This window comes from Chloroflexota bacterium (genome assembly GCA_015478725.1).
Taxonomy (GTDB): Bacteria; Chloroflexota; Limnocylindria; order Limnocylindrales; family CSP1-4; genus C-114.
This window is the reverse complement of record JADMIG010000008.1, coordinates 1-57,671: the sequence shown is the minus strand read 5'-3', so window position 1 is coordinate 57,671 and position 57,671 is coordinate 1. Positions and strand designations below refer to the sequence as shown.

42 protein-coding genes, 2 tRNA genes and 2 pseudogenes (1 of these 46 running past the window's edge) are annotated in these 57,671 nt (G+C 71.5%); 25 read left to right on the top strand and 21 right to left on the bottom strand.

Features of this window, described 5'->3' with window-relative positions; all coding sequences use genetic code 11:
- The 11 genes from IVW53_07540 to IVW53_07490 all read left to right on the top strand — a co-directional run.
- Window positions 1-533: the 3' portion of an HAD-IB family phosphatase gene (locus IVW53_07540; GenBank protein ID MBF6605418.1), read on the top strand. It extends 226 nt beyond the left edge of the window; 533 of the gene's 759 nt are visible here — the last part of the coding sequence; the start codon falls outside the window, past its left edge; it ends in the stop codon at window positions 531-533.
- A 317-nt stretch (window positions 534-850) separates the two neighbouring features.
- Window positions 851-2,563, top strand: a complete 1,713-nt coding sequence (locus tag IVW53_07535; GenBank protein ID MBF6605417.1) for a CTP synthase — start codon at window positions 851-853, stop codon at window positions 2,561-2,563.
- 214 nt (window positions 2,564-2,777) lie between these two features.
- Window positions 2,778-3,368 (top strand): hypothetical protein, encoded by a 591-nt coding sequence (locus tag IVW53_07530; protein MBF6605416.1) that lies wholly within the window; start codon window positions 2,778-2,780, stop codon window positions 3,366-3,368.
- Between the two features lie 174 nt (window positions 3,369-3,542).
- The gene (gene fsa / locus IVW53_07525) at window positions 3,543-4,214 is read left to right on the top strand and encodes a fructose-6-phosphate aldolase (GenBank protein ID MBF6605415.1); all 672 of its coding nucleotides are present in this window, start codon (window positions 3,543-3,545) and stop codon (window positions 4,212-4,214) included.
- Between the two features lie 49 nt (window positions 4,215-4,263).
- Window positions 4,264-4,695: a small multi-drug export protein gene (locus tag IVW53_07520; protein MBF6605414.1), complete on the top strand. Its 432-nt coding sequence runs from the start codon at window positions 4,264-4,266 to the stop codon at window positions 4,693-4,695.
- A gap of 123 nt (window positions 4,696-4,818) precedes the next feature.
- Window positions 4,819-6,210, top strand: coding sequence for a transcription termination factor Rho (rho, locus tag IVW53_07515; protein ID MBF6605413.1), 1,392 nt, complete (start codon window positions 4,819-4,821; stop codon window positions 6,208-6,210).
- A 249-nt stretch (window positions 6,211-6,459) separates the two neighbouring features.
- Complete coding sequence (locus tag IVW53_07510) at window positions 6,460-7,941, top strand: M23 family metallopeptidase (protein MBF6605412.1); 1,482 nt, start codon at window positions 6,460-6,462, stop codon at window positions 7,939-7,941.
- 97 nt (window positions 7,942-8,038) lie between these two features.
- On the top strand, window positions 8,039-9,334 hold the full coding sequence (obgE, locus tag IVW53_07505; protein ID MBF6605411.1) for a GTPase ObgE: 1,296 nt from the start codon (window positions 8,039-8,041) through the stop codon (window positions 9,332-9,334).
- Complete coding sequence (nadD, locus tag IVW53_07500) at window positions 9,331-10,062, top strand: nicotinate (nicotinamide) nucleotide adenylyltransferase (GenBank protein ID MBF6605410.1); 732 nt, start codon at window positions 9,331-9,333, stop codon at window positions 10,060-10,062. Before obgE ends, nadD begins: the two co-directional genes overlap by 4 nt.
- Window positions 10,063-10,211: 149 nt before the next feature.
- Window positions 10,212-10,529: a ribosome silencing factor gene (rsfS, locus tag IVW53_07495; protein MBF6605409.1), complete on the top strand. Its 318-nt coding sequence runs from the start codon at window positions 10,212-10,214 to the stop codon at window positions 10,527-10,529.
- Between the two features lie 124 nt (window positions 10,530-10,653).
- A complete protein-coding gene (locus tag IVW53_07490; protein ID MBF6605408.1) occupies window positions 10,654-10,908 on the top strand; it encodes a hypothetical protein in 255 nt (84 codons plus the stop codon).
- Between the two features lie 895 nt (window positions 10,909-11,803).
- On the opposite strand, the gene IVW53_07485 is transcribed toward IVW53_07490, so the two are convergent.
- From IVW53_07485 to IVW53_07475, 3 genes are all read right to left on the bottom strand, one after another.
- Entirely contained in the window at window positions 11,804-14,728 is a 2,925-nt protein-coding gene (locus IVW53_07485; protein ID MBF6605407.1) for a ComEC/Rec2 family competence protein, read from the bottom strand.
- The gene (locus tag IVW53_07480; protein MBF6605406.1) at window positions 14,728-15,480 is read right to left on the bottom strand and encodes a helix-hairpin-helix domain-containing protein; all 753 of its coding nucleotides are present in this window, start codon (window positions 15,478-15,480) and stop codon (window positions 14,728-14,730) included. The genes IVW53_07485 and IVW53_07480 overlap by 1 nt, the downstream gene beginning before the upstream one ends.
- A gap of 237 nt (window positions 15,481-15,717) precedes the next feature.
- A complete protein-coding gene (locus IVW53_07475; protein MBF6605405.1) occupies window positions 15,718-16,659 on the bottom strand; it encodes an LLM class flavin-dependent oxidoreductase in 942 nt (313 codons plus the stop codon).
- Between the two features lie 313 nt (window positions 16,660-16,972).
- Here IVW53_07475 and IVW53_07470 point away from each other — a divergent pair, with 313 nt between their 5' ends.
- Entirely contained in the window at window positions 16,973-17,857 is an 885-nt protein-coding gene (locus IVW53_07470; protein ID MBF6605404.1) for a carotenoid biosynthesis protein, read from the top strand.
- A 169-nt stretch (window positions 17,858-18,026) separates the two neighbouring features.
- Entirely contained in the window at window positions 18,027-19,985 is a 1,959-nt protein-coding gene (locus IVW53_07465; GenBank protein MBF6605403.1) for an ABC transporter ATP-binding protein, read from the top strand.
- A gap of 365 nt (window positions 19,986-20,350) precedes the next feature.
- On the opposite strand, the gene IVW53_07460 is transcribed toward IVW53_07465, so the two are convergent.
- Together IVW53_07460 and IVW53_07455 are read right to left on the bottom strand one after the other, a co-directional pair.
- Entirely contained in the window at window positions 20,351-20,536 is a 186-nt protein-coding gene (locus tag IVW53_07460; GenBank protein ID MBF6605402.1) for a hypothetical protein, read from the bottom strand.
- A gap of 168 nt (window positions 20,537-20,704) precedes the next feature.
- A complete protein-coding gene (locus IVW53_07455; GenBank protein ID MBF6605401.1) occupies window positions 20,705-20,962 on the bottom strand; it encodes a hypothetical protein in 258 nt (85 codons plus the stop codon).
- 222 nt (window positions 20,963-21,184) lie between these two features.
- Between IVW53_07455 and IVW53_07450 the strand changes: the two genes are divergently transcribed.
- Window positions 21,185-21,826 carry a CGNR zinc finger domain-containing protein gene (locus tag IVW53_07450; GenBank protein MBF6605400.1) on the top strand — a complete coding sequence of 214 codons (642 nt, stop codon included), beginning with the start codon at window positions 21,185-21,187 and terminating at the stop codon, window positions 21,824-21,826.
- 353 nt (window positions 21,827-22,179) lie between these two features.
- Here the strand turns inward: IVW53_07450 and IVW53_07445 are convergent, their stop codons facing one another.
- Together IVW53_07445 and IVW53_07440 are read right to left on the bottom strand one after the other, a co-directional pair.
- Window positions 22,180-24,792, bottom strand: coding sequence for a leucine--tRNA ligase (locus IVW53_07445; protein MBF6605399.1), 2,613 nt, complete (start codon window positions 24,790-24,792; stop codon window positions 22,180-22,182).
- A gap of 53 nt (window positions 24,793-24,845) precedes the next feature.
- Window positions 24,846-24,921 (bottom strand) — tRNA-Ala (locus tag IVW53_07440).
- Between the two features lie 118 nt (window positions 24,922-25,039).
- Between IVW53_07440 and IVW53_07435 the strand changes: the two genes are divergently transcribed.
- From IVW53_07435 to IVW53_07415, 5 genes are all read left to right on the top strand, one after another.
- Complete coding sequence (locus tag IVW53_07435) at window positions 25,040-26,047, top strand: hypothetical protein (protein ID MBF6605398.1); 1,008 nt, start codon at window positions 25,040-25,042, stop codon at window positions 26,045-26,047.
- A 17-nt stretch (window positions 26,048-26,064) separates the two neighbouring features.
- Window positions 26,065-26,847: a M48 family metallopeptidase gene (locus IVW53_07430; protein MBF6605397.1), complete on the top strand. Its 783-nt coding sequence runs from the start codon at window positions 26,065-26,067 to the stop codon at window positions 26,845-26,847.
- 130 nt (window positions 26,848-26,977) lie between these two features.
- Complete coding sequence (locus tag IVW53_07425) at window positions 26,978-27,646, top strand: response regulator transcription factor (GenBank protein MBF6605396.1); 669 nt, start codon at window positions 26,978-26,980, stop codon at window positions 27,644-27,646.
- Window positions 27,643-28,863 (top strand): HAMP domain-containing histidine kinase, encoded by a 1,221-nt coding sequence (locus IVW53_07420; GenBank protein MBF6605395.1) that lies wholly within the window; start codon window positions 27,643-27,645, stop codon window positions 28,861-28,863. The genes IVW53_07425 and IVW53_07420 overlap by 4 nt, the downstream gene beginning before the upstream one ends.
- 112 nt (window positions 28,864-28,975) lie before the next feature.
- Window positions 28,976-30,316, top strand: a complete 1,341-nt coding sequence (locus tag IVW53_07415; protein ID MBF6605394.1) for an MFS transporter — start codon at window positions 28,976-28,978, stop codon at window positions 30,314-30,316.
- Here the strand turns inward: IVW53_07415 and IVW53_07410 are convergent.
- From IVW53_07410 to IVW53_07375, 8 genes are all read right to left on the bottom strand, one after another.
- Window positions 30,302-31,162: an aquaporin family protein gene (locus IVW53_07410; GenBank protein MBF6605393.1), complete on the bottom strand. Its 861-nt coding sequence runs from the start codon at window positions 31,160-31,162 to the stop codon at window positions 30,302-30,304. The two genes, IVW53_07415 and IVW53_07410, sit on opposite strands and share 15 nt — an antisense overlap.
- 70 nt (window positions 31,163-31,232) lie before the next feature.
- Window positions 31,233-33,161 carry a DUF2252 domain-containing protein gene (locus tag IVW53_07405; protein MBF6605392.1) on the bottom strand — a complete coding sequence of 643 codons (1,929 nt, stop codon included), beginning with the start codon at window positions 33,159-33,161 and terminating at the stop codon, window positions 31,233-31,235.
- 885 nt (window positions 33,162-34,046) lie between these two features.
- A complete protein-coding gene (locus IVW53_07400; protein MBF6605391.1) occupies window positions 34,047-34,649 on the bottom strand; it encodes an RNA polymerase sigma factor in 603 nt (200 codons plus the stop codon).
- A gap of 339 nt (window positions 34,650-34,988) precedes the next feature.
- Window positions 34,989-37,640 (bottom strand): hypothetical protein, encoded by a 2,652-nt coding sequence (locus IVW53_07395; protein ID MBF6605390.1) that lies wholly within the window; start codon window positions 37,638-37,640, stop codon window positions 34,989-34,991.
- Entirely contained in the window at window positions 37,637-38,389 is a 753-nt protein-coding gene (locus tag IVW53_07390; GenBank protein ID MBF6605389.1) for an ABC transporter ATP-binding protein, read from the bottom strand. The genes IVW53_07395 and IVW53_07390 overlap by 4 nt, the downstream gene beginning before the upstream one ends.
- A complete protein-coding gene (locus IVW53_07385) occupies window positions 38,364-38,909 on the bottom strand; it encodes a PadR family transcriptional regulator (GenBank protein ID MBF6605388.1) in 546 nt (181 codons plus the stop codon). The genes IVW53_07390 and IVW53_07385 overlap by 26 nt, the downstream gene beginning before the upstream one ends.
- A gap of 164 nt (window positions 38,910-39,073) precedes the next feature.
- Window positions 39,074-40,117, bottom strand: a complete 1,044-nt coding sequence (locus tag IVW53_07380) for a hypothetical protein (protein ID MBF6605387.1) — start codon at window positions 40,115-40,117, stop codon at window positions 39,074-39,076.
- A gap of 239 nt (window positions 40,118-40,356) precedes the next feature.
- The gene (locus IVW53_07375) at window positions 40,357-40,926 is read right to left on the bottom strand and encodes a hypothetical protein (GenBank protein MBF6605386.1); all 570 of its coding nucleotides are present in this window, start codon (window positions 40,924-40,926) and stop codon (window positions 40,357-40,359) included.
- 227 nt (window positions 40,927-41,153) lie between these two features.
- Here IVW53_07375 and IVW53_07370 point away from each other — a divergent pair, with 227 nt between their 5' ends.
- A complete protein-coding gene (locus IVW53_07370) occupies window positions 41,154-42,242 on the top strand; it encodes an IS630 family transposase (protein ID MBF6605385.1) in 1,089 nt (362 codons plus the stop codon).
- Between the two features lie 405 nt (window positions 42,243-42,647).
- Here the strand turns inward: IVW53_07370 and IVW53_07365 are convergent, their stop codons facing one another.
- Complete coding sequence (locus IVW53_07365; GenBank protein ID MBF6605384.1) at window positions 42,648-44,414, bottom strand: hypothetical protein; 1,767 nt, start codon at window positions 44,412-44,414, stop codon at window positions 42,648-42,650.
- A gap of 22 nt (window positions 44,415-44,436) precedes the next feature.
- Window positions 44,437-45,051: an RNA polymerase sigma factor gene (locus IVW53_07360; protein MBF6605383.1), complete on the bottom strand. Its 615-nt coding sequence runs from the start codon at window positions 45,049-45,051 to the stop codon at window positions 44,437-44,439.
- A 1,021-nt stretch (window positions 45,052-46,072) separates the two neighbouring features.
- On the opposite strand from IVW53_07360, the pseudogene IVW53_07355 reads away from it, so the two are divergent.
- Window positions 46,073-47,122 (top strand): annotated as a pseudogene (locus IVW53_07355) (recombinase family protein).
- A 210-nt stretch (window positions 47,123-47,332) separates the two neighbouring features.
- Window positions 47,333-47,683, top strand: a pseudogene (locus tag IVW53_07350) (recombinase zinc beta ribbon domain-containing protein).
- Window positions 47,684-48,185: 502 nt separating this feature from the next.
- Here the strand turns inward: IVW53_07350 and IVW53_07345 are convergent.
- The 3 genes from IVW53_07345 to IVW53_07335 all read right to left on the bottom strand — a co-directional run bounded on the left by IVW53_07345 (window position 48,186) and on the right by IVW53_07335 (window position 50,202).
- Window positions 48,186-48,261, bottom strand: a tRNA-Ala gene (locus IVW53_07345).
- An 85-nt stretch (window positions 48,262-48,346) separates the two neighbouring features.
- Window positions 48,347-49,411, bottom strand: coding sequence for a HAMP domain-containing histidine kinase (locus IVW53_07340; protein ID MBF6605382.1), 1,065 nt, complete (start codon window positions 49,409-49,411; stop codon window positions 48,347-48,349).
- A complete protein-coding gene (locus tag IVW53_07335) occupies window positions 49,408-50,202 on the bottom strand; it encodes a response regulator transcription factor (protein ID MBF6605381.1) in 795 nt (264 codons plus the stop codon). The genes IVW53_07340 and IVW53_07335 overlap by 4 nt, the downstream gene beginning before the upstream one ends.
- Window positions 50,203-51,221: 1,019 nt before the next feature.
- On the opposite strand from IVW53_07335, the gene IVW53_07330 reads away from it, so the two are divergent.
- From IVW53_07330 to IVW53_07320, 3 genes are all read left to right on the top strand, one after another.
- Window positions 51,222-52,598 (top strand): DNA polymerase Y family protein, encoded by a 1,377-nt coding sequence (locus IVW53_07330; GenBank protein ID MBF6605380.1) that lies wholly within the window; start codon window positions 51,222-51,224, stop codon window positions 52,596-52,598.
- A complete protein-coding gene (locus tag IVW53_07325; protein MBF6605379.1) occupies window positions 52,595-52,843 on the top strand; it encodes a hypothetical protein in 249 nt (82 codons plus the stop codon). The genes IVW53_07330 and IVW53_07325 overlap by 4 nt, the downstream gene beginning before the upstream one ends.
- Window positions 52,844-53,496: 653 nt before the next feature.
- Window positions 53,497-57,459 (top strand): PHP domain-containing protein, encoded by a 3,963-nt coding sequence (locus IVW53_07320; protein MBF6605378.1) that lies wholly within the window; start codon window positions 53,497-53,499, stop codon window positions 57,457-57,459.
- 45 nt (window positions 57,460-57,504) lie between these two features.
- Here the strand turns inward: IVW53_07320 and IVW53_07315 are convergent.
- Window positions 57,505-57,671, bottom strand: a 167-nt coding sequence (locus tag IVW53_07315) for a hypothetical protein (protein ID MBF6605377.1), incomplete at its 5' end; no start/stop codon positions are given.

Below are 57,671 nucleotides of genomic sequence, written 5' to 3'. Positions count from 1 at the left end.
ACCCGGCCTTCGCGCCGTTCGTCTGGCGGGCCCGTGAGGCGGGCGTGCCCGTCGAGGTCGTGTCGGACGGATTCGGCTTCTTCATCGCGCCGGCTCTCGCCCGCCTCGGCCTTCCGGATGTGCCGATCGCGACCGCGGCCATGACGTGGGACGGGAACGGTCCGCCGGCGATCGCCTGGCCGTACGGCCATCCACGGTGTTTCGTCTGCGGCACATGCAAGCGAGAGCGGGTCCTCGCCCAGCGCGCGGCCGGGCGGGCCGTCGTCTTCGTCGGCGACGGCGAGTCGGACCGCTACGCGGCCGGCTATGCGGACCTCATCTTCGCGAAGCGGGCCCTCGTCCCGATCTGTGTCGCCAACGGCTGGCCATATCGACCCTGGAGCGACTTCGCCGAGATCGACGCCTGGCTCACGGAGACGCTCGCGGCGTGGCACGCGGATGCAGCGAGTCCGCTCATGCCTCGCCCGCGGGACCGTCCGTTCTTCTGCGGACCCGAGGTCTGGGGCGATGACGTGGCGGATCCGCCGGCATGACCGCGAGTCGAGCGGTCTCCGCCCGTCCGCGATCGGCCGCCCGTTGTCTCATCCGCTCATCCGTGGAACGTTCGTCACGGCCGCGGTGTTCGGGGCGGCACGTTCCCTCGCCCGTCACGCTCAGCGGGGCACGATCCTTCAGCGCTGAGGCGGGATCGAGCCCGAGAACCCGCACGTACGTTCCCTGGATGAACGTACGAGAGATCCTCCGCGGCCGGCCGGCGTCATGTCCACGAGCCCGCGACCCGCGGGTACGCCGAGTTGCCCTCGGGCCGGTATTCCGATAGCATTCGAAAAACCCCCGGAGGACCCGACCCATGGCGAAGTATGTCTTTGTGACCGGTGGCGTCACCTCCTCGCTGGGAAAGGGCATCACCGCCGCGAGCATCGGCCGTCTCCTCAAGGCGCGTGGGCTGCACGTCTCGATCCTCAAGCTCGACCCGTATATCAACGTCGACCCGGGGACGATGAGCCCGTACCAGCACGGCGAGGTCTTCGTCACGGACGACGGAGCGGAGACGGATCTCGACCTCGGCCACTACGAGCGGTTCATCGACGAGAACCTCAGCCAGCTCTCCAACGTCACGACCGGCCGCATCTACCAGGCCGTGATCGGGAAGGAGCGGCGCGGCGACTATCTCGGCGGAACGGTCCAGGTGATCCCCCACATCACCAACGAGATCAAGGAGCGGATCGGTCGCGTGGCGCGCGATGGCGACCCGGACGTCGTCATCGTCGAGGTGGGCGGCACCGTCGGCGACATCGAGAGCCTGCCGTTCCTCGAGGCCATCCGCCAGATGCGCAAGGACGTGGGCCGGGCGAACGTCATGTACGTCCACGTGACGCTCCTGCCGGCCCTTGCGGCGACCGGCGAACTCAAGACGAAACCCACCCAGCACTCCGTGAAGGAGCTGCGGGGCATCGGCATCCAGCCGGACATCATCGTCCTTCGCAGCGACCACCCGGTGAGCGACGACATTCGCGACAAGATCGCCCTGTTCACGGACGTGGCGTCCGAGGCGGTCATCCCGGCGGAGACGGCCGAGACGATCTATGAGGTCCCGCTGCTCTTCGAGGCGGCAGGGCTCGGCCGGCTCATCGTGCGCGACCTCGGGCTCGGCAACCCGGACGCGGCGCCGGACCTCGACTCGTGGCGAGCCCTCGTCGCCCGGATCAAGGCCCCCAAGCCGGAGCTCGACATCGCGCTCGTCGGCAAGTACATCGAGCTGCCGGACGCCTACCTCTCGGTGACGGAGGCGCTCAAGCACGCCGCCTGGGCCAACGGCGTCGATGTCCACGTCCGCTGGGTGGACAGCGAGGCGCTCACGGGCGAGAACGTCGCGGAGCGGCTCGCCGGAGCGGCCGGGATCCTCGTCCCGGGGGGATTCGGCCACCGCGGCATCGAGGGCAAGGTCGTCGCCGCCCATTACGCTCGCGATCGGCGCGTCCCGTACCTCGGCCTGTGCCTCGGTCTCCAGTGTGCCGTCATCGAGTTCGCCCGCGACGTGATCGGGACGCCGGACGCCAACTCCACCGAATTCGACATGTTCACCCAGCACCCGGTCATCGATTTCATGCCGGACCAGCGCGAGCTCGAGGACAAGGGTGGGACGATGCGCCTCGGCCTCTATCCCGCCCGTCTCACGCCCGGGTCGCGCGCCGCCGCCGTCTATGGCCGAGAGGTCATCTACGAGCGGCACCGCCATCGGTTCGAGGTCAACAACCGGTATCGCCAGGTGCTCGAGGGCGCCGGCCTTGTCCTCTCCGGCCAGTCGCCGGACGGCCGGCTCGTGGAGATCGTCGAGCTCGTCGATCATCCGTGGTTCGTGGCCAGCCAGTTCCACCCCGAGTTCAAGAGCCGCCCGGAGCGCCCGCATCCGCTGTTCGACGGGTTCGTCGCCAGCGCCATCGCCGTGCGCGACGGTCGGACGCCGATCCTGCGGTCGCGAGGGGACGCGTCGCACGACGATGCCGCGACCGACATCCTCGCGCGAGCGGAGGTCCATCTGGCGGCGACGCCGGAGGCCTGACGCTCCTGGCCCGGCGCGCCCTGACCTGACTGACCGCCCCTGGCCCGGCGCGCGTCTTGCACGGCCCTTACATTCGGGGCGAGCGACGCGGGTGAACCGCGCCGGGGTCGGGTGCATCGTGGCCGGCATGGACGACGCGGATCCAGGTCCCTCGCCGGGCGGACGTTCGGCGCAGCGCTCGGACCCCTCGAGAATCCGCCGACCGGAGATACCGATGCGTACTACCTCGATCGCCATCACCCCGATGCGCCTGCTCCTCAGCGCGGGCGCCCTCCTCCTCGCCGTCGCCGTCGGCGCGACCGCCGCGACCGCCGGCGGAGCCGGAGCCAGCGCGACCTCGCCGGTCGCTGCCGGCGGTGCCGCCACGGCCCTCGTCCCGACCGCGGCGGACCTCGCGCTCGCCGCGAACACGTCGACCGCGAACGTCACGGCCGCCCCGGCCAGGGGCCGCGGCGGCCTCCTGCGACGCTTCCTCGGCCACGCCGAGCGCGTCCAGATCACCGTCGCGACCGCGAAGGGCGACAAGACGATCCTCTACGTCCGGGGCCAGATCACCGCCCTGTCGTCGACGAGCGTGACCATCACGATGAAGGACAAGGCGACCCAGTCGTTCACGATCGACACGGCCACGAAGGTCCGCGAGAAGGGCAAGGCCGTGCAGCCATCCGGCCTCGCGACCGGCGAGCGGGCGATGGTCCTCGGTCTCCAGAACCCGGACGGTTCGTACACCGCGAAGCTCATCCGGGCCGCTGTCCCGGCCGCGCCGGGTCCGGCGGCCCCAGCGTCGGCGGCGCCGAGCAACTGACGGCGGCCCTCCCAGCTGCAGGCGGCCGGCCTCGTCCCGAGGCCGGCCGCTTTCGCGCGCCGACGGCATCTGCCGGCCGGCGGCGTACCATGGGCGCGGCCACCCGAGCGCCGGGGTGAGCGGCGACCCGTCTCGACCGCGACCCGGCCCGTCCCGACCGGAAGGATCCTGCCGATGAAGATCTTCCTCGACACCGCGGAAATCGACGAGATCAAGATCGCCGCCCGCTGGGGCGTGCTCGACGGCGTCACCACGAATCCCAGCCTCTACGCGAAGGTGAGCAACGCGTCCTACGAGTCGATCCTTGCCGAGGTGTGCCGGATCACGTCCGGCCCGGTGAGCGCCGAGGTCGTCGCGGAGGACGTCGAGGGCATGCTGAGCCAGGGCCGGGCGTTCGCCAAGATCGCCCCGAACATCGTCGTCAAGGTCCCCATGAGCGAGACCGGCCTCGAGGCGATCGCGCGCTTCGCGGATGAGGGCATCAAGACGAACTGCACCCTCATCTTCACGGCGAACCAGGGCCTCCTTGCCGCCAAGGCGGGAGCGAGCCTCATCAGCCCGTTCGTCGGTCGGCTCGACGACATCAATCAGGACGGGATGATCGTCATCCGCGAGCTGGCCGAGATCTTCGCCATCCACGAGATCGAATCCGAGGTCCTCGCCGCCTCGATCCGCAACCCGCTGCACATGACGCAGGCCGCCCTCGCCGGCGCCCACATCGCGACGCTGCCGTTCAAGATCCTTCAGCAGATGGTCCACCATCCGCTCACGGATACGGGCATCGAGCAATTCCGCGCCGACTGGGCGAAGGCCCAGGCCTCGCTCGCTGCCAGGGCAAACGCCTGACCGGTCCCCTGATCGGGGGGCCACGAGGCGCGTCTGGCAGACTCCGCGCATGCCGCTCGTGGTCGTCTTCGGGCTCGCCCTCATCGAGATATGGGCGGCCGTGCCGGCCGGCATCGCCCTCGGCGTCCCGGCGATCGCCATCTGGATCGTCACGGTCCTCGGTTCGCTCGTCGGGATCTCGGTCGTCCTCTTCGCTGGGGTCCGGATCCGCGATCGGCTCGGCCGGTCCCACGGAAGAGGCGCGCCGCGCACGGGCCGGCTCGAACGGATCTGGCTCCGCTACGGCGTCGTGGGCTGGGGCCTGATCTCGCCGCTCGTCATGGCGCCGCCGATGGGGACGGCGGTCGCCCTCATCCTCGGCGCTCCCCGGTCGCGGCTCCTCGCGAGCATGGCCGCCGGCGTGGTGCTCTGGACGACCGTCCTTGTCGCCGCCGGCTCGGCCGGCGTCGCGTTCCTCCACATCGCGACCGGGGGCCGTTGACGAACCGCCGACCGAGCGCCTAGACTCACGCCATTCCCCTCACTCGCCCTGCAGCGGCCCGATTCCGCGCGAGCGACCGGTGAGAGGCGGAACGTCCCTCCCAGCATCGGTGAGCCCTTCCTCATGCCACAACTCGGTCCCGATCAGCGCGATCGTCAGCGTCGCCGCACCCGTCGCCGCCCGCCACAGGGTGCCATCCGCGGCCCCGTCACCGAATACGACGAGCAGCAGGAGCTCGAAGCCGCCCGCGAGCGGAACGACCTCGACATCGGCGATCTCCTTGAGATGAGCGTGGCCGAGCTCCGCGCGATCGCCCGCGACCTCGAGCTCGAGACGGGCACCCAGGAGCGCCGCGACGACATCGCCGACCGCATCCTCCAGGCCCAGACAGAGCGGGCGGGCCTCGACTACGCGAGCGGGATCCTCGATGTCGTGGACGAGGGCTTCGGCTTCATCCGGCGGCACGGCCTCCTGCCGAGCCCGGACGATGTCTACGTCTCGTCGAGCCAGGTCCGCCGCTACGGGCTCCGAGTCGGCGATCGGGTCGCCGGTGCGGTCCGCGCCCCGCACGAGGGGGAGAAGTACTGGGGCCTCCTCCGCGTCGATGCCGTCAACAGCGTCGACTCCGAGAGCGCCCGCCGGCGCGATCACTTCGCCGACCTCACGCCGATCCATCCGGACGAGCTGATCAATCTCGAGACGGATCCGAAGAACCTCAGTCAGCGGCTCATCAACCTCGTCAACCCGATCGGGAAGGGTCAGCGAGCGCTCATCGTCAGCCCGCCGAAGGCCGGCAAGACGATGCTCCTCAAGCAGATCGCGAACGGCGTGACGGCGAACTACCCGGACATCCTCCTCATGGTCGCGCTCATCGGCGAGCGGCCGGAGGAGGTGACGGACATGCGACGGAGCGTCAAGGGCGAGGTCATCAGCTCGACGTTCGACGAGCCTACCGAGAACCACACCCACGTCGCGGAGATGGCCCTCGAGATCGCCAAGCGCCAGGTCGAGACCGGTCGCGATGTAGTCATCCTCCTCGACTCAATCACTCGTCTCGCTCGTGCCTACAACCTCGCCCTCCCGCCGTCCGGCCGGACGCTCTCCGGTGGCATCGATCCGATCGCCCTCTACCCGCCAAAGCGGTTCTTCGGGGCGGCCCGCAACATCGAGGAGGGTGGCTCGCTCACGATCATCGGCACCTGCCTCATCGACACCGGCTCGCGGATGGATGACGTCATCTACGAGGAGTTCAAGGGGACCGGCAACAGCGAGCTTATCCTCGACCGGAAGCTCGCCGAGAAGCGGATCTTCCCGGCCATCGACGTCCAGCGATCCGGCACCCGGCGCGAGGAGCTCCTCCTCGAGGACGGGACGCTGAAGATGGTCTGGACGATGCGGCGGATGCTCTCCGCCGTGGGCACGAACGAAGGGATCGAATTGCTCCTCAACCGGATCAGCAAGACCGAGAGCAACGCCCAGTTCCTCGCCACACTCACCAAGACCCTCGACGCGTAGCCGACGCCGGAAGCGGGGGCGATGGCCCGCTGACCTACGACTCGGGTCGTGGTTTGCGCAGAAGCCACACGTCTGCTACGGTTCGCCCGTCCTCAGAGCCCGGTACTTCCGTCGGGCCCCAGCCCTATACGAGACCCCCAGCTCGATAGCGCGACCCCGGACGGTCGACCGCACTCCACGTCCATGGCTGTCGTCATGGACACGCGCCGACCTCGCGTCCCCTGACCGTCCTTCTGCCAGGAGACCGTATTGCGCAACGCAGCGGTCGGTGTCCGACGCCTGTTCACGCGTCTCCGCACCGGCCTGAAGACACGACCGTCGGCCATCCTCACGGCGTCCGGTGGCGGCGGCATCGCTCGCCTGCGCGGCGCCCGGCTCCGCCTCACGGCGGCCATTCGGCCGGCGATCCGCCCGCGATCGGTGGGATCCACGGCGTCGGCTCGGCCCCGCGATCCTCGCCGGACGCACGGCTCCGGCGCGCACCCGATCCATCCTTCCGGCGGCCGGCTCCGGCGGGTACTCGCGACGGCCGCGGTCCTGCGGGCCGCCCCCCGTGCAACGATCGGGCGATTCATCCCGAACCAGCTGCCCCGCGAACGACTCATCCCGATCGGGGTCGCCGCCCTGCTGCTCGTCGCGTCGGCATTCAGCGTCGCCGGCGGCGCGCCCGCCGCCGGCGGCACCGGCAGCGCGCAGTCCGGTGGGACGCCGCCCCGGATTGCGATCGGCGGGCCGACGGGTCCGGGCCCGGCGGTTGCCGGGACGATCGGCTCCGGCTTGCCGGAGTCCATCGACGGCGCCCCGATCGACGCCGGCCTGCCCGTCGGCTCGATCTCGCCGTTCGCGCAGACCGACCCGTCGCTCGCGCCGAAGACCGGACCGTTCCTCGCCGACGGGACGCTCCTCATGCCAGTCGCCGTGGACACGACTGTCGCGGATGGGAGCAGCAAGCTCACGAACTACACGGTCCGCAGCGGCGACACCCTCACCGGGATCGCGAACCACTTCGGTGTGAGCATGATGAGCATCTGGTGGGCGAACAAGCTCACCTCGAAGGACGAGCTCCACATCGGTCAGGTCCTCGTCATCCCGCCGGTGAGCGGCCTTGTCCTCACCGTGGCGAATGGCGACACGCTCGCGACGATCGCCGCCCGGACCGGCGTCCCGGCGGACGAGATCGTGACCTACAACGGGCTTCGGGACCGCAACCTCGTCATCGGTCAGAAGCTCATCCTCCCCGGAGCGGTCGGCAAGGCGATCCCGACCCCGAAGCCGATCGCGCTGGCCGCGTCGGGCTCGTCCGGCGGCGGTGGTGGTGGGGTCGCGTACCGTCCCGCCCCGGCGTCGTACGCCGGCGGCACATTCGCCTGGCCGGTCCCCGGCGGGTTCATCAGTCAGTATTTCTGGTGGGGCCACCAGGCGCTCGACATCGCGGCCTCGTATGGCTCGCCGATCCTTGCGGCCGCAGCCGGCGTCGTGATCTGGGCCGGCTATCGGAACAACGAAGGCGGCTACCAGGTCTGGATCTCCCACGGCAGCGGCCTCTACACCGGCTACTACCACATGTCGTCGATCGGCGTTGGCGTGGGCGAGCAGGTCGGCCGCGGCTCGGAGATCGGGCGGATCGGGACGAGCGGCGTGGCGACCGGACCGCACTGCCACTTCGAGGTGTGGCGCGGCTACCCGTGGGCGAGCGGCTCGTACCGGGTCAACCCGCTCGGGTATCTGTAGTCCGCGCCCGCTGACGCGGGTCGGTCCTCCGGGTCGCCGCTCCGCGCGGCAGGCGGACATCCGCCGCTCGCGGGCCGACGTGGGACGATAGGCGACGATGTTCCTCGACCGCGTGAAGCTCTGGGTCCGCGCCGGCGACGGCGGCGATGGAGCGGCCACGTTCCGGCACGAGGCCCACGTCCCGCGTGGCGGGCCGGACGGCGGGGACGGCGGCCGGGGAGGATCCGTCGCCCTGCGGGTGGATGCGGGCCAGACCACGCTCCGCGACTTCCGGTACACCCACCATTTTCGGGCCGATGCCGGCGGTCGCGGCAGCGGCTCGCGGCGCCATGGCCGGGCCGGCGAGGATCTCACCATCGCCGTCCCTCCGGGCACCGCGGTCCTCGATGATGCGAGCGGGGCCCTTCTCGCGGACCTCGTCGAGGTGGGCCAGACGGCGCTCGTCGCCCGCGGCGGACGGGGCGGCCTCGGCAACACCCACTTCACCACCTCGACGCACCAGGCGCCCAAACATGCCCAGAAGGGCGAACCCGGCGAGGAACGGGGCCTTCGGCTCGAACTCCGGCTCATCGCGGACATCGGGCTCATCGGGCTGCCGAACGCCGGGAAGTCGACGCTCCTCGCGGCGCTGACCGCCGCGACCCCGAAGATCGCCGACTATCCGTTCACGACACTCGAACCGAATCTCGGCGTCATGGACTTCGGCGGGGACGATGAGCGCCGTCCCACGATCGCCGACATGCCGGGTCTCATCGAGGGCGCCAGCCGCGGCGCGGGGCTCGGGCACGCCTTCCTTCGCCACGTGGAGCGGACGCGCATCCTCGTCCACATCGTCGATGGGTCCGCCCGCGATCCCGAGGCTGACCACGCGACGATCCGCGAGGAGCTGCGGGCGCACGACGAGGCGCTCCTCGAGAAGCCGCTGCTCGTCGTCTTCAACAAGATCGATCGTGAGGGTGCCGCCGCCGCGTGGCCCGCCTTCGCCCGATCCCGGGCGCGCGACGGCATCCGGGCGGTCTCGATCTCCGCTGGACACGGCGACGGGCTCGGCGATCTCCGGACCGCGCTCGCCGTGCTCCTTCCCTCGGCGGAGGAGCTCGCCGCTCCACGCGAGCCGGCCGGCGTCGTCGTCCACCGGATCGAGGGGACGCGCGACGGGTTCCTCGTCGAGCGCGACGAGGACGGCGCGTTCCGTGTCCGCGGTCACCGGATCGAGCGCATCGCCGCGCAGACCGATTTCGCGGTCGAGGAGTCGGCCGAGCGATTCCAGCGCGACCTCGCCCGCCTCGGCGTCGAGACCGAGCTCAGCCGGGCAGGCGTCGTCCCCGGCGACCTGGTGCGGATCGGTGCCGTGGAGCTCGAATGGGGTCGCCAGCCATGGGAGGACGGATGAGCGAAGCGCCCGGACCGGCGGCCGTCGTTCCGGGCCGGCTCGGGATCCTCGGCGGCACCTTCGATCCGGTCCACGTGGGACATCTCGCCGTCGCGATCGCGGCTCGCGAGGCACTCGGACTCGAGCGTGTCCTGTTCGTCCCGGCTCGCATCCCCCCGCACCGCTCGAGCGCTCCAGGGGCGAGCGCGGAGGATCGGGCCGCGATGGTCGCACTCGCGATCGCCGGCGATCACGCGTTGGGCCTCTCGCCGCTCGAGCTCGACCGGGATGGGCCGTCGTTCACGGTCGACACGGTGGAGGCGCTCGCGACCGCGGAACGGGCCGCGGGCCGGCAGCCGGACCTGTGGTTCCTCCTCTCGGCCGAGGCGTTCGACGGCTTCCTCGACTGGCAGGCGCCCGAGCGGATCCTCGCCGCCGTCCGACTCGCCGTCCTTCCTCGCGATGGGCATGGCCCGCCGGACGTCGACGCGGTCCTGCGGGCCCACTCGGAGGCCGCCGGCCGGATCGTCGCCCTCGACGGGCCGCACCTCGGGCTGTCCGCCTCGGAGATCCGGGACCGGATCGCCCGCGGCCTGTCCGTTCGATATCTCGTCCCGGATGCGGTATCGGCGTACATCGCGGACCATGGGCTCTACCGGGCGGGATACTCGCCCGACCCGGCCACGCCGTCCGCGCCGTCCGCGCCGTCGGCGTGGACACTGCGCACAGGAGGAACCGCCAGCTCGTGACCGACCCACAGTCCGATCGCTCCACCGCCACCATCCCCGCCGCCTCGGCGCGCCGCCGATCGACGAGCCGGACCGCGGCACCGCCTGACCGCGCCCGCGTCGTCGCCGCCGCCCGCGCCGAACGGCCGCCGCTTGAGGTCGCCCGCCGGATCGTCGAGGTGGCCGAGGACAAGAAGGCCTCGGACATCGTGCTCCTCGACATCGGCAGCCTGACCACGCTGGCCGATCATTTCGTCATCTGCTCGGGCGGGTCCGAGCGACAGCTCGAGGCGATCGCGGACGGGATCGTCGAGGCCCTCCGCGCCGACGGTATCCGCCCGATCGGCCGGGAGGGCGTGGCCGCCTCGCACTGGGTCCTCGTGGACTTCGGGTCGGTGATCGTCCACGTCTTCACTCCGCCGGAGCGCGACTACTACGAGCTCGAGAAGCACTGGTCCGAGGCGAAGACGATCCTTCGCGTCCAGTGACCGCGAAGTAGGGACAGGTACGGGGCGGGCCGGTACGAGCGGGTCATGCCAACGTCGGAGGGGCGTCCATAGGATGCGCTCAGCGGTCGGTGAGAAGACCGACCCGCTCGAGGTCGCGCATCCGATGTCCCGCCTTCGCGAACGGTGTCCACGCTGCACCCGCAAGCTCATCGTCACCCGCTTCGACACGACCTTCCGGATGGCGGATCGGTCCGAGCGGCTGTGTTTCGGGATCCCGGGCGGACTGTGCGAGGACTGCCACCAGCTGTACATCGACCCGGAGCTCATCGACACCCTCGAGCTCGGCGACGGCCGCTGCGTCTTCGCGATCGAGAGCGACCTCGTCGTCCAGGAACAGGCCTGGTCGAGCGCCGACTGATCGTCAGCCGGCGAGCCGGCCCGCGTGGTCGGCGACCCACGAGACGAACGCGAAGCGGCGCTGCTCCTCGGTCGACATCGTCCCGTCCGCGCCCTTGACCCGGATGTCGAGCTCGAGGAGTCCATCGAGCGCCCAGCTGAGCTCTTCCACTGTCCAGTGGTGGGCCATCTCGACCGAGCGCTCGAGCCGGTAGCCGCTGAGCTTCGTCGCCCGAGCGAGCTCCGCCGGTGAGGCGCCCGCGGCGAGCCCGTCGGCGACGAGGATGAGGTCCCGGATCCGGGCGTGGAGCAGGGCGAGGAGCACCGGCTCCGGGGTCGTCGCGAGGAGCCGGTCGAGCATGTCTGCGGCCTGGCTGACCCGCCGCTCGCCGAGCGCATCGAGGAATGCCCACGACGACGTCGGGATCGCCTCGGCGACGAGGGCCTCGACATCCGCGACGGTGATCTCGTTCCCGTCGGGGTGGAGGAGGGCGAGCTTCTCGAGCTCGCCGACCGCGAAGCGGCCGGCGTACCGCCGATCGACATCCGGCTGGCGGACGAGCCCCCCGATGCGTCGGGCGAGCTCCGCAGCCGCGCCCCGGCCGAGCCGGATCCCTCGCTCCCGCGCTCGCTCCTCGATCCACGCGGGCATCCGCGTGCCCGGACCCTGGAGTTGACGCGACTCTCCGCCGGCGGCCCGGACGGCCGCCGCGAGCGCCAGGCGGTCCGCCGTGAGCGGCCGGCGTTCCGTCGGCAGTCGCTCGAGGAGGTCGAGGAAGACGAGGACGTTCCCCGGTGCGACGGTCCCGAGCGCCCGCTCGAGCGCCGTTCGGGCGTCGCGCGACCGGATGAGCGGCCCCGGCTCGTCGACGATGACGAGCGTGCCGCCGCCGAAGAGGGTCGCCGTCGCGACCCGCTCAGCGATCCTCGCCGCGGTCGCCGTCACGCCGGCGACGCGCCAGCGATCGAGCGGCGGACCGCCGCTCGATCGCTGGCGGTCGGCGAGCGTCCCAGCGGCGACGTCGAGCGAGTACGCATCGTCGCCGTAGAAGTAGGCGATCGGCGCGGCGGCGATCGACCCGGGACCCGTCATCGGCCCGATGGTACAGGGCGAGGATCGCTGGCAGAGCGGGCGCCGATGCGACGGCCGTCGGGCTGCGCACCACCGTGGTCGGCCCGCGCACGAGGGCGGTCGTCGGCGGCACGGCGGTGGGGGTCCGGACGGCCGTCCGCTCGGGGACAGTCGGGCGGACGATGCCGCAGGCGAAGCGCAGGATCGGCGTCGCGAGGGGCCGGCCGGCAGCCGGATCGTCGGCGATCGCCGCCTCACGATCGGCCCCGCCAGGACCTCCCGCTGCGACGTTCGCGACCGGCGTTGGACGCGCCGCGGAGGCGACCGCCTGCGTGCCATCGAGGGAGATCGTCACGGAGCCGTCCTGATCCGTGCGGTAGAGCGTCGCCTTCCGGTCCCGGATCCGGGCCAGGGTGGCCGGTGCCGGATGACCGTACGGGTTCTTCGCTCCGACCGAGACGACCGCGAGCCGTGGTCGGGTGGCGTCGAGGAACGCGGGCGTCGACGAGGTCCGGCTGCCGTGATGGGCGATCTTGAGGACTTCCACGCGCGGCACGCCGCGGGCGAGGAGGATCGGATCGATCCCCTCCTCGATGTCGCCCGCCAGCAGGAACCGCTCCGTCCCGAATGTCCCGAGCAGGACGATCGACACGTTGTTGATGCCCGTGCCCGTGTCGGCCGGCTCGCGCGGCACGGCGCCCGCATCCGGCCAGAGGACGCGGAACCCGACGTCGTCGAGGGTGAACCGATCACCCGTTGCGAGGCGACCCGCGACCCGTCCCTGTGCCGCGAGCTCCTCGGCCCAGGCACGGTAGCCGGGCCCCGGGCCGCGCATCCCCGGCTCTATCACCCGGCCGATCCGATATCGGGCGAGGAGCGTCGCGAGCCCCGCCACGTGGTCCTCGTGAGGATGGCTGAGGATGATGACGTCGATGCGCCGATCCCACGGCGGCAGGTTCGCGTCGAGTGCGACGAGGAGCCGGTCCGGGTCCGGACCGCCGTCGACGAGGAGCCGAGAGCCACGATCGCCGTCGACGAGGATCGCGTCGCCCTGGCCGACGTCGAGGACGGTGATGCGGACCCGGCCGTCCGGTCGGGTGACCGCCAGCGACCCGACTCCCGCGACGGCGGCCACGAGGATCGCGATCGCGACGCGTGCAACGCGGGGGCTCGGCTTGCGGCCGGACGGCTGGCGCCCCGACCGCTGGCCGACGAGCGAGAGTCGGCCCGACCGCGCGCGTTCGACCGCCGGGCTCGCCGCCGTCCGATGGAATCGCGTGGCCACCCGCCGTGGCCATCCGCCGGCGACCGCGAGGATCGCGACCGCGGTCACGCCCGCCAGCGCGGTGCTCGACGGCGGCTCCAGTGTGACGCTCGCGAAGGGCAAGACCGCGGCGGCCCGCACGATCGCCACGATGAGGCCGAGGGCGACCCACGCCGGGAGCCCGATGAGAGTCGCGAGGAAGCCGGGCGCACCGGCGACCGCGAGGCCACCGCCGAGCAGGGCGATCGCCCCGGTTGCCATCGCGGGCGCGACGAGCGGGACGACAGCGAGGTTGACGAGCGGCGCGACGATCCCGATGCGGCCGAACCAGAGGAGCGCGATCGGCAGCGTCGCGAACTCGGCCGCCAACGAGACGCCGACCGATCCGCAGAACCAGTCCGGCAGGCGTCCGTCGCGCCAGCTGCGGAGACGCTCGGTGAGCGGCGTGGCCCAGGCCATGAGCCCGCCCGTCGCGGCCGCCGACAGGGCGAATCCCGCATCGGTCACGAGACCTGGCCCGGCGACGACGAGTCCGGTCACCGCCCAGCCGAGTGCCACCGCAGCCCGCCCCGGGCGGTTCGATTCGCGTGCTCCGAGGACGACAGCCGCCATGACCGCTGCCCGGAGGACGGATGCCGACGCTCCAGTGAGGACGGTGTACACGGCGATCGTGAGGAGGATCGCCGTCGCCCGGCGCCGTCGCGGCCAGCGGCGGAGGAGAGCGCCGACCGACGCGGCGACGATCGCGATGTTCCAGCCGGAGATCGCGACGACGTGGCTGACCCCGGCCCCGACGAAGGCCGCCGCGAGCTCGCGATCGACCCGATCGCGGAGGCCGATGAGGATTCCCGCCGCGAGGCCGGCCTCGGGCTCCGGGAGCGACGCGGCGAGCGCCGCGTCGCCGGTCCGGCGAAGACCCTCGATCGCCGCGCTCAGATCGCCCTCGTCGCCGGTGACGGACAGGCGGTCGGCGCGGAGGGTGGCGTCCACCCCGGTCCGTTCGAGGTACCGGCCGTACTCGTCGTCCGGCCGGCGGTCGAGGCGGCCGTGGACATCGATCCGCAGACCCGGCCGGATTTGCGGATAGCGGGGCAGCGTCGCGGCGACGCGGAGCGGCGGGCGCGGCGGTGGCGGCGCGCCAGCTCGCGCCAGCTCGATCGTCGCGACCTGCTGTCCGTCACGTGGCGTCCCGACGGCGACCACCCGAGCCTGCCACTCCCCGCTGCCGGTGGCCGACGCGGCGAGCTCAGCCGGCGGGGGATCGAACCCGCCGGCGACCGAGACGCGGATCGAGACGAGCGCGACCCCGACGACGATCGCGATCGTGCGCGGGGCGAGCCACCGCCTGCCGGCGGCGTGGAAGACCCCGGAACCGAGGAGCACGCCGAGCGTGACAGCGCCGATGCACCATGCCCCGGTCGCAGAGGCGATCCCGGCGGAGCCGGCCGCGATGAGTCCGAGCGCGGTGGCGACCGCACCGGCCGCGACCCAGCCGCTCCGCGGCATCAGTGGACGACGACGAGCGCGCGGAGCTTCTGGAACGTCGAAGCCCCGACGAGCTTTCTCGTCCGCAGGTCGTCGATCGCGGTGAATCGCGCGGTCGCTCGGGCGGCGACGATCTTCGCCGCCGTCACTGGCCCGATGCCCGGCAGCGTGTCGAGCTGCGCCGCGGTCGCCGTGTTGAGGTCGAGTGGACCGGCCGACCCTTCGGCGCCGCCCGACCCTCCCGCGCCGCCGGAGCGACCGCTCGATGGAGCGGCGCTGCCGCGATACGCTGGCTGGTCGTCGCGGGACGGGACCCGGACCTCGTCGCCGTCCGTCACGAGGCGGGCGAGATTGAGCTCCCGATCCGCGCGAGCGGCGTCCACGCGAGGGGAATAGCCGCCCGCCGCCGCGATCGCGTCGGCCACCCGAGCTCCGCTGCGGAGACGGACGACGCCTGGATGGAGGACCGCGCCCGAAACCTCCACCACCGGTCCGACGGGCTCCGCGCTCGCCAGCGGATCGGCGGCCGCGGACGCAGGCTTCTCGAACGACGTCGACCCGAACGTCGTCGACCCGTGGGGTGCCGTGGCGAGGAGGATCGCGGCCGTTCCGGCGAGGAGGACGAGCGCGACCACGGCACCGATGACCCAGCCGATCGGAAGGGACGCCCGCGTCGCTCGCGGCCCTCCGGACGCATCCGCTGATGGCGCCTCGACGGGAGTCGCCGGCTCGCCGAGCTCGAAGGCGCGCCATGGCGCCTGCCGGTCGTCCACACGGTCCTCCGTCGGCGGGAGGATCGGGACGGGACGTCAGTCGGGCGTCGCGCGTCGATGGCCGGCCCGGCGTCCCGATGGTCCGGCCGCACGACCTCGGGGGCACATCCGAGGTCGTGCGGCCGACATGACGAACGCTATCCGAGCCGGCTTAGCTGCGACTTACCTGGACTCCTTGGCAGGCTCACTCGGCAGGGCGCTCCGTCCGCCGTCGGCCGTCAGTCGACCGTCGGTCGGTCAGCCGAGCGCCGCGAGCTTCGGTCGGACCTCCGTCGCGAACCGGGTCATCGATTCCTCGTCGTACGGCGCGGGGAACCCGGCGATGAGGTGGCGATAGCCGATGCTCGCGTAGGGGGCGAGCATCTCGACCACGTCCTCCGGCGTGCCAACCGGCTGATGCGCCCAGACCCGGGCACCGCCGTTGCGCGCCATGATCGCGGCCTGGACGCGCTGCGCCTCGGCCCGCGAATCGCGGATGACGACGGTGCCGAGCCCGGTCGTCCGTTCGATCTCCGTGTGATCGCGCCCGACGGCCTCGCAGTGCTCGCGGAGGATCGCGTCCTTGCGCTTCACCGTCTCGAAACCGCCACCGAGGTTGTTCGCGTCCGCGTAGCGGGCGACGAGCCGCAGCGTCACCCGCTCGCCGCCGCCGCCCACGAGGAGCGGCAGCTGGCGCTGGACCGGCGGCGGATCGTTCTTCACCTCGCGAGCGTGGTACCGCACGCCGGCGCCGCTCGGCGCCGTCCCGTCGAGCATGCCCCGGATGATCGGCAGCGCCTCGCCGAGCCAGCGGAGCCGCTCCGGAGCTCCTGACCCGAACCGGAAGCCGAACGCGGTGTGCTCCGTCTCGAACCACGCGGCGCCGATCCCGAGGACCGCTCGGCCACCGCTGATATGGTCGAGCGTCGTCGCCATCTTCGCGACGAGCGACGGCTCGCGGAACGTGTTCGCGCCGACCATGAGGCCCACCGTCGCCCGGCTCGTGGCGGCCGCCCAGGCGGCGATCGTCAGCCAGCCCTCGAACATCGGGCCGTCCGCCGAGCCGACGATCGGATAGACGTGGTCCCATGTCCAGAGGCCGTCATAGCCGAGCCGCTCGGCCCGGACGCCGGCCTGTAGCAGGGAAGGCCAGTCCGTGTACTGGTTCCAGCAAAGTGCGCCAAGCTTCACGTCGTTCATGCGTGCCAGTCTAGGCAGGGCGCGATCGCCGCGGCGCAACTGGATCGGATCACACGCCGATCGCCTCCACCACGTCCGGCCACGTCCGGCCACGTCCGGCCACGTCCGGTCCGCCTCCGCCCTCGAGCCGCCGGAGGATGGCGTACCCGTTGACAGCGGCGGGCTCCGTACTGCATACACGATGGTGGGACCGGGAAGCTCCGGCTTTACCCGCGGCCCCGCCCCATCGTCCCGATGACGAGGCACGCCCATCGATGGACACAACCGGCTTGTCGTGGCGAGCGTGTTCTTGGCCGTCCTCGTGTAGGACGGCATGCTGCGGCGGCTGCTGGCGGGACTGGTCGCGCTGCCGGTGATCCTGGGCGGCCTGAACAGCCTGATCCTCATCCTCCTGGTCTTCAGCCTGTGGCATGCGTCAGTCGCGCTGGGCGGACGGCTCACCCCGGCCTTCTTCGCGATCACAACGGTCACGTCCTGGATCTTCGAGGAGATCGGCGTCGTCACGGGGCTCGTCTACGGCCCGTACCACTACACCTCGACCCTTGGCCCGTGGCTCGGCTCGGTCCCGGTCCTCATCCCACTGGCCTGGTTCATGATGGTCTACCCGAGTTACGTGGTGGCCAACCTGATCGTGGACGGATGGCCGGTCGGCACGCCCGGGGGCCGCGGCCACCTCGTCCGTCTGGCCCTCGTCGGCGCCCTCGTGATGACAGCCTGGGATCTCGTGGTCGATCCCATCCTCTCCGGTCCGACCGTTGGCGCCTGGGTGTGGGAGCGCGGTGGTCCCTACTACGGGGTCCCGGTCCAGAACTACCTCGGCTGGATCGTGACCACCTTCACCGTCTATCTCCTGTACCGCTCGGTGGAGCGACGCTGGACGCTGGCCGGTCGGGCCGCTCTCCCTGGGTCCAAGCGGGATCCCGTCCTCGCCGACGCGGCGATGATGCTCGCGAACCTCTTGTCGGGCGCCGCTCCGGCGGCGATCGCGGCGATCGTGGTGATCGCACCCGTCGCTATGGGGATGCCGGTCGTGGCCGTATTGGTTCGCCCTGGTGAGTCCGAAGGGCGGGGCCACCCGCCAGGCAGCATCGCGGGTGCCCTGAGCGGTCGCTCCTCGGCTCGCCAAATCAATCGCGCGGGAGGCGGGGGCAACGCAACACCACGGGTGGTTCGTGTGGTACCGCCGCTCGTCGGGTAGCGTTGGGAGACGCGCGGAACCGTGCGTTCGGCCCCGGCGTGCCGGGGCGATCCGGAGACCACGCCGCGCTCGGACGCACCGGCCCGTCGGGACGGCGGGCCGACGGGCGGCGATGATGGCGAGGAAGCCGAAGGAATCGCTCGCAAAGCACCAGGAAGAGGCGTGGCGCATGAGCATCCGAGACGGGCCAGGCGGGGGGATGAGGGGTGGGGGGCTGATGCGCTCCTTCCGCCGCGACGCCTCGGTCACCGCCCAGAAGCTCTCGCCGGGCATCTTCCGGCGGATCCTGCGGTTCGCGGCCCCCTACCGGCGGATGCTGCTCGTGTTCCTGGTACTGATCGTCGTGGGCGCGCTGATGGATGCGGCGACTCCGCTCATCTACCGCGGCATCATCGACGACGGCATCCTGCCCAGGAACACCGGGCTCGTCGTTGAGCTGGCCGTCGCCCTGGCCGGCCTGGCACTGGCCGACGCCGCCCTTTCCCTGTGGCAGCGGTGGATCTCCGCGCAGATCGGCGAGGGGCTCATCTTCGATATGCGGACGCAGGTGTTCGCGCACTTCCAGCGCATGCCGATTGCCTTCTTCACGCGCACCCAGACCGGAGCCCTGGTCAGCCGCCTCAACAACGACGTGATGGACGCGCAGCGGGCATTCACCGACACCTTCTCCTCGGTGGTCGGCAACGTGGTCGGCGTGGCGATCACGCTCGTGGCGATGGCCCTCCTGTCCTGGCAGATCACCCTCGTCGCACTCGCTCTCCTCCCGGTCATCGTCCTGCCCGCCCGCTGGGTGGGCAGGCGCATTCAGGCGATCACGCGGGAGAGCTACAACCTCAACGCCACGATGACCTCCACGATGGTCGAACGCTTCAACGTGGCGGGAGCGCTGCTCGTGAAGCTCTTCGGTCAACCTGAGCGTGAGATCCGGAGCTTCGAGGAGAAGGCCGGCAGGGTGCGCGATATCGGGGTCACGCGGGCTCTGTACACGCGGGTCTTCAGTGCGGCGCTCATCTTCACGGCTGCGCTGGCGACGGCGCTCGTGTACGGGTGGGGCGGGGTCCTCGCGGCCACAGGCACCCTCCAGATCGGTACTCTCGTGGCCCTGACGGCCTATTTGAACCGTCTGTACGGTCCCCTCACGGCACTTTCGAATGTGCAGGTCGACATCATGACTGCCCTGATCTCCTTCGACCGCGTCTTCGAGGTGCTGGATCTGGAGCCCGCGGTCGCCGAGAAGGCGGCCGCGGTCGCCATCCCGCAAGGACCCGCGACGATCGAATTCGACCACGTCGACTTCAGCTACCCGAGGCCCGAGGAGGTGTCGCTGGCATCTCTCGAGTCGGTCGCGGTCCTCGGCCAGGCCCCTTCCCAGCAGGTGCTCTTCGACGTGTCGTTCACGGTCCAACCCGGCCAGCTGGTGGCGTTGGTCGGTCCGTCCGGAGCGGGCAAGACCACGATCAGCCATCTCATCCCCCGGCTCTACGACGTGCGTTCGGGCGCGGTCCGCATCAATGGCGTCGACGTGCGTGACGCCACCCTCGACTCGATCCAGCGCATCGTCGGCATGGTCACCCAGGACGCTCACATGCTCCATGACACGATCCGGGCCAACCTGCTCTTTGCGAAGCCCGGCGCCTCGGACGAGGAGCTCGTCGAGGCCTTGCAGGCCGCCCAGATCCTGCCTTTGATCGAGTCACTGCCGGAGGGCCTCGACACCCTCGTCGGTGACCGCGGATACCGGCTCTCGGGAGGCGAGAAGCAGCGGCTGGCCATCGCCCGCCTCCTGCTCAAGGCACCCGATGTTGTGGTGCTCGACGAGGCCACGGCGCACCTCGACTCGGAGTCGGAGATGGCGGTGCAGCTGGCCCTCAAGACCGCCCTTGTCGGGCGAACGTCGATCGTCATCGCGCACCGACTTTCGACCGTGCGCGAGGCGGACCAGATCCTCGTCATCTCCGAGGGACGGGTTGTCGAGTGGGGCACGCATGCCGACCTTCTCGCCGCGGACGGCCTCTACGCCGAGCTCTATCGGACCCAGTTCGAGCGCCAGGCCGCTGCCGGGACGCAGGAGACAGCCGAGTCGCTGCCGGCAGCGAGCGAGCTGTCGTTCTCCGGACGGGAGGGATAACTCGCCTCGGCGACGGTGGTGACGAGCCAAGACAGTCCGGCTCCCAGAACATGCGATGCTCCGGCGGTCGTGCGTGTGCGAGTCATCGCCGTGTCCAGACTTCCGAGAGACTACCTGTCGCTCGAGTAACCGGATGGAGGCGGACGCTCGCTTTCGATCGGCCATCCACGAAGTCCTCAGGGAAGAACTCCCGCCCGAACAACCGACCGACCCGGCGCCCGCGACGACCAGCCCCCCGCAGGTACCAGCGGGATCGTCGTGCGCCGGGAGGCCGACGGCGCGCTGGTCCGTGTCGGGCGTCGCGCATCCCTGATCGCGCCCCTGACTCGTTCATCACCTCCGCGATGAAGGCGTCGCCACCTCTTTCAGGACCCGGTTCGTCCCTCGAAGCTCCCTTTCACCTCGCGCACGGCCTCGTCGGGTTCGCGCCGTCGGCGCTGCTCGTTGGCTTCGTAGGTCGTGCGGATCAGCCTGGCGAGCTCCTTGAAGCCGTCCTCGCCCAGAACCTGCCGGAGCTTCGGATACGACTCGATCACGAGCTGCTCGGCCATCCCTGATCTCCTTCCCGCCCGTCTCGGGCACGCTCCGGGAGTCTCACGCCACAGCTACGGCTAATGTTCGTCGCATTAGCCGTAGCCTGGCTCGCTATGACAAGAACTGTCAACGTTAGCCGTGCGTTGGCCATTGCCTCTTCCGGGGAACTGCGCGGCCGCCGGTTCTCAGGCGCGCTCGAGAGGCTCGGACGTGATCGACGGTCCTGCGTCGGCGTCGAGCGCCTGGGCGAGGCGGGCGGCCGACCGCCCGAGGGCAAGGAGAGCGCGAGCGGACGAATGACGGAGGGCGGAATGGGCCGCCGACCGCCGGGGCGCGGCCGGATCCGCGGGTCGACGGGCGAAGCGGGCGAGGCGGTCGCGCCGGTCGTCGCGTTCTCGTTCCGCGGCGAGCTCCCGGGCCCGATCGTAGAGGTGGTACCACATCAGAAATCCTCCGCGGGCGTCGCCGGCCGGGGATCGAGCTCTCGCGAATCGACGCCGAGAGAGATCGCGGCGACGTCGAGCAGGAGCAGCGCCGCGAGGACGAGGAAGAGGATCGCGAGACCGGGCATGGGCCACCTTCGGAATAACTGGTGCACAGTTAGTTAGTGGTTACCGCAGCGTAGCCCATTGCACGTAACCTGTCAATTCCTATATGCTGGTTATATGCACGCGATGGACCCGATCCGTCACAGCCATGACCTTGACATCGATGCCGCCCTCGACTTCATCGACACCGCCGCCCTCGAGCGCGGGCTGCTCGTCGATCACCTCGAGACGGCCGGCGACGCGATCGATTGGTTGCAGGACCACCGCCTGGTGCACGGCCCGATCGATCCCGAACTTGCGGCGCTCAAGGCAGATGGACCCGCAGGTGACGCCGCCCTCCGCCGGGTGCGCTCCGTGCGGGAGGCACTGCGCGAGGTGGTCCGGGCGGCGGTCGAGCGTGGGTTCGCCGACCCGCGGGCGCTCGACGAGGTCAATCGGGCGCTCGCCGCCCGGCAGCGGCTCGTCCTCGTGAGCGGGGATGGCGATCTCGTCCTGGGCCATCGACACGACGGGGACCCGCTCGACGATGTCCTCGGCCGGATCGCGGAGCGGGTCGCCCGGGTGGTGACCGGCCACGACGCGGAGCGGCTCCGGATCTGCGCGAACGACACGTGCCGCTGGGTCTTCTTCGACTCGTCACCGACGCATCGGCGCCGCTGGTGCGAGATGGCGTCGTGCGGCAACCGGGCCAAGGCGGCCCGACATCGGGCCCGCCTCAGGGCGACCGGGACCGCGCTAGCCGCGCCGGCTTCGCGCTAGCCGCGCCGGCCGTGATCCCCGGACACGTCGTTGACGAGGATGGCCATCGGATCGAGCCCTCCGTCCCAGGTTCCGGCAGATGGCCATGAGGCGGGCACTGGTCTGCAGGTCGGTGACAGGTGGCCCTCCCCCGCGCATCTGGCAGGATCGACGTGCCGACCCGGCCCGATCCACGCTCAGGTCAGCCAGCGCCGCGCGGGGAGTCGGTGACCAACGCCCACCTGGGGGTCATCTGGCACGAACGGCATGCCGCGCCGCATCCCGCCCGATGGAACCGGAGCCGGCAGATGCCGGGCGGGTCTGCGTTGGTCGACAACGCCCGCCGGCCTCGAGGTCTCCGCGCCGGCTTCGCGCTAGCCGAGGACGATGTTGACGAGCCGACCGCCGGCGTGGATGACCCGTCGTGGCGGCCGGCCGCCGAGCGCCGCGACGACTTTCTCGCGGCCGAGGACGATCGACTCGAGCTCCGCCTCGCCGATGCCGACGGGCACGACGACGCGATCGCGGACGCGGCCGTTGACCTGGATGGGGACCTCGCGGGTCTCCTCGGTCGCGACCGCCGGATCGACCTCCGGCCAGCGCGCGGTGTGGATGGACGACCACGGCCGGCCGCTCGCCGCCGCCCGTCGCTCCCACAGCTCCTCGGCGATGTGCGGCGCCGCGGGGGCGAGCATGAGGAGGAGCAACTCGATCGCCTCGTCCCACGCCGGCCCGCCGACGACCGGCGTCCCGCGGTAGCGGACGAGCGTGTTCGACAGCTCCATGAGGTGGGAGATCATCGTGTTGAACTTGAACTCGGCGTATTCGCCGCTGACCACCCGGAGCGTCCGGTGGGCGGCCGTCCGGATGGCTCGCTCGGCTGCGGCGGCATCGAGGCCCGCCGGGAGCCGCCCGGCCTCGGCGTCGCCGGGCTCGTGACCGGTTGGGTCGAGGACGAGCGTCCAGATCCGGTTGAGGAACCGATGGACACCGCCGATCCCCGTCGGGCTCCACGGCCCGCCCTGATCCCACGGGCCCATGAACATGAGGAAGAGGCGCACCGTGTCCGCCCCGTAGCGCGCGATGAGCTCGTCCGGGTCCTGGACGTTGCCGCGGCTCTTGCTCATCCGCTCGCCGTCCGCGCCGAGGACCTGACCCTGGTTGAACAGCCGGCGGAACGGCTCGCGGACGCCAACGAGCCCGAGGTCCGCCATCGCCTTCGTGAAGAACCGGCTGTAGAGCAGATGCATGACCGCGTGCTCGGCGCCGCCGGTGTACTGGTCGACGGGGCTCCAGCGATCGGCGATGGCACGGTCCACGGGCGCTCGGTCCTCGTGCGGCGAGAGGTAGCGGAACCAGTACCACGAGGAGTCCATGAACGTGTCCATGGTGTCCGTCTCGCGACGGGCCGGCCCGCCGCAGCGGGGGCAGGCGATGTCGACGAACGCCGCGTCCCGCTTGAGGGGATTGTCGCCGCTGCCCTGGTAGTCCACCGTCTCCGGAAGGCGGACCGGCAGGTCGGCGTCCGGGACCGGCACGACGCCGTCGCGATCGCAGTAGATGACCGGGATCGGCGTGCCCCAGTAACGCTGGCGGCTGATGAGCCAGTCGCGGATGCGGTAGGTCACGGTCGCGTGGGCGCGGCCGTCCGCCGCGAGCCACTCCACGATCGCCCGGTGACCGTCCGGGGCGGAGAGCCCGCTGAAGCGCCCCGAGTTCACGAGGATCTCGTCGGCGGTGTGGGCGACGTAGGCGTCCTCCATCGCGTGGTCGTCGGCCGGGCCGGCGTCGGCTCCGGCGTCGGCCGCGTCGGAGAGCGAGCTCGCCACCGAGGCTGGAGCGACGACGCGGACGATCGGCAGGCCGAATCGCTTCGCGAAGGCGAAGTCGCGCTCATCGTGGGCCGGCACGGCCATGATCGCCCCGGTCCCGTAGCCGGAGAGGACATAGTCGGCGATGAAGATCGGGATCCGCGTCCCGTTGACGGGGTTGATCGCGTCAGCGCCGAGGGCGACGCCGGTCTTCTCCCGGTCGGCGGACAACCGATCGATCTCCGTCTCCGTGCGGGCCCGGGCGACGTACGCCTCGACCTCCGGGCGACGGGCCGGCGCGGTGAGCCGCTCCACGAGCGGATGCTCCGGAGCGAGGACCATGAACGTCGCTCCGAAGAGGGTGTCCGGTCGGGTCGTGAAGACCCGCAGCTCGTCGCCACCCGGCTGGTGATCGTCCGGCGCCGTCGTGAAGACGATCTCCGCGCCCTCGCTCCGGCCGATCCAGTTCGTCTGCTGGATGCGGACCGGCTCCGGCCAGTCGATGCCGCTGAAGTCGAGGAGCTCGTCCGCGTACCGCGTGATGCGGAGGAACCACTGCTCCAGGTCGCGCTTCTCGACCTTCGCCCCACAGCGCCAGCAGTGGCGGTCCGCTCCCTCCACCTGCTCGCGGGCGAGCGTCCCGTCGTTCGGGCACCAGTCCACCGGTGAGCGCTGGCGGTAGGCGAGACCCGCCTCGAGCAGCCGCAGGAACAGCCACTGGTTCCAGCGGTAGTACTCCGGCTGGCAGGTCACGACCTCCGCGGACCAGTCGAACGTCGCGCCCATGCTCCGCAGCTGGCGGCGCATGTTCTCGATGTTGGACATCGTCCACGCGCGGGGGTGGATGCGGTTCCTGATGGCGGCGTTCTCGGCCGGCAGCCCGAACGCATCGAAGCCGATCGGGAGGAAGACGTTCTCGCCGTGCATCCGGTGGAACCGGGCGAGCGCGTCCGTCGGCGTCTTCACGTACCAGTGCCCGATGTGGAGATCGCCGGATGGATACGGATACATCGTCAGCAGGTAATACGACGGCCGGGACTCGTCGCCGAGGTCCGTCCGGTACAGGTCGAGCCCCGCCCAGCGCGCCTGCCAGCGTGGCTCGATCTCCGTGGGGTCGTACCGTTCGACACGCGCGCGCCCGGCTCGCGCCGGCTGGGTCTCGTCCGTAGTGGTCATCGGTGGATCCGGCCCTCTCGACATCGAACCCCCCGCCGGACCCGGTGGGGGGTTGGTGGAGCTACGGGGGTTCGAACCCCGGACCTTCTGAATGCCATTCAGACGCTCTTCCAGCTGAGCTATAGCCCCGCGACGCAGAGGCGGAGTGTACCAAACCGCCTCGTTCGGGACGGCGGATCGGGAGGTCCGCGATGGGCGAGCCAATGCCGCGTCCACGCCATCCCGAGGCGTCGTACAGTTCCGGGCGATGGACCGCCCGGCACGGAGACGCTCGCCTCGCCCGCTCCTCGCCATCCTCGCGACGTTCCTGCTCGTTGCCGCCGCGTGCGAGGTGACCTACGTCCCGACGCCGAGTGGATCGGCGGGCCTCGCCGTCCCGTCGGCGAAATCCGGCGGCGCGACGGACATCGGCCCGACAGCGACGACAACGACCGTCGCCCCGCAGCCGACTCCGACCGCATCGCCCCGGTCCAACGCGACCCCCCGGCCGACCGCATCCTCTCGCCCCAGCACCTCCGCGCCCCCCGCTGGCGCCGGGTCGGCAGCCGCCTTCGCGCCGTGTCCCGGCCGCGTCACGACCGCCGGCAGCGGCCCGCTCGCGACGGACACGAGCACGAACTGGTCCGGCTACGCGGCGACCGCCGACAGCGCGACCTTCTCATGCGTCGAGGCCACGTGGACGCAGCCCACGGTCCGCTGCACGAGCGCGCGGAGCGCGGTCTCGATCTGGGTCGGCCTCGGTGGATTCGACCAGGTCGGGCTCGAGCAGATCGGCAGTGAAGTCGATTGCGAGCACGGGTCGCCGACCGGCTACCTGTGGCGCGAGTCGCTGCCGCTCGAGCACTACGAGGTCCCGATCCGCCTCGCCGTCCGGCGCGGCGACCACCTCCGGGCCCAGGTCCGGGCGCTCACCTCCACGACGTATCAGCTGTCGATCGCGAACCTCACCCGGGGCACAGTCTTCACCGTCCGCGACACGAACCCGCGGCTCCGCCCAACCTCCGCCGAGTGGGTCGTCGAGTCGCCCACGGGCGGATGCCCGGCCGATTGCCACATCCTCCCCATGCCGAACTTCGGCCAGCTGACGGTGAGCGGGACGTGGCTCACCGTCGGGGGGCTCCGGGAGCCACTCGACGGGGCGGACGCGACCCATTCGCAGATCACGATGCTCGCCCCGGACGGCTCGATCCGGGCCCAGGTGACCGCGACGGCGACGAGCGGGACGTCCTTCACGGTCGCATGGGTCCGCGCCTGACGGTGCATAGGCGGGCCGTGACGACGGCCGCGATCGAGGAGCCCGCGACGGCCGAGCTCCCGGACGGCGCGCTCGCCTACACGCTCCGCCGATCGCCCCGCGCCAGGCACGTCCGCGTCGCCGTCGATCCGTTCCGGGGGGTCGTCGTCACCGTCCCAGCCGGCCATCGCCTCGGTGCGATCGACGGGCGGCGCCTCGCGGCGACGTTCCTGGCCGAGCGGTCGGCCTGGATCCGCCGACACCTCGATCGCCAGGCCCGCCAGCGAGCGGCGCTCGACGCGCGCGGTCCGATCGCGCCGGATGGATCCGCGCTCTACGGCGGGTTCGACCACCGCCTCGTCTTCGTGCCCGCACCCCCGGCCGCTCGACGTTCCGTCGTCCTCCGCGATGCCGGCGCCGCAGAGCTCATCGTGCGGCTCGCTGCCCGCGACGCTCGACCTGCCTCCGTGGTCCTCGAGACCTGGGTCCGGGGCGAGGCGCGGGTGGCCATCGACACGGCGATCGGCCGCTTCGCGCCTGCCCTGGGCGTGGTTCCGACCGCCATCACGATCCGCGACACCCGCTCGCGCTGGGGGAGCGCCTCACGGGCCGGGCGGCTCTCCTTCAGCTGGCGGCTCGGCCTCGCCCCGCCGGAGGCACTCGAGACGGTCGTCATCCACGAACTCGCCCACCTGCGGGTCTTCGGCCACGGTCCACGGTTCTGGGCGCTCGTCGCCGCACTCCGCCCGGATCATCGCCAGTGGCGGCGCTGGCTGCGCGACCACGCGATGGACCTCCACGCCGCGTTCGCGGAGGGCTGAGGGTCGCAGCTCGCCCGGCTCATCCCGCTCGCGACCGGCCTCCGGTCCGGCGTGGCGCGCCGGCCGTAATCGCAACGCAAGATTCGGTGGTGCATCATCCCTCGATGACATCTCGGAGTGCGGCCTGACCATGCGGATCCTCGTCGCGGAAGACGATCCCGGACTGCGGAAGGTCCTGGTCCTCGGCCTCGAGGACCAGGGCTACCAGGTGGATGCCGTGGAGCGCGGAGACGAGGCCATCGACCAGCTGAAGTTTTACGAGTACGACGTCGCGGTCATCGACTGGCGGATGCCCGGCGCCGAGGGGATCGATGTCGTCCGCTGGGCCCGCCGGAACGAACGGCCCACGGCCCTCCTCATGCTCACCGCCCGCGACGCGCCGCCGGACCGGATCCGGGGACTCGACGCCGGCGCCGACGACTACCTCGTCAAGCCGTTCGACTTCGGCGAGCTCCTCGCCCGGGTCCGCGCCCTGCAGCGACGACCCCGCGGGGTGGATGCTCCCGTCATCGTCCGCGGGCGGCTCTCCCTCGACCCGCTCCGGCGCGTGGTGACCGACGGTGACCGCCCGATCCCGCTCACGCCGACCGAGTACAACATCCTCGAGCTGCTCATGCGTCGCGCTCCGGCGGTGGTCGACCGCAAGGCGATCGCCGAGCACGGCTGGCGTGACGAGACGGACCCGCTCGGGACGAACGCGATCGACGTTCAGCTGAGCCGCCTGCGGGGCAAGCTCCCCGCCGGGCAGGTCCGGATCGTCACCGTGCGCGGGGCCGGGTATCGCCTCGAGGACGCATGAACGCCGAGCCTGGACACGCGGTGCGGACCGCCTCCATCCGGGTCGCCCTTGGGGCGGGCGCGCTCGTCGCCCTCGGCTATCTCGCCGTCGCGGCGGCCGTCTTCGTGCTCGTCACGAACAACCTCACCTCACAGATCGACGGCCGGCTCACCGACTCGCTGCGCAGCCTCACGAGCCAGCAGCCGCCGGAGCACGGGGGCTTCGACGCTCCGCCCGGCGGTCCACGGTTCGGTCCGCAGCTCCTCGTCTGGACGATCCACGCGGACGGGAAAGTCGACTCGAACACGCTGGACGCGGCGCTGCCGGCCTCCGTCCGCGGGCCCGGCAGCCCCCGGACCGTGACCATCGGTGGAGCCCAGGTCCGAGTGGCCGGGGAAACGATCGCCCCGGGCTTCACCGTCGTCGTCGGCCAGTCGATGGACAGCGTGGGGCAGGCCCAGGCGACGCTCCTCCTCGCCGAGGCGCTCATCGGCCCGGTGCTCCTTATCCTCGTCTTCCTCGGCGCGGTCGCCATCGGCCGGCGGGTCGCGTCGCCGATCGAGCAGGCCCGCCACCGCCAGCTGGAGTTCACGGCCGATGCATCGCACGAGCTGCGCACGCCGCTCTCGGTCATCGAGGCGGAGACATCGCTCGCCCTCGGCCGGGAGCGCGACGGCGCCTGGTACCGCTCCGCGTTCGTCCGGGTCGACGGCGAGACCAGGCGGATGCGCCGGCTCCTCGACGATCTGCTCTGGCTCGCCCGGTTCGACGCGACCCGCGGCGCGCCGCACGCCGAGCCGGTGGATGTCGGCCTGCTCGCCGGCCAGGCGGTGGAGCGGTTCCGGAGTGTCGCCGAGACGCGCCACCTTCGCCTCGGGCTCGACGTGCGCAGCGACGCCACGGCGGTCAGCGCGCCCCCTGAGTGGCTCGATCGGCTCCTCGGTGTCCTCCTCGACAACGCCTGCAAGTACGCCCCGGCCGGTGGGACCGTCCAGGTGAGCGTGACCCGGGAATCCGGCCGCGTCCGGCTCACCGTGGAGGACGCGGGCCCCGGGATCCCCGTCGACGAGCGGGATCGGATCTTCGATCGCTTCCATCGGGCGACGGACTCGGCGGGCGGGGCGGGACTCGGGCTCGCCATCGCCAACGAGATCGTCCGCGCGACCGGCGGTCGGTGGAGGATCGGCACGTCCACCCTCGGCGGCGCGAGCATGTCGGCGGCCTGGCCCGGGCTGTAGCGGTCGAGGCGGCGAGCGCACGACCGTGTCGTCGGGGCGGTGTACGCTCCCGGCCGGCGTTCGTGACTCGGCACCTGGCCGGCCGCGGCGGCCGTCAGGCATGAGGTGATCGGTGGATCTCGTGGACGAGCTCGATCCCGTGACGGACGCGCTCGTCCCCCTGCCGGATCGCGAGGTCGCGTCGCCCGACCCGGGCGAAGACACGGCGACCCTGAGCCTCCGGGCGAACCGGGACTTCCGGATCGTCTTCGTCGGCCAGGGCGTCTCCGCGGTCGGGGATGCGGTGAGCGCGACCGCACTGCCGCTCCTCGTCCTCGCTCTGACCGGATCCGGCCTCCAGATGGGCATCGTGGCGGTCCTGGCGCGCCTGCCGGACCTCCTGCTCGGCCTGCCGGTGGGCGCCTACGCCGATCGATGGGATCGCCGGCGGATGATGATGTGGGCGGATGCGGGTCGAGCGATCCTCACCGCGTTCATCCCGCTCGCGTCCCTCCTTGGCGTCCCGGTGATGGGTGTCGTCCTGCTCGTCGCGTTCCCGATCAATGCCTGCCGCGTCGTCTTCATGGCCGGCTGGACAGCCGCGGTCCCGAACCTCGTGGGGAGGCGGCAGCTCGCCCGGGCGACCGGGATCTTCGAGGCGCTGAGCGGCGCGAGCTTCATCATCGGTCCGGGCATCGCCGGGCTGCTCGTCGCCCGCATCGGCGCGGCACCGACCCTCGTCATCGACGCGGCCTCCTTCGCGGTCTCGGCGGTCAGCCTGCTCCTCGTCCGGCGGCCGCTCCGGCGGGCCGAACGACGCGAACGAACGAGCCTCCGGCGGGAGATGGCGGAGGGGGTCCGGTTCATCCTCGAGCATCCCGTCCTGCGGGATCTCATCGCCTTCTGGACACTCGTGAGCCTGGTCTCGGCGCCGATCATCGAGGTCGTCGCCTACTACCTCACGATCGACCGCGCGCTCGGGCCGTCGGCGTTCGGGTTGATCATCTCCGCATACAGCGTCGGGTCGCTCGTGGGTGCTCTCCTCGCCGGCCGGCTCGCGACCGGGCGGCTCGCCCCGCACCTTCTCATCGGCAATCTCATCGTCGCCATCGCGGTCCTCGGGATGGCGGTGACGGCGTCGCTGCCGCTCATGGCCGGGCTCGCGCTCGTGGCCGGGACGAGCCAGTCGATCGTCCTCGTCGCCTACGTCACGGTCCGGGCCTCGAGCTCACCGGACGAGCTCCTCGGTCGGGTCGGGAGCACGGCCCGCACGATCTCGATCGGGATCCAGCCGCTCGGCCTGCTCGTCGGGGGCGTGCTCCTCGACGCGGTGCATGGCGGCGTCACCCTCGTCGTCATCGCGGTCGGGACGGCGCTGACGAGTCTCCTCTTCGTGTTTTCGCGGGGGATCCGCCTCGCCCGCGCGGTGCCGCATCCGCACGAGACGGCGCCGGCCTCGTCAGCCTCGCCGTGAACGGTCGGGCGACGTCGCATCACCCTGGGCGATGGCTTCCTCCGGCGTGCCGGGGACCGTGGTCTCGATCGGCCCGGGCCGCCACAGCCAGCCGAGCGTGCCCTCCGCCGCCTTGGTGCCGTAGAACCCGCCACCGGGACCGCGGAGGATGTACGCGATGCCGGCCGCGATGACGGCGCCGACGAGCGGTCCGACGAGATAGACCCACCACGCGGTCGTGTCCCCGAGCACGAGCGCCGGGCCGAGTGAGCGGGCCACGTTCATCGAGGCGCCGCTGACGGGTGCGCCGAAGAGGCCGGCGAGGATGACGTAGCTCGCCACGCCGATGGCGTTCATGGGGCCGATGTTCTGGGCCCCCGAGGACGTGCCGAGGATCGTGCTGACCAGGCCAACGCTGAGGATGACCTCCCACACCACCGCCGTCATGTCGCTGATGCCGGGGCCGGGCAGGGTGAGGCCGGCGGCACCCTGCCGGCCGAGCAAGACCATGAGGAGCAGGGTGGCGAGGATGGCGCCGACGAACTGGGCCACGATGTACCCGGGCACGCGACGCCACGGGAAGTCGCCGCGGAGGGCGAAGGCGATGCTGACGCCCGGATTGAGGTGCGCCCCGGAGACCGCGCCCATGAACAGGATGATCGCCCCGACCATCAGACCCGGCGCGGTGACCTGGGCGGTCAGGGACAGCACACCGCCGCCGAACCTGGCATTGACCATCCCGCCGCCCACGGCGACCAGGACCAGGAAGAAGGTCCCGAGCGCCTCTGAAAACAGGCGCCGCCACTCGAACTGCGCGTCCGTGAAATCGAAGCGGCCCTCCTCGATCGACGACGCCTGGCGGCTCATCCGTGCTCCTCCATCGGTGGTACGCGCGGGTCCGCGTCGCGCGAGCGTCGGCCGCGGGCCCGGAAGCTGCTCAGATCCCGGGATCGGCTCTGATCCGTCCCTGCCTCACGGCCGTGAGGAGTGCTGCGTGATCGCGCTCCACCTGCTCAGCGTACGCTTCGGCGAAGTCCGTGATCGCGCGGTCGAATCGGTCGGACGTGCCGAGGTAGCCAGCGATGGCGAGCCGATCGCCGCCGCGAGCGTGAGCCAGGGCCAGCGCCTGCCCGCACAGGCTGGCGTAGAAGGTGAGCTCCTCCGGGTTCATCGTTTCGATCGCCGCCGAGCCTTTCCAATCCCAGAGCTGCCGCCAGTAGTAATCCACGCCGGTGAGCGGGCTGCGACTCCAGCCGAGGAAGACATCGCTCACCGACTGCATCACGCGCTGGCCGTTCACGACGCGCTCGGCGTGGGATCGGAACGGGCTCCTCCCGAGGTGGGGCTCGAGCACCGACGCGTCTGCCTCCTTGAGCTGCAGGATGAGCGGATCGACGGTGCTGCGGTTCGCGACCAGGAGGGCCACGAACGTGCGTGTGCCGACGCTGCCGACGCCCACGACCTGACGTGCCACGTCGACGACCTCGTAGCGGTCGAGCAGGACGCGCCAGTCGTACCGAAGGCGGTTCGCGTACGACGCGAACATCTCGTGGATCGCCTCGAACTGTTCGCTTGCCGCCGGCTCGCGGGTGATGAGCGGCAGGTCCTCGACGAACTGCAGCTGTCCGTTCGTCTGCGTGAGGAGGCGCGAGCGAGCGTTCTCGTCGTGGTGCCGCCGGGCTGCCCCGAGGAATCCCTCGAGGAGTCTTCCGCTGCGCCGGTCGGCGGCGATCTCCGCGGCGTCGATGCGCCGGTACCACACGGCCAGGGTCGTGAGGTCCGCGAGCGCGCGCATGCGCTCCCGATAGGACCGCACGGCGGCCTCCGCGACCTCCCGGGCGTCGCGCCCGGAGAGACCGACGGTCCTGGCCGCCACGACGCCGCTTGCCGCCAGACGCTTGACGTCCCATTCCCAGGGTCCGCAGAGGGTCTCGTCGAAGTCGTTGACGTCGAAGACGAGGTTCCGCTCCGGCGAGGCGAACATCCCGAAGTTCGAGAGATGGGCGTCGCCGCAGATCTGGGTGGTGAGACCCGTCGCCGGTGAGTGCGCCAGATCGGCGGCCATCACGATGGCCGATCCGCGGAGGAATCCGAACGGGGAGGCGATCATCCGGCCGTAGCGGATCGGGGCCAGCTCCGGAAGGCGAGCCCGGGCCTGTGTCTCGAGCAGCGAGATCGGGTCCGGCCGGTCGGCCGGCGGGATCCAGGCGGCGTGCGCCGATCGCGCGACCTGCCGGCGCAGCGCGCGACCCGCCAGCCGGGCCTGCGCCCGAGCCTGGTGGTTCGTCACGTCGGAGGGTGGGGAGATCGCCGGATCGTCCAACGGTGGTGCCGCCTCGAGGCCGAGTCTGACCGAGCGCAGGCCGGGGATGTTGGTGGTCCGCGCCCGACAGACCGCGAACCGCCCGGCGGGAAGGGTTCGCTGCTCATTGGTGCTGGCGGACCGCAGCCGCCGATAGAGTATCTGGTCGGGGCTGAATGGGCTTGAGGCCGAGATAACAAGCGAGGGTGGCGGTCGACCGGCGGTCGATCGGTGGTCGCCTGATCGGACGTTGGGGCGCCTCCTCGTCGACGCTACGGGCGCAGGTCGGCGACGATCGTCGAGGTGGCGTGCGGGGCGAGGTAGACGAACGCCCAGCAATCGCGCGCCGGGAGCGTGACCCCGAAGCCCATCGTGCCGCCACCGAAGCCCGGGGGGATGTCGCCGCCGACGGCCGTCGCCCGGAGCCAGCCGACGGCGGCCGCTCGCGCCAGGGGAATGGCCATGATCCGCATGTCGCCGATGTCCCAGCCGATCTGCGAGTCGAGGACGAGCTTGTCGCCGTCGCCTCCGATCCGCCAGGTCGCACTCGGTGGGAGGAGCCATCGGAAGGGGCCATCGACGATCGCCGGCCCTGGCCACCCTGACGGTGGGGGGGCCGTCGGTCGCCGCGTCGCCGGGCAGGTGGCGAGCGGCGTGCTCGACACCGAACCGGGAGTGGATGGCGCCGGACTGGCCGTTGCGGGAGGTGGTGCCGCCGCAACGACGACGCTGCTCGCTCCCGCGGACCAGACGGCAGTGAGGAGCCAGCACCCTGGACGCGGCAGCCGGATCTGCGCGGCCCACTGGGCGTCGGTGGTGGCGGCGTAGATGGCTCCGCCCGCGGCCCCAGCGAATGTCAGCGGACGGCCGTCGACGAGGATCGGCAGGTCGAGCTGGATCGCGAACACCGAGACGCCGGGCTCGGGCATCATTCCGGCATCGTCAAGCCAGACGACCTTCTCATCGACCCCGGCGATCCACGGTACGCCACCCCATCGCCAGCGGAGACCGCTCACATCGACCTCCGGTGCCGAGCCACCGGCGAGGCGGGTGATGGGCGTGAGCGGGCAGGTGCCGCCGACGTGAGGCGGGACGCTCGCCGGAACGTCGGTCGGGGCAGGTGAGGCCGCACCCGAGGGCCCGATTGCACCGGGTGCTTCGGTCGCCGCGGGCGCTCTGAGCAGCGCGGTCCCAATGAGCGCGCTGACGACGACCGCAGCGAGGCCGATCGATCCGAGGGCAACGGCACGGGTGGACCCGGACGTCGCTGGCCACGCGCCGGACCACCGCTCAGGGATGAAGGCGCGCCGGCGCCGTTGCCGGGTCTCGCCCACCCGCGCGAGGATGCGCGCCTCGAGGCCAGCGCCGGGGGAGCCGAGAGCGCGGGCGGCGAGCAGCTCCCGAAGGCCATCGTCGAGTCCGTCTCGCGGGTCGTGGTCGGGCAGCATGTCAGTCATCGGCGGGCCGATCCTCGGCGCTGAGCGCCGCCCGCAGGGCGGAGCGGGCACCGGACAGGCGCGACTTGACCGTGCCAAGCGGGCATCGGATCACCTGCGCGATCCACTCCAGCGGATGGCCCTCGAGGTAGTGCAGGGCGAGGATGGTCCGCTGATCGACCGAGAGTCGGCCGAAGGCGTGCGCGACCGCATCGCGGTTCGCCAGCGAGGCGCCCGGCTCGAGGTGCGGATCGACCAGACTGTCCGCGCGGATGGCGGCGCTGCGGTCCATCGCGTCCGACGAGGAGTCCCCGGTGATCCTGATGAGGCGGACCCCACCGTCACGGCGGAGGGCATGGCGGGTCGCATGGACGAGGACCGCCCGGAGCCATGGCTCGAACGCGTCCGCGTTGCGGAGTCGCGGGAGATCACGCCAGACCATCACGAACCCCTCCTGCACGACATCGTCGGGGTCGACACGGTCGCCTCCGATCGCCCGGACAAACCGCCACGAGGCGTCGAGATGGTTCGACACGAGCCGGGCGAACGCCTCGCCGTCGCCGTGCTGCGCGCGCTCGACGAGTCCGCGCTGACTGCTGTTCTCGGGCACTGTCATAGAGGACCGCACGGACCACCGAAGGTTCAGTCTTTGGTGCGGGGAGTATCCGCCCCCGGAGCTGCGCCGCCAGGCGACCGGAGCGCCGCCGGTGGACTCGCTCGTCACCCCGATGAGGTCAGGGCATGCCCCACATGCGCAACCGGCACGGCCGGACCCGGGGAAGTAGCCTGTCGCGCCCACCCGCCATCGGGGGTCCGGTGAGACGGCTCGACCGGTGCTCGATCGACGCGGTCAGATTGGCCGCTCCGGAAGGAGGGGCAAGTCCTTCCGGGTACGCATGGCTCGCGCACGGTGCGCCGGTGCTGTCAGTCCGCGACCCCGCCCGAGGCCTTTCGGTCACTCCCCCCGCAGGATCGCGGCCGGCACAGCACGTCGGACGAGCACCGCCGGGCCCGCCGCGGCCGCCAGCGTGGCCACCAGCGCCGCGCCGATCGCGGTGGCGACGCCGAACGCAGTCGGTCCCGCCGCGGCCTCCAGGACCCGCGCCACGACGAATGTGACACCCGCGCCCACCAGGCCGCCGAGCAGGCCGATGGTCAGGGCTTGGACGACCAGGAAGCGGATGATCAGGCGGGGCGACCAACCGATCGCCCGCAGAGTGGCGAAGGCGGCCTCCCGGCGCAGGTACCCCAGGCTCACGATCTCGCCCGCGGCGAGCGCGCCGACCCCGAGAGTGAGGCCCGCGATCACCAGGTGGAAGGGCCGCACCTGGGCCGTCAGGTAGACCCCGAGCACGGTCGTGTCGAGGCGGCCGTTGAAGGCGAGCGCGACGAGCGTCACTGAGCCGACGAGCAGCGCGCCGAGCCCGACCGCCAGCACCCCCAGCGCGGTCTCGACCCGCCGCGGCCCGAGGAGATCCGACACGGCGAGCCAGCTGAGCCAGCGGATGGGCCGGCTGCGACGCGCGGGCTCGAGACCGGCCAGATGCCCGATCGGCCGGCCCCGCAGCATGAGGAGCGCCGGCACGAGACCGGCGATCCCCGCCACGGCGAGCGAGAGCGGGAGCGCCCCGAGGAGCTGCCAGGGCGCCAGCACCAGCCCGAGCGGCAGGAGCGCGAGCGTCACCAGCATCGCCAGGAGGCCGACCGCGAGCCCGAGCACGAGCATCTCGGCCTCGACGAGCCAGGCGATCCGCGCCCCCGACCAGCCGATCGCTCGCAGGATGGCCAGCTCGGGCCCCCGCCCGAGCGCGGCCACGTACGCCGTGTCGGCCACCAAGAGGACCGCGCCCAGCAGCACGAGCGCGAAGAGGGCGAGGTCCTCGGCCGAGACGGCCTCCACGAACCCGACCGCCACGCCCTTGTCCGACCAGCCCTCGCTCACGGTGAGAGCTGGTCGCCCGAAGTGACCTGCCGGCAGGTCGACAAGGACGGTCCGCGGAGAGGAGCCCTTGACGATGTCGACCTGCAGCCCGGTCGCATCGTGGATCGCCGCGGCCACCGCCGCGAGCTTTGCCTCGGCCGCCGAACCGGGCGTGTCGACGCCCGCGACCTTGACGCGGATCGCGCTGATGAAGGCGGCACCTGGGGCACCGACGAAGCGCGCCGGATCCGACAGCCAGGCCGCGCCTGAGAGCGTCGTCAGCACGAGCGGCGGACTGTTGACGTAGGAGGCGAGCGAGCGAGTCGGTCCGAGGGCCTGGCCGTCAGCGAGGCGGACGGCGGGCAGCCCGTACGCTTCGAGACGGCCGCCGGCGAGCGGATCGAAGCCCGGCAGGCAGTCGGGGTTGTACTGGCCCACGGGCTGCCAGCGCGAGAAGAGCTCGGCGCGGGGGATCTGGTCCCGGCGCGCGATCGAACGGAACCAGACATCGGACGCCTCCACGGGCGCGAGGCTGGCTGGCCTCGCACCGCCGCGGACCGTGGTCTGGCTCTCGTAGACGCGGGGATCGGCCGGCTGGAGCTCAGCGGCGAGGTGATCGGGTCCGACCTCGCGGTAGGTCACCGGGCCCACCGTCCAATGGGGTGAGGCGTCGTAGTAGTCGCCGTGTACCAAGGTCGAGAGGTAGGCCTGATACGCGTCATTGGCCGTGGCTGTCTGCTCGCTGACCGGTGCCCATGCGCCGAGGCTGCCCGGTGCCGCGCCCACGAGGACGGCCGACGGGTCCGCTGCCCGCTCCACGGTGATCCGGGCGGTCTCGTCGATGAAGCTCCGGCTGCTCACCAACACCGGGATGGCCGGCTGCGGTCCGGTTTGCACCTGGATCGTGGTCGGCGTGTCCGAGGCGCGCAGATAGCGGCCGGCGACCACGCAGCCATCGAGGTGCGCGAGCTGCGCCTCGGCGACCGGATCGACGCCGGCCACCACGATCGGCTCCGGCCAGCCGAGAAAGATCCCGGGTGTGCCGGAGGCGAGGGCGCCCGCGGTGGCCGCGTCGGGCGTCAGGCCCCCGTAACAGGCCACGGGTGGGGTGCAGGCGACGTTCGTTGTGCCGACCTCGAGGAACGTCGCGCTCGTGGGCGCGGCGCCGCCCGTGGACTCGTGGACGATCCGTCCCTGCGGTGCGACGACGAGGTAGCTGGCCGGAAGGGGCGCGTAGTGCGAGAGGCCGGCTTCGCCGCTCGAGGTGGCGATCACGCGCAGGACCGTGATCGGCCCGGGGCCGATCACGGTCCGTAGGTCGACCGGGAATCCGGCTGGCCACTGGACGGTGCCAACCACGGCGATCGGCGCAGCGACCTCGACGTCCGGCACGGACCGGACCGCGGCCAGCTCGACGGTGGTGATCCCGCCCGTGACGCCCGACAGGAAGTTGGGTCGGACGAGGCCCTCGCTGCGCTCCAGGGCGGTCTGCGTGCCGGCGGGTCGGACGAGGATGTCGTAGGGCGTGTTCCAGGCGCGTGCGATGTCGCCGGAGAGGACTGCCTGCGTCGTCCGTGACACGCCTGCCAGGACGAGGAACCCCGAGACCGCGGTGAGCAGCCCAGCGGCAGCGAGCGCCGTCGCCACGCGCCGGGCGAGCAGGCCTCGGAGCGCGAGCCTGATCATCGGTCTTCGAGCGCCCGCGCTTCGAGCGGACCTGCGCGATCGAGGCGGCGCTCCCCGTCGACCCGCCCGCCCACGAGGTGCACGACCCGGTCGGCGAACGCCGCCACCGCCGGGTCGTGGGTGGCCAGCACGATGGTGAGGTCGTGCTCGTGGCGCACGGCTTCGAGCATGCCGATGAGCCCCTCGGTCGTGGCGGCGTCGAGGTTGCCGGTCGGCTCGTCGGCGAGGAGCAGCTCCGGGCTCCCCATCAGCGCGCGGGCGAGGCCGACGCGCTGGCGCTCGCCGCCGGACAGGCGCGAGGGCGGCGCATCGAGCCGGTCGGCCAGCCCGAGTTCAGTCAAGAGCGCACGGGCCTCGTCCTGCAGGTCTCGCCAGCGCCCCCAGGGGAGCCGCGCCGCGACCAGGTTCTCGAGCGCGGTGAGCCCGGAGAGCAGGTGCGGGTCCTGGAAGACAAGGCCCACATGATGGGCGCGGAACTCCGCCAGCTCGCGCTCCGAGGCGTCCTCGATGCGCGTCCCGAACACAGTGATCGTGCCGGCGGTCGGCCGATCGAGTCCGGCCACGAGGTTGAGGAGCGTGGTCTTCCCCGAACCCGACGGCCCGGTGATCGCGACCGCCTCGCCCCGCGCGACGCGCAGGTCGACCCCCTCGAGGGCGCGCACGACGTCGGCACCGCTGGCGTAGGTGCGTGCGACGCCGGCCAGGGCGACGGCCGGATGCCGCTCAGGCAGACGCAGCGGCGCGGTCATCCTGCGGCCTCCTGCGTGGTCGGGCGAGGAGCTCGTCGAGATGGTCACGCAGCCCGTCGAGCCAGCGCAGCTGCGCCTGGACCGCGCCGATCTCGGCATCGCGGGCCTCCGCCCGGAACCCTCCTTCGTCTTCCGCGCGGGCTGCGCGGAGCCGGTGGAGTGCCGTCGTCCGTTCGTCGATCATCGCGGCGACGAGCGCGGGCAGGCGCTCGGGGATGACCAGGCGCGCCACGGCGAGGCGGACGACCAGTTCGTCGGCGGGCCCACTGGCGAGCCAATCCTCGGCCGCGCGCCGTCCTGCCTCGGTGAGGGTGAGGCGTTGCCGGTCAGGCCGCGTCTCTTGGTGGATCCGCTGGCTCGTCACGAGGCCGTCGCGGCCCATGCGCCCGAGCGTCAGGTACACCTGTGCCGGGCGCGTCACCCAGGTCGATCCGAGTTCGGCTTCCAGGGTCGCGTGGAGCTCATAGCCGTGGCTCGAGCCCGGGAGCAGGAGCGCGGTGAGCGCGCCGGAGAGTCCCACGGGCGTTCAGGAGACAGGGAGAGCGGCAGTCAGCGAGACCATAGGAGTCGGCATCACACCATTCCAGCCGGTAGTCACTCAGTGACTATACCATGGTTGTCTACACCGGCCGTGTCGACTGGTTCGGTGAAAAGTAGGTCCATCCGGCTGGCGTGGGCGTCGCCTCATCGGCCGGGAGGCAGTACGAGCAGTTGCGCGACCGACGTCACGCCGCACCACGCTGCGGTGCTCCCTCGACCATCTCGGCTGTACAGGCGCACACACCCATCGGTCGACGCGATCAGGATGCCATCAGGCGTCAACGCGAGCGCGGTGGCGGGGCGGTCGAGCCCGAACTGCACAGCCGACGCCGTCGCGAGGGTGACGATACCGACGCGCGTGAACCCGCCCGCTGAGACGTCTGCTGCCGACTCGAGTCCGACGGCCGCCTGACCTCCCGCCACCTGCAGCTGGTCTCGCACCGCGCGGAGGGGGCTGAAGTCCCAGACTCGGGTGACGCGCTGTTCAAGATCGTGCACGTCAATGAGGCCGAGCTGGCTCGCCGTCACAAACGCCGTCCTGCCGGTCGACGCAGCGGCGACGATGTCGTACGCGCCGAGCGGCAGCGAACCTCCGAGCTGGCCTCCGGCAATGATCCACGCCCGCCCCGGCGCGGCACAGACGAGCGCCATCGCGTGGACCTGCTCGAAGGCAAGGAGCTGGCCGACTCCGCAGCCATCGAGGGCGATCGTTGCGATGCGCCTGCTCGCCGGATCGACGCTCACCAGCGAGTCCTTGTAGAACGATCCGTCCAATATCGAGCTCTCGTACCACACGGATCCCGCGAATGATGTCGCGGCCCATCTGGCCACCGGCCCGTCCACGGCCACGGGGGAAGGGGCAGACCCGATCGTCCATGCGGGATCGGGTCCGATGAACGGGAGCATGCTGAGGCGGCCACCGGCGCTGTCCGAGCGCGGATTCTGCGGATCCAGGGCGGCGACGAAGATCCCTTCCGGTGTGACGGCGACAACCGGATCGTAGCCGAGTCTGCGCCGCTCCCCGATCGACCCATCGGCGAGCAGCGTCACCAGTGTTGGTCCGACAGCATCGTAGGCGACCGCGTACGCCTCGATGTGTGCCACGGGCGAGGGGTTCGGCGTGATCGCTGACGTCGGCGGCGAGGTGGCTCGCACCGGATTGCTGCAACCCAGCACGAGCACGGCCACGAGGCATGCTCGCAGGATGGTGCTTGACATGCGTCCGGCAGCACGCGGTGCACTCGTGAGCGCCTGGAGCGCGGCCGCCGACCCGAGAATGTGCGCAGTTATGCGCTGAAACTGAGCGTCGCCCTCGGGATCTTGGTCCCGACGCCGTCGCTCGGCCCCGAGAACCTCGTCAGGACGACGCCGCCTCGGCCGTGGCGACGATGAAGGCGTCACGCGAGGAAGAAGCGTCGTACGGACGGTCATGGGGGCGCCGGGATCGTGCTCTCCAGGAAGAAGCCCGGGTGGTAGTCTAGGACGAGCAGCTCGGTCGTCGCCGGCGCAGGGCAGGGTGCCGGGGTCCCCGGACGGAGGCCGCCGCAGGAGATCGACGGGAACGTCCCCCGGGTCACGATCGCCCAGACCCCCCGGTTGCGGGACACGTGGAAGGATGAGACGTCCGAATACCGGACGATCCGCGCCGAGATGACGGCCGTCGGCGACACACCCATCCCCCAAATCCCCCACCCCCCCATCGCCGCCAACGCCTGCGCCAACGGGAGGCCGCCACCCGGTGGAAGCTCGGCGCTCTGGACGGCCGTGGGCTCGAGGATGGCCCGCGGCGCGTCTGTGGACGAGGGCGAGGCTGCCGCGATTGCCACGGGGCTCGGCGCGGGGAGCGGGACTCCCTTGGGCGCGAGGATGAACCCGAGGAGGACGCCGAGTGCGCCGACCAGCGGCACGAGCGACGGAAGGGGCAGCGCACGCCCGCGCATTGCCGGCTTCACGCGCGTGGTCGGTGGGAGATCCTCGGTCTCGCGGCGATGTTCCATTCGAGCACACTCCGGCGGCATCTCGTTCCCAGTGACGCACGGGAACGTCGGGACGTGCCGAACGCGACGAGCGGTCCCCGGTCGCCCGGTGAGTCCCATCCTCCGCGAAGAGCGGAGCGTCCGGTGCGGGGGAGAGGCGGGGGCCATTGGCGAGTCTAGTGTCCTGAGTCAGAAGTGTGTGATATAATAGAGGCATCTCTCGTGGCCGCACGAACCGGGAGGATGCCATGCCCAGGGGACGCCCCCTCGAGGAGCTCACCGTGACGGCGGAGGAACAGGCGAGGCTGACCGAGTGGACACGCCGGCCGACGACGGCCCAGGCGCTGGCTGTCCGGGCGCGCATCGTGCTCGGGGCCGCCGAGGGCCGCTCGAACAAGGACATCGCCGCGACACTGCGGATCACCGAGCCGACCGTCGGCAAGTGGCGGCGCCGGTTCCTCGCCGGGCGCCTCGACGGCCTGCTCGACGAACCGCGGCCGGGCGCCCCGCGGACGATCGGCGACGCCGACGTCGAGCGGGTCATCGCGATCACGCTTGAGTCGGCGCCGCGTGACGCCACCCACTGGAGCACCCGCTCGATGGCCGCCACCACCGGCTTCAGCCAGAGCTCGATCAGCCGGATCTGGCGGGCCTTCGCCCTCCAACCTCACCGGAGCGAGACGTTCAAGCTGAGTACCGATCCCTTGTTCATCGAGAAGGTCCGCGACATCGTGGGGCTGTACCTCGCCCCGCCCGAGCGGGCCCTCGTGTTGAGCGTCGACGAGAAGAGCCAGATCCAGGCCCTCGACCGGACGGCGCCGATGCTGCCGATGCGGCCCGGCCAGGTCGAGCGCCATACCCACGACTACGAGCGCCATGGCACGACGAGCCTGTTCGCCGCCCTCGACGTGGCGACCGGCCAAGTGATCGGCGAGTGCCACGGGCGTCACCGGGCAGTCGAGTTCCGCTCGTTCCTCGACACGATCGAGGCGAGCGTGCCGCCCGAGCTCGAGGTCCACGTCATCCTCGACAACTACGGCACCCACAAGACGGCGCTCATCCGGCGCTGGCTCGTCGGCCACCCCCGCTACCACCTCCACTTCACGCCCACGAGCGCCTCCTGGCTCAACCTCGTCGAGCGGTTCTTCGCGCTCCTCACCGAGAAGCAGATCCGCCGCGGCTCCCACCGCAGCACGGCCGAACTCAAGGCGGCCATCCTCGCCTACCTCGCGATCTACAACGAGAACCCCAAGCCCTTCATCTGGACCAGGAGCGCCGACCAGATCCTCGCCAGCGTGGCGCGGTTTTGTCGGCGGACCTTGGACTCGGCACACTAGCCGGATGCTCCGGATGTATCCATCGTTCGTCGCCAGCATCCTCGCCGCGACGGTCGCGCGGACCTATCGGGTCGTTCACGAGCATCGTCGCCAGGTCGCCCGCGACGACCGTCATGGGCGGCAAGAGGCCGATATCGCGCATCCCCGTCGTGACGCCCCTCGATCGCGGCGCGGACTCACAACTAGCTCGGCGGCCCCCCGCCAGATCGTGGCAGGGACCGCACCAGCCCGGCTAGGTCGATCCAGCTGGTGGTGATCCACTCCCGCGGTGATGACGTGGGCGAACGTGGCGTCGCTCTCGAGCTTGCCGAGGGCCACCGACCCGTCCGCTCCGCACCCCGGCGAGCTCAGGCTACGTCGACTGCGCGACTGCCGCCTGCCTGTTCCCTACGCCCTCACGCCGCCTCAGGGAACCAGGGCGAGATACGTTGAGCCGAGATCGCCTGCCACGAGATGGAGCGCGCCGTTGGACGTGTCGTAGACCTCGAGCGAGGCAGGGTATGTCTGACTGGAATTCCCACCCGGCGCGCCCGCGACATACACGTATCGGCCGTCCGGGCTCACCGCGATCGAGATGAGATCCGCGACCGGCGCCCAGTGGTCGAGCTGCGTCATCGTCCGGGTGTCGAAGACGTCGACGCCCGACGAACCCGATCCGCTCGACGCCACGCCGAGGGCATAGATCCGCGAGCCGTCCGGCGCGAGCGCGAGTCCCGGCTGGAGGAAGACCTTCGCCGTCGCCTGCGGTGCGATCCAGCCCGCGATGGTCCGGCCGAGATCGCCGAGGACGCCGAGCGGCCCGCCGCCGCCCGTATCCGCCTGGGCGGCGGTTGCCGTGCCGGTGATCCGACCGGTCGCGAGGTCGACCCGGGTGACGGTCCGGGCGAACGGATCCCAGTGATAGAGGAGGCCGGCGACCCGATCGACGACATCGGCTCCCGCGAAGGCCGCGAGCGACTGGCCGGTGCCGGCGAGCCACTGCGAGGCGATGGTGCGTCCGGCGAGATCGACGATGACGACTGCGGCCACCGGTCCGGCGCACACGGCGTAGTACGACCGCGCGGTCGCCCATCCCTCAGCGCCCACGGCGGTGCAGGCAGTCCCTCCGACCGTGGGGGTCGAGACCGGCAGGGTCGTCGTGCCCGCGATCCGGCCGCCGGCGATCGTCGCCAGGACGCGCGTGATCCCCGCCGCACCATCGAGGCCGACGATCGAGAGCATCGCGCTCGATCCGTCGGGGGCGGCGCGCAGGGCGGAGAACCACATCCCGACTGGCGATCCGGACACGATCGACGGTCGATCGGCGAGTCGCATCCTCTGGACGACCGTCCTGCTCCCGAGATCGACAACGTCGATGCCGAGGTGCCAGAGCGGACTCGTCCGGTACGCCCAGGCGACGTACACCGTCCGTCCGTCCGGGCTGAGGTCGGCGGTCGTGACGACGCCGGCAGTGTCGTAACCACCCGCGTACGGATCGGTGTTCCCGATGAGCGTCTCGACCGGGATCCGCTGAACGGTCCCGCCCGCAGCGGCGATGACGCGGATCTCGATCGTCATGGTCCCGCTGACGAAGTCGGTTGAGGCGAACGCCTGGCAGGCGCAGATCAACCCACCGCCCGGACGATGGAAGAGCCGAGAACCGTAGGTGGCACCCGGAACGAGATCGGCGCCCGCCGACCCGGTCGCGAGATCGATCGCCACGAACCCCTGGCCGGCCCCGGCGATCACCCGGCCGGCGAGCGGCGGCCCGGAGAGGGCGAAGGCTGGCAACGGACCCGCAGTCGGCTCCGACGAGCCCGGCGGGAACGAGACGGGATTGGCGGTCGGGACCGGCGTCTTCCCCGCACCGGCGACCTGGGATGGCGAATGCGTCGCCGGGACGCCGACGGACGCGGGGCGGTTCGAACCGAGCCACACCGCGACGAGGGCAAGGAGGACGGCAGCCACGATCGCCGCGGACGTGGCGGCCCCGAGGCGGCTGAGCCAGCGAGCCCCACCGCGCGGGCCGCGACCCCACGACGAGCGACCGGTGCGCGGTCCGATCCGCTCCCGCCACGTCGTGGCGTGGAGCCGCTCCGGCGGCATGCGCCATCCTTCGACCGCCTTTCGGACAAGGTCGCCCAGGGCGTCGTCGTCGAGGCGTGGGTCGGTCTTCCGTCGATCGTTCGTCATCGTCGTCTCCGTGGTCGCGAGGTCAGACCGCCGAACGGCCGAGCCGGTCGGCGGGGGCATCGTCCGAAAGGCGCCGTCGCAGCTCGGCGTGGGCGCGGCTGAGGATCGAGCCGACGTTGCCGGCGCTCGTGCCGAGGAACGTCCCGATCTCGACGTAGTCGTAGCCGTAGTAGTGGCGGAGGACGATCGCGGCCCGTGCCGTCGGGCTGAGCATCCCGAGGCCCACGTCGACGGTGTCGCGACGGGCCATCGCCATCTCCGGGCCCGCGGCCAGATCGATCGGCGCGATCGCCGCGATCTCCGCGACGTGCCGGAGGAACGGCATCGTCCGCTCGTGGACGCGGCGTCGGCGGAGGGCGTCGAGCGCCAGATGGCCGACGATCGCGTGAAGCCACGGCCGGAGCGGACGGTTCGCGTCGTACTGGTCCCACCGCTCATAGGCCCGGGCGAACGCGTCGTGGGTCGTGTCCGCGGCGGCGTCGGGGTCCCGGAGGATCGCATACGCCACGCGATAGACGTCATCGGCGTGCGCCCGGTAGGCCCGTTCGACCGCGGCCCGCCGCGGATCGTCGTCGTTCATGACGCCGCGGCGGCCTTCGTCGGGATCCTCATGCTCCTCATACGCACGGCGGGCCACGATCCTTGCATCTTGGTTCGGGTGGTTCGTGGAGACGAGATGTTCAGGACCCTGAGCGGGCGCGGCGTATCAGTGACGCGGCTATCGCCTCCGGAGAGCCACCTGACTATGCAGGGTGGTCGTCTGGCCGATCACCCTGCGGTCCCGTCGACGAAGTCCGCGAAGTGGGGCGGGCTGGAACCGCGACGTTCTCCGGTAGGCCGATGCGGCCCCGGCATGTCCACGTCGTGCCACCGTCAGGCGCTCGTACAGTGCACGATGGGTGGCGGTCATCGTGTTGGCGAGCGGACCCAGCCGGGTGAGCGCACTTGGGCGCCCCCGCGCAAGGTCGCCCGTTCCGGAAGGACCCACCCCTCCTTTGGGGAGGTCTGGGAGCGGGGCGCGCCTCCGCGCGAATCGGACGGTCGTGGGAGGCTCCCTTTTCGGGACGGGTCGCGCGGGCGGAGGGGACGTGAATCGTCAACAGGGTGGCCGTATGAGAGCGCGCGACCGGGTCCGACTGTGGCGGCCCCGGCGCAGGAGGGGGCGGGGTCGACGTCGGTCATCGCGGATCGAGCGGCGGTCTCGGTCTCGCAGCGGGTCGCTGGCCGGATCGCCTACCGCCTCACCGGCGATCTCCTACCGGCTACCGGTCCAATCCGCGTTCACCCTGCCGTCTCCTGGGGTTCGCCCGTATCTACGGCCCACCGGCCGCTCTCTGCGATGGACTGTATGTGGTATATATAGTCTATGCAACCACCACCGGCCGACCGGTACAAGCGCCGCTTCCTGGTCGAGTTCACGCCAACCGAGTCGGATCTCCTGGATCGTCTGGGGCTCAGCCGCGGCACGAAGCGGCGGGCGATCCTCGATGGCCTGCGGCTCTTGGAGAGCGGCGAGCTGGAGACGCTGCGGGGGCACGTTGCCGAGCTGGAGCAAGGGCGTGACGCGGCCGCGGTCGAGGCAGCCGCGACCGCGGCGCAGCTGGCCGCGGGGCGCACGCTGCGCGACGAGCTGAAGGCGACTACCTCGCAGCTGCGCGATGAACGCGCCGTCCTCAAGTTGGCGAGGGCCGACCTCCGGCAGGCAAAGGAGGATCTCGCGAGCGCGCGGCGCGACCTCACCGCGGCGCAGGGCGAGGCCCGCCGCCTCGCGGCGCTCGTGCCCCATCACGCCTTCTGCGCGGCGTGTGGCAAGTACGCGCCAGAGGCCGAGTGGGCCGAGCAAGCGGGCGAGAAGGGCGGCGCCCACGTCTACCACAAGCCGCACGGCTACCGGCCGAAGGCGACGTTCGGCCAGAACTACAGCCTGCTCTTCTGGCGGTCGACGCCGAGCGTGCCGGAGGCCGCGAAGTGAACGAACGGGACGCCGCCACCCCTCCGAGCGGCTCCGGGCCACCGTGGGACAACCGCGCGCTCGACCTCGCGATCGTGTTGCTGCTCATCCTCGTCGCGATCGTGGGGGCCGCCGTGAAGCGGCTCGTACCGAGCAAGCCGGTGGCGCGGACGATCCGGCTCGGCGCCCCCGGGTTCGCCCCGCTGTCCGAGTCCGATGCGGACGACGCTGCCCGGCTCCTCGGGACGAGCATCGCGCAGCTGGCGACCGAGGGCGGGGAGGAGACGCCGTGAGCGCGGATGCGCCCGTGCGGGTCGCGACGTACTGCCGCATCAGCACCGACGAGACGAACCAGCCCTACTCGCTCGGCGCCCAGAGCGACCGCCTCGACGCGTATGTCGCGAGCCAGCCCGGCTGGCACATCGTCGCCCGCTACGTTGACCGGGCCTCCGGCAAGAGCCTGGAGCGTCCCGACCTCGCGGCGGCGCGGGCGGCCGCGGCCGCGGGCGGGTTCGACCTGCTCCTCACCTATCGGGTTGATCGGCTGAGCCGCAACCTGGCCCAGCTCGGGACCCTCATCGAGGAGCTCCAGGTGGTGGGGGTCGCCTTCCGCTCGGCCACCGAGCCCTTCGACACCGCCACCCCTGCCGGGCTCATGATGATGCAGATGCTGGGCGTCTTCGCCCAGTTCGAGCGTTCCTCGATCGTCGAGCGCATCGCCGCGGGCATGGAGCGCAAGGCGAAGAGCGGCGGGTGGACGGTCGGGACGTACCCCTTCGGGTACCGCAAGCTCGACGGGACGGCCGGCCTCTCGCCCGATCCGGCGGCGGCCCCGGTGCTGCGCGAGATCTTCCACCGCTACGCGGAAGATCGGCAAGGCTCGACGGTCATCGCGGCTGCGCTGAACGCCCGTGGCCTGCGCACCCGCTACGGCCACCTCTGGTCGCGCACGGCGATCCTCGACATCCTGCGCAACCGGGTCTATCTCGGCGAGGTGCCGTTCCGCGGCGTCTGGTACATCGGGCATCACGAGCCGCTCGTGGAGCAAGGGCTGTTCGATGCGGCCGGCGCGATCCTGGCACGGCGCGCCGCGGAGCCCGGCTCGCGCCGCACCGACGGGTCGGACTACCTCCTCTCCGGCCTCCCCATCGTGTGCGACCGCTGCGGCCATCGCCTCATCGGTGCGGCCGCACGGGGCCGCGGTGGTCGCCGCTACGCCTACTACACCTGCTACGCCCGGAGCCGCTACGGGCGCGCGGGCTGCGATCAGGCGCGCCTGCCCAAGGACGAGTTGGAGAAGGCGATCCTCGGACAGATGAGCGAGGTCTACGCCGACACCTCATTGATCGGCGCGGCCATCGAGGAGATGGAGGCCGCGCTGCGCACGTCCGAGGTCGCCCATGCCGAAAAGCGAGTCGCGCTCGACGCCGAGGCCGCCGAGCTGCGGGTCCGGATCGATCGCTACTTCGCGAGCTTCGAAGCCGGGCAGCTGAGCCCGGAGCTCTGCCGGGAGCGGGTGGAGGGCCTCCAGGCTCGCATCCGGACGATCGAGGACGAACGGGCGGCTCTCCCAGACGGTGTGACCGAGCAGGCAATCGGTCCCGACGAGATCGCCTTCATCTCCTGGTCGCTCAGCGAGGCCCTTGGTGAGATCCTGGAGCAGATCCCGACGCCGCGCACCAAGGCGCTGCTGCGCCTCCTGATCGAGGAGATCCGGGTCGTGTCGCCGACCGACATCCGACCGACCTACCGGGTGCCGAGGGCGCCGGTGTCGCCGGGGGCATGGGAAGGAGAGGATGCGGTTCGCGAACAGAAGGGAATGGTGGAGATGAGGGGACTCGAACCCCTGACCCCCGCGATGCGAACGCGGTGCTCTTCCAGCTGAGCTACATCCCCACGGGGCGCGGCGTCCGCGGAGGGCCGACCGGGCGAGAGTGTAGCACGGGCTCGGTCGCGTTCCGGTGTGGCCGCCCGGCGCGTCTCAGGCCGGCAGGCTGAACCAGAATCGCGTGAGACCCTCGCGCGATTCGACGCCGACGCGTCCGCCGCCCGCCTCCACGAGCTGCTTGACGATGGCCAGCCCGATCCCAGCCCCGCCGCGCGCCCGGTCGCGCGATTTCTCGACCCGATAGAAGCGCTCGAAGACTCGGCCCAGATCGTCCGGCGGGATCTCGTCGCCGGTGTTCGAGATGGACACGAGCGAGTCCGCCGGACGTCGTTCGGCACGGACGACGACGCTGCCTCCGGCCGGTGTGTAGCGCACGGCGTTCGAGACGAGGTTGTCGAGGATCCGGCTCAGGTGGTCCGGGTCCGCCCGGGCCGGAAGTCGGACCGGCAGCTCGGGGGTCACCGTCAGGCCGGCCCGTTCGACGGCCGGCGCTGCCCGCTCGAGAGCGGCCCGCACCGCTGCCGCGAGATCCACCTCGACGAGCGTCGGCGGCCCCTCCGCGGCATCGCCCTCGGCGAGCGTGTCGAGCGACCGTGACAGCCGGACGAGACGGTCGGCCTCCTCCCAGAGCGACACGTACGTCGCCCGGTCCGCGGTGATGACGCCGTCGCGAAGCGCCTCGAGATAGCCCTGCAGGTTCGTCAACGGGGTGCGGAGCTCGTGGGCCGCGTTCGCGATGAAATCCCGTCGCAGCCGCTCCTGGTCCTCGAGCGAGGCCGCCATCTGGTTGAAGGAATCGGCGAGGCTCACGAGCTCCTCCGGGCCGTCACGCGGCACCCGAGCGCCGTAGTCGCCGTCCGCGATGCGCCGCGCTGCTCCACCAATCCGTCCGAGCGGGCCGGCGAGCCGGCGGCCGAAAGCCATCGCCAGGATCAGGCTCGCGAGGATCGCGATGACCGCCGCGACGGCGACGACCCACGTGACGGACTGGTCGAACATCGCCTGCGCATCGCTCGCCTGACTGCCGTGGGTCTCCATGAGCCGGGTGAAGACCTGCGAGCCGACGATCTGGACGCCCGCCACGAGGATGAGCAGGCCGACCGCCGCCGAGGCGAGTGCCGCGAGTGCGATCCGCCCGGCGATCCCCCGGCCGATCATCGGCCGGGATCCACCGGCGCGCTCCGATATCCGACGCCGCGGACCGTCATGACGTATCGCGGCCGGTCCGCGTCGTCGGCGAGCTTGTCGCGGAGACGACCCACGTGGACGTCGATCGTCCGGTCGAGGACGTCGGTCGCATCCGAGCCGTACACCGCGTCGAGCAGCTGGTCGCGCGAGAGGACTCGCCCGTCCGCCTCGAGGAGCGTCTCGAGGAGCCGGAACTCGACGTTCGTGAGCGGGATCCGCTCGCCGCCCCGGGTCACCTCGTGCCGCTCACGGTCGACCACGAGGTCTGCCTGGCGAAGCGGCGGCCGACCCGACCCGTCGATAAGGCCACCGGCGGTGACCTCGATGGCGGGCTCGGTGGCGACGCGCCGGAGGATGGCTCCGACCCGGAGGACGAGCTCGGCGGGGGAGAACGGCTTCGGCAGGTAATCGTCGGCGCCGTCCTCGAACCCGGCGATCCGGTCGCCGAGCGATCCGCGGGCGGAGAGGATGAGGACGGGGACGGCTGGCCGTCCGTCCGCCTGCTCGGTGTGCCGGAGGGCCCGGATGACGTCCCGCCCGTCGATCTCGGGGAGCATGAGGTCGAGGATCACGAGGGCCGGCCGATGGCGTTCGATCGCCGCGAGGGCGGTCCGTCCGTCCGCGGCGCCCACGACGTCGAACCCATCGCGCTCGAGGTAGGTCCGGACGAGCCGGACGATCTTCGGATCGTCGTCCACGACGAGGATCGGACCGGGCGGGCGGAGGGCGGGATCGATCGTCCCGCGGCGGGGTGCGGTCATGATGGACGTCATCGTATCGAGCAGCGTAATGGGGCTCGTTGACGTTCTCGTGACGATGGGCGGGAGCGTCGTGGGGCCGGTTCCGGAGACCGTGGGGCCGTCCCGGGACCATCCGGAGGCTGCCCGGGCCTTGACTGATAGAACAGATGTTCTATCATGATCGGCGATGGCCACCGCCTCCGCCGATGTCACGGCCGTTCTCGCGACCCTCCGGGATCGCTGGGGCGCCGCAGCTCCACGGTGGCCTGGAACGGCGGATGGGAACGTCGTGTCCACCGGGTTCGCCGCGCTCGATGCGATCCTCGGTCCGGGCGGCGTCCCCCGCCACGTCGGCCTCTCGCTCCGTGGCGATCACTCGAGCGGCAAGACGACGCTCGCCCTCCGGCTCGTGGCGGAGGCGCAGGCGAGCGGGTCGATCGTCGCCTGGCTCGACCTCGCCCGTGGCCTCGACCCGGTGGAGGCGGTCGCCCGTGGGGTTCGGCTCGAATGGCTTGTCGTCCTCACGCCGGCGTCGCTCGACGAGGGCCTGTCGATGGCCGGTCAGCTCCTCCAGGGCAGGACGGTGGATCTCCTCGTTGCGGATCTCGCGGTCGAGCGGCCGCCCGGGGGTGGACACCGCCCGCATGGCGGAACGGCGGACCGGATCCATCGGCTCGCGGCACTCGCCCGGCGGGCCGGGACCCTCCTCGTCCTCCTCCAGCCGCCGGGCCTGCCGGGGCACCTGGCAAGCGCGCTCGCCGAGTCGACGGGACTCCACTTCGAGCTCGTCCGGCGGTCGTGGATCCGGCTCGGGCGGGACATCGTCGGCCAGCGGACGGAGGTGGCGATCGTCCGCGATCGGTCCGGACCGCCGGGGAGGCGGGCGGAGGTGCGGATCCTCTACGCCGAAGGCGGGGAGGCGGACCGTCGTCTCGGCGATGAGCGGCTGCTCCGGGATATGCCGCTCAACGGCATCCGGTCCGTTTCCACCGCCCCTGTCGCGGATGCCCCCATCCATCCGACCCCCGGGACCTCCACCCATGCGCCTCCTCCACCTCCACTGGCCGCATCTCCTCCTCCGGCTCGCCCGGTCGCGCTCCGCCTCGTTCCCGCAGGGGCCGGTGATCCTCGGCGGTCAGCCATGGACGCCCGGGATCGTGCTCGACGCGAGTCCGGACGCCCGAGCGCTCGGCGTCCGAAGGGGGATGTCGCTCGGGAGCGCCCAGCGACTCGCCCCTGAGGCGGTCTTCCTCGACCCTGATCCGGCGTCCGACGCGGCGGCGCTCGAACGTGTGCTCGAACGGCTCGCCCGGTTCAGCCCAGGCGTGGCCGGGGAGACGGATGCCGGTCACCCTGCCGTCGGGCGGATCGAGCTCCAGCTCGACGGCCTCGAGCGGCTGTGGGGTCCGGAGCCGACGCTTGTCCGGGGAGTCGTCGAGGCGCTCGAGACGCTCCTGCCCGGCGCGCCGCGGGCGGGGATCGCCGGGACACGCTTCGCGGCCCTCATCGCCGCCAGCGATGCCGCGCCCACCCCGGCGGGGTCCGACCTCTCACGGATGGGGCTCCGATCCGTCCCGCCTGGAGCGGAGGCGGCGTTCCTCGCCCCGTTCCCCTCCGCGCTCCTCACCGGAGATGCGGAGATCCGGGCTCGACTCGTCCGGCTCGGACTTCGACGGATCGGGCAGATCGCGGAGATCCCGCGCTCGGCGCTCGTCGCCCGGTTCGGACCGGAGGGGGGACGCATCCGGGCCCGGTCCCGCGGAGAGGAGACGGAGCCGTTCATGCCCCGCCGGGCGCCGGAACGCCTCGCGTTCGCCCTCCCGATCGAGCCGCCGGTCGACGACCTCGAACCGCTCCGGTTCCTCCTCCATCGACTCGTGGCCGTCCTTGCCGATCAACTCGCCGGCCGCGGGATGGCCGCCGCCGACGCGTACCTCCGACTGACGCTCGACGCCCCGGCCGCGACCGACGGTCCGGTCACGGCCGCCACCGGACCGCCCGTCGTCGAGTACCGCCAGCGACTCCCCGAGCCCACGGCCGAGGGTTCGGTGATCGAGCGCCTCCTGTTCGCCCGCCTCGAGCGGACGCCGCCGCCCGCATCGGTCGAGCGGATGGAGCTGGAGCTCGCCGGTGTCGTCCCGGCCGCCGGTCAGCAGCTGTCGCTGTTCGTCCCACAGGCGGCTCGCGCGTCGCGGCTTGGCTGGCAGCTCGCCCGACTCGCCCTGACCTTCGGCGACGATCGGATCCGGCGGATGGAGATCGTCGATCCGGAGGCGCCGCTCGCCGAGGCGCGCTGGCGGTGGGTGGACATCGACTCCGGTGCGGCAGGCTCCGGTGCGGCAGGCTCCGGTGCGGCAGGCTCCGGCCAGGGCGCGCGGCCGGGTTCCGGTCCGGGCGCGCGGCCGGGCGTTCGATGACCCGCCTCCTCCGCGAGCATCCGTCGATCGAGGCCAGACTCGGTCCGGACGGTCGTCCCGCCGCGATCCGCTGGGGTGATCGGTGGGAACCGGTGGAGGTCTGCGCCCGCTGGCGGATCGACGAATCGTGGTGGCGCGATCCGATCGCGCGCGACTACTTCAAGATCGTGGGGTCCCGCTGGCTGGCCCTCGTCTATCTCGATCGGGTCGACGGGACATGGCATCTCGAACGGCTGTACGACTGACCGAGGGAACCGGCCGCCCTTGGCCGGATCAGCGGACAGCCGGTGAGCCGACGATGAGCGAGCTCAGGAAGAGGATCGCGAACAGGCCGACGACGAGGACGAGGAGCCCCAGATCGCGAGGCTTCGCCGACTGCATGATCACCCCCAGACCGTGTGGATCGGATCTCGGCCGACCCGATCTGAATCGTAGCTGCATCCGGCCCATCGTGCGCGGTGGCTGCGCGCGTCTCAGGGATGGAGATTCCCGATGAACAGCAGGACGACGAGCCCCATGAGGACGACCGTCAACAGGCCGGCTCCGAGGATGTCGCGCGGTCGTGGTCCCATCGGCGTCGTCTCCTCTGTCAGTGCCGAGGACAGGTGGGTGCCAGGGCATCCTACCGTGGCGTGCTCGACGGAGGTGCCTCGTATCGGCTCTCCCGGACCCCCAGGCCCGGGAGAGCCGAGTTCAGCTCGCCGGACCGGATGCGGTGGCGAGTGCGAGGGGGAGGAGGACCTCGATGAGCAGGACGACGACGATGGTCAGGGCGACCGGTCGGGCGAGCCATCTGACCTTCGGGACGATCTGCTTCATCGCGGCTCTGAGACGCGGTTGAGGGACGCGATGTTGCGGATCACATGGTAGAACATCTGTTCTATCATGGACGGTCCCGATGACCGACTCGACCCCCTACGCCGAGCTCCATTGCCACACGAACTTCTCGTTCCTCGACGGGGCGTCGCCGCCGGACGAGCTCATCGAACGAGCGGTCCGTCTCGGCCTGACCGGTCTCGCCATCACCGATCATCAGGGCCTCTACGGGGTCGTGCGCTTCGCGACGGCGGCCGAGGCGGCGGGCCTCCATCCGGTCATCGGGGTGGAGATCGAGCTCGTCAACCCGGCCGTCCCGGATCCGGGCGGGATCGTGGTGCCGCCACGACGGTCGTCCGGTGGGGCTCGCGGCCGCCGCGAGGTGGATGGCGGGGACTGGGTGGATCGAGGATCCGCGCGAGTGCCGTTCGCGGGACGCGTCCCCGTGGACGGGCTGCCGGCTCGGCCACGGCCCGATCGGGCTCGACCTCCCGGACACCGGCCGGTGGTCAGGGAGGACCTTCGAGGTGTGAGCCCCGCGATGCGCGGGCCGCACCTCGTCCTTCTCGCCCGGGATGCGGCCGGGTATCGGAGCCTCTGCCGCCTCGTCTCCCGGGCGAACATGGCCGGGACGAAGGGTGTCCCACGGTTCACCCAGGCACTCCTCGCCGAGCACGTCGAGGGCATCGTCGCGCTCTCAGGCTGCCGCGACGGCGAGATCGCCCGACGGCTCATCGCCGGTGACCTCGAGGGCGCCCGGGCTGTGGGCGAGCGATATGCGCGACTGTTCAGCGGTTCGGCGGCGAGCGGTCGCCCGGCGCGGAGCAGCGGCCCGGCGGGAAGCGGCGGTTCGGCGGCGAGCGGTCGCCCGGCGGTCCGAGAGGGCTCGGCGGTCGCCTCGGCGGGGTTCGTCCTCGAGCTCGGTCATCACCTCCTCCCCGGTGACGACTGGCTCGTGGCGGAGACGGCGGCGCTCGCCGACGATCTCGGCTTGCCGGTCGTCGTCACGAACGATGTCCACTACGCCGAACCGACGGATCGTGAGCTCCACGATGTCCTCACCGCGATCCGTCACGGCCGGACGCTCGACACGCTCGGCGACCTGCGGTCCCCGTCCGGCGAGCACTACCTCAAGTCGGCCGGCGAGCTCGCGGCGTTGCCGCCGGGTGACCCTGCGACCGCCGTCGGCTCGATGGACGACGCGCGGACGGCCCGTGCCTGGGCCGAGGGCATCCGCTCGGCCGCCGAGCTCGCGGCGGCGTGCACGGTGGATCTCGGGTTCGAGCGGTATCGGTTCCCCGGGTTCCCGGTGCCCGGTGGGGAGACGCCGTTCAGTCACCTCTCGGACCTGTGCTGGACGGGAGTCCGCCGCCGCTACCATCCGATGACCCCGGCGGTCGTGACCCAGCTCGCCCACGAGCTCGACGTCATCGAACGGACCGGCCTCGCCGAGTTCTTCCTCATCTGCTGGGATCTCATGCGGTTCGCCCGCGAGCGCGGCATCCCCGCCCAGGGACGGGGGAGCGCGGCGGATTCGCTCGTCGCCTACGTCCTCGGGATCACCCGGGTGGACCCGATCCGCCACAACCTCCTCTTCGAGCGGTTCATCAATGAGGGCCGGACGACGTATCCGGACGTCGACATCGACTTCTCGTCGGCGCGGCGAGAGGAGGTGATCCAGTACGTGTACCGGCGGTACGGATCGGAACACACCGGCATGGTCTGCAATCTCGTCACGTACCGGGCCAGGTCGGCGGTGCGAGAGGTGGGGATCGCGCTCGGGTTCCCGCGGCCGCTCGTCGATCGGGTGGCGAAGGCACTCGAGACGTATGACAGCGTCACGGTCCGTCGCGACCTCGAGTCGGAGGGTGGCTTCGGGCAGTTCTTCCGGCGATCGGACGAGCCTGAGATGGGGTTGCCCGGCGGGCCATCCACCCGGACGGGTGGTCCCGGTGACGATGAGGGCGGACCGGGCGACACGCCAGCGAGCGTCGCCTGGCTTCGAGCCGGGCGCGGGACCGGCTATCTCACCCACCGCGATCGGGTCGTCGCGCCGGGACGGCCAGCGTCCGCGCCGGGGTCCCTTGCGCCGGGACGACCAGCGTCCGAGCGACGACCCGCGCCGCCGCCCCAGCCTCGCGGTGGCAGCACGCGCGGCCTGTCCGACTGGGAGCGCTGGCTCGAGTTCTGTGCCCGCATCGATGGCTTCCCCCGCCACCTGAGCATCCATTCGGGCGGGATGCTCGTGACCGCCGCGCCGCTCATCGACATCGCGCCACTCGAGCGAGCGACGATGAAGGACCGCGTCGTCGTCCAGTTCGACAAGCGCGATGTCGAGACGCTCAGGCTCATCAAGCTCGACCTGCTCGGCCTCGGCATGCTCGCCGCGATCGACGAGACGCTCCAGCTCATCGAGCACGACTGCGCGACCTGTCTCGACCTCGACCGCCTGCCGGAGGAGATCGCCGAGGTCTTCGCGATGCTCCAGGCGGCGGACACGGTGGGCGTCTTCCAGGTCGAGAGCCGGGCCCAGATGCAGACGCTGCCGAAGTCGCGACCGCAGAACCTCGACGACCTCGTCGTGGAGGTCGCGATCATCCGGCCGGGCCCGATCCAGGGCAACGCGGTCCATCCGTACCTGCGACGCAAGCAGGGCCTCGAGCCGGTGACGTACCTCCACCCGAGCCTCGAGCCGATCCTTCGCGACAGCCTCGGCGTCATCCTCTACCAGGAACAGGTCATGCGGATCGCCATCGATGTCGCCGGTTTCAGCCCGGCCGACTCGGATGGCTTCCGGCGGGCGATGGGCACGTGGCGTTCGAGCCGGGAGATGGAGAAGCTCCACCGGCGGTTCGTGGACGGGTGCCTGCGGCAGCCGGGGATGGACGAACCGATGGCGGAGGAGCTCTTCCGCCAGGTGGCCGCGTTCGCGAGCTTCGGGTTCGCGAAGTCGCACGCGGCCGCGTTCGCCCGGACGGCCTACGAGTCGGCGTTCCTCAAGCTGTTCTATCCGGCCCAGTTCGTCGTCGGGCTCATCAACGCCCAGCCGATGGGCTTCTACCCGGTGGAGGTCCTCGTCAACGACGCGAAGCGGCACGGTGTCACGGTTCTGCCGGTGGACCTCAACGCGAGCAGCTTCCGGACGACGACGGAATGGGTGGGGATGCCGGACTGGGCGAAGGGCGTCGACCCGGCTTCGGCGTCGGCCTGCGTCGTCCCGGATGCCGGGGCACGCCGACGGTGGGCGGCCGAGAGTGCGATCGGCTGGGGGGTGAGACTCGGTCTCGGGCTCGTCAAGGGCATCGGTGAGGAGCAGGCGGAGCGGCTGGATGCGGAACTCGCCCGCGGTCCGTACACGAGCCTGGCCGATGTCGTCGAGCGGACCGGACTCCCCGAGGAGGTCCTCGAGCGACTCATCCGTGTCGGAGCCCTCGATCCGCTCGGGCGGCCGCGCCGCGAACTCCTCTGGCAGCTCCGCGAGGTGGTCGGTGCGAACCGGACTGCCTCCCACCCGGCGATCACCCGTGCTGCGGGACGCCCGTCGGATCTCCGTCTTCCGGCGACCCCCGCCCCCGGATCGCCGCCGCTGACCGAGACCGAACGGCTCGGTGACGCATACGCGATCATCGGCCTCGATGCGCAACGGCAGGTGGTGGAGCTGTTCCGTCCGGCACTCGATCGGCTCGGCGCCGCGACGAACGGGTCCCTCGCGGATCGGCGGCCCGGGGCGGTGCGGATCGGCGGGCTCGTCGTGACCCGTCAGCACCCGATGACGGCGAAGGGCACGGTCTTCCTCGCCCTCGAGGACGAGACCGGGATGGTGAATGTCACCCTCTGGCCGGACACCTGGGCGCGACTCCGGAGTGTCGTCAGGCGCCACGCCCTCCTCCTCGTCGACGGCGAGCTTCAGCGCGAGGGGAACGTCGTCAACGTCGTGGCGAGGGACGCCCGGGCGCTGCCCGAGGCGGTCGTGGCCGTGGGTGGACCGGACCGCCCGATCGGCGTTCGGCAGCTCGGCCACGCGGGGATGCGGCGGCTCGGCTGACCCGGCACGGGTCGATCCGGCTGCGGCCGGCTGACGCGTCCGTGCCTATCGATCCGGCGGTCGCTCGGCCTCCGTCACCGGCCGGAGGGCGCCCTCCGGCGTTTCGACGGCGGCGATCCTGAGGCGCCACAGATCCGGGTACCAGGCGAGCACCACCCCCAGGGCGATGATCGTCAGGCCGCCGCCGGCGACGAGCGTCAGCGGCGCGCCGA

Bases quoted from the DNA above. Each gene is read 5' to 3' on its own strand.
- IVW53_07520 (MBF6605414.1), top strand. From the start codon at position 4,264: ATGCCGCTCGTGGTCGTCTTCGGGCTCGCCCTCATCGAGATATGGGCG.
- IVW53_07465 (MBF6605403.1), top strand. From the start codon at position 18,027: ATGAGCATCCGAGACGGGCCAGGCGGGGGGATGAGGGGTGGGGGGCTG.
- IVW53_07450 (MBF6605400.1), top strand. From the start codon at position 21,185: ATGCACGCGATGGACCCGATCCGTCACAGCCATGACCTTGACATCGAT.
- rho (MBF6605413.1), top strand. From the start codon at position 4,819: ATGCCACAACTCGGTCCCGATCAGCGCGATCGTCAGCGTCGCCGCACC.
- IVW53_07420 (MBF6605395.1), top strand. From the start codon at position 27,643: ATGAACGCCGAGCCTGGACACGCGGTGCGGACCGCCTCCATCCGGGTC.
- IVW53_07460 (MBF6605402.1), bottom strand. From the start codon at position 20,536: ATGGCCGAGCAGCTCGTGATCGAGTCGTATCCGAAGCTCCGGCAGGTT.
- fsa (MBF6605415.1), top strand. From the start codon at position 3,543: ATGAAGATCTTCCTCGACACCGCGGAAATCGACGAGATCAAGATCGCC.
- IVW53_07375 (MBF6605386.1), bottom strand. From the start codon at position 40,926: ATGGAACATCGCCGCGAGACCGAGGATCTCCCACCGACCACGCGCGTG.
- IVW53_07435 (MBF6605398.1), top strand. From the start codon at position 25,040: ATGGACCGCCCGGCACGGAGACGCTCGCCTCGCCCGCTCCTCGCCATC.
- IVW53_07320 (MBF6605378.1), top strand. From the start codon at position 53,497: ATGACCGACTCGACCCCCTACGCCGAGCTCCATTGCCACACGAACTTC.
- nadD (MBF6605410.1), top strand. From the start codon at position 9,331: ATGAGCGAAGCGCCCGGACCGGCGGCCGTCGTTCCGGGCCGGCTCGGG.
- IVW53_07470 (MBF6605404.1), top strand. From the start codon at position 16,973: ATGCTGCGGCGGCTGCTGGCGGGACTGGTCGCGCTGCCGGTGATCCTG.
- IVW53_07400 (MBF6605391.1), bottom strand. From the start codon at position 34,649: ATGACAGTGCCCGAGAACAGCAGTCAGCGCGGACTCGTCGAGCGCGCG.
- IVW53_07325 (MBF6605379.1), top strand. From the start codon at position 52,595: ATGACCCGCCTCCTCCGCGAGCATCCGTCGATCGAGGCCAGACTCGGT.
- IVW53_07490 (MBF6605408.1), top strand. From the start codon at position 10,654: ATGTCCCGCCTTCGCGAACGGTGTCCACGCTGCACCCGCAAGCTCATC.
- IVW53_07390 (MBF6605389.1), bottom strand. From the start codon at position 38,389: ATGACCGCGCCGCTGCGTCTGCCTGAGCGGCATCCGGCCGTCGCCCTG.
- IVW53_07335 (MBF6605381.1), bottom strand. From the start codon at position 50,202: ATGACCGCACCCCGCCGCGGGACGATCGATCCCGCCCTCCGCCCGCCC.
- IVW53_07425 (MBF6605396.1), top strand. From the start codon at position 26,978: ATGCGGATCCTCGTCGCGGAAGACGATCCCGGACTGCGGAAGGTCCTG.
- IVW53_07395 (MBF6605390.1), bottom strand. From the start codon at position 37,640: ATGATCAGGCTCGCGCTCCGAGGCCTGCTCGCCCGGCGCGTGGCGACG.
- IVW53_07455 (MBF6605401.1), bottom strand. From the start codon at position 20,962: ATGTGGTACCACCTCTACGATCGGGCCCGGGAGCTCGCCGCGGAACGA.
- IVW53_07530 (MBF6605416.1), top strand. From the start codon at position 2,778: ATGCGTACTACCTCGATCGCCATCACCCCGATGCGCCTGCTCCTCAGC.
- IVW53_07405 (MBF6605392.1), bottom strand. From the start codon at position 33,161: ATGGCTCCTCCCACCGAGTGCGACCTGGCGGATCGGAGGCGACGGCGA.
- obgE (MBF6605411.1), top strand. From the start codon at position 8,039: ATGTTCCTCGACCGCGTGAAGCTCTGGGTCCGCGCCGGCGACGGCGGC.
- IVW53_07475 (MBF6605405.1), bottom strand. From the start codon at position 16,659: ATGAACGACGTGAAGCTTGGCGCACTTTGCTGGAACCAGTACACGGAC.
- IVW53_07485 (MBF6605407.1), bottom strand. From the start codon at position 14,728: ATGCCGCGGAGCGGCTGGGTCGCGGCCGGTGCGGTCGCCACCGCGCTC.
- IVW53_07410 (MBF6605393.1), bottom strand. From the start codon at position 31,162: ATGAGCCGCCAGGCGTCGTCGATCGAGGAGGGCCGCTTCGATTTCACG.
- IVW53_07365 (MBF6605384.1), bottom strand. From the start codon at position 44,414: ATGACGAACGATCGACGGAAGACCGACCCACGCCTCGACGACGACGCC.
- IVW53_07370 (MBF6605385.1), top strand. From the start codon at position 41,154: ATGCCCAGGGGACGCCCCCTCGAGGAGCTCACCGTGACGGCGGAGGAA.
- IVW53_07445 (MBF6605399.1), bottom strand. From the start codon at position 24,792: ATGACCACTACGGACGAGACCCAGCCGGCGCGAGCCGGGCGCGCGCGT.
- IVW53_07340 (MBF6605382.1), bottom strand. From the start codon at position 49,411: ATGATCGGCCGGGGGATCGCCGGGCGGATCGCACTCGCGGCACTCGCC.
- IVW53_07535 (MBF6605417.1), top strand. From the start codon at position 851: ATGGCGAAGTATGTCTTTGTGACCGGTGGCGTCACCTCCTCGCTGGGA.
- IVW53_07330 (MBF6605380.1), top strand. From the start codon at position 51,222: ATGCGCCTCCTCCACCTCCACTGGCCGCATCTCCTCCTCCGGCTCGCC.